We start from the raw sequence: 56,741 nt of genomic DNA, 5'->3' as shown, positions 1-56,741 counted from the left end.
GCGGTCTACGCCAATGGATTCGGTTCGCTCAGCAGACCCGGACCACCACAGCGGTTCCGACGGCACACAGCACGCCATTGTCCGAATGCTCCCGCAATGCCAAAGTTAGTTGGTCACTGTCGATTTGGGACACTTCACCCGACACCTCGAGTGTGGTTCCGACGGGCGCGGGCGCACGATTCTGCCAGGAGACGGACACAACTCCTTCGTATCCACCGGCAAAGTGTGACGCGGCACGAAAGAACAGCGTGCCCTGCAACTGGGCCATGACCACCGGTGCGGACAACCCCTCCGTCTGCGCATAGGAGGCGTCGTAGTGAATACGGTGCGAATTGTGCGTCGACGCCCCGAATCGAAGGATCCGAACCGGATCGCAGACCAAGGTCACCGATTCGATCGGCGTGCCCACGACTACTGTTTCGGTCATCGGACGATGAACTTCTCGACGACCTCGGCGAATGCGCCGGACTGCGCACCCCGGTAAGTCTTGGTGACCGAGAGCAGCAGAAACTCGTCCGGAGCCCGGCCCTTGGTCGTCACGGTATCGAGTACTCGCCCTACGACGACAGCCTCACCCAGCGGGGCCGGTCGCAAGAAAGTCACACTCTGCCCGCCGGCCATCAAGCGCACGTCGATACCGTCTGTGCCCGGCACTTCGTCACGGAACATGCCGTCTGCTCGATACTCTCGATCGGAGCCACCTTGCGGTCCTCGCAAAAGCGAAGGCAGATACATCGGATGGACGGCAAATGCCGGGTGCTCCGGGTCGAGAAACCGGGGGTCCGTCTCGGCGGTGGCAACCGCAAACGCAACCGACTCCGCCGGACGCACCGTTCCCAACTCTCGCGTTTCCCGCGTACCGATCATCGCCTCCGCGCGATCACGCGCGTGCTCGAGTTCTGTTCTCATGCCAGCACGCTAGGCATTCGGAAGTCTCACAGCCACGAACCGGGTTCGCCTGCCGGACCGCGATACTTCCCATACCGCTCACCTCGAGGTCAGGTATAGCCATGGCTGATCAACCGAAGAGCTTGTACGCCAAAGCAGATGGCGTCACATTCCATTACTACGACCTCGGCGAGGGCGACCCCACGATTTTCCTGCACGGAGGCGGCCCCGGCTGCACTGCGTGGTCCGACTTCGGGCCAGTGGCACCGCTCTTCGCCTCGGATCGACGAGCGATTCTCGTTGATCTGCTGCAATACGGTCGGTCCGACAAGTGCACCATCGCCGGCCCAATGTGGGACTTCCACGCCGCCAAGGTGGTTGCCCTGCTCGACGAACTCGGAATCGAACGCGCAGACTTCGTCTGCAACTCGTGGGGCGGCACCATAGCGCTCAATCTTGCGGCAAAGTACCCGGAACGCGTTCGCTCCCTGGTGATCACGGGCAGCATGCCCGTCTTCTACGGTCCACTCGCGCCGCTCCCCGAGGATGGCCGTCGTGGCCGCAACGCCCGCGACGTCTACTACGGCGGCACCGGCCCCACCCTCGAAAAACTCCGCACCTTGATCACCAGTCTCGAATGGTTCGACGGATCGAAGTTGCCCGCCGAAACCCTCCAGATGCGATACGAGCAAAGTCTCGACCCCGAAGAAATGGCCCTGGCTGCCTCGGCGGACTCACCTCGTGGCGATTGGCAGGATCTCACAGCTGAACTCGGCCAGATCCAGGCGCCGACGCTCTTCGCCTGGGGCATGCACGACGCATTCCTCACCCCGGACTACCCGCTCATGCTTGCGCGGATGATTCCCCATGGCCATCTCTACATCATGGACAAGGCGTCGCATCATCTTCAGGAAGAACGACCATACGACTACTACAGTGTAGTTTCGGGTTTCCTTGACCAACAGCACAACTGAACGAACGGTGATCGCCCCGACGGGCGGTGCACGGATCCGATTGGTACTGCTTCTCGGAATTCTCACCGCCCTCGGGCCGTTCACCGTCGACATGTATCTTCCTGCGCTGCCACAGATCACGCAGGAATTCGGCACGTCGGACACGATGGTTCAGCTGACCCTGACGGGCACACTGCTGGGTCTGGCTTTCGGCCAGTTGCTCATCGGCCCACTGTCCGACATCTACGGACGTCGACGTCCCCTGCTCGTGGGCACAGTAATTCACGTCGGCGCGTCGTTGGCCTGCTTCTTTGCTCCGTCCATCGAAGTCCTCACTGCGCTGCGAACCCTTCAAGGTTTCGGCGCCGCCGCGACAGGCGTGATCGCGATGGCAATCGTTCGTGATCTATTCACCGGACACGATGCGGCAGTTGTACTTTCGCGGCTGATGTTGGTCATGGGCGTAGCGCCCATCCTGGCCCCCTCCATCGGCGGGGCACTGATGTCCGTAACACAGTGGCGCGGAGTCTTTCTCGCTCTCTTCATCCTGGGCATCGCGATGATCGCACTCGCGGCAGTATCGCTGCCGGAAACACTTCCACCCGAGAATCGGTCGGGCAAGGGCATCGGCGCCATCGCGCGAAACTACATTGCGCTCGGCAAGGATGCCCACTTCATGGTGTTGGTGCTCGTGTGCGGTCTCGGCCGCGGCGTTTTGTGGTCGTACATCGCCGCGTCGTCCTACGTGATGCAGGAACAGTTCGGACTGAGCCCCACCGCATACGGATTTGCCTTTGCCGGCGGCGCCGTCGTTCTGATCGGTTCGTCCCAGCTCAACGTCGTGCTTCTCGGCCGGTGGTCGCCGAATTCCATCACGATCTGGGCAATGTGGGGCAGTAGTGCCGTCGGCGCTGCATTTGTTGTTGTTGCCGCCACCAACTCGTGGGGATTCGTCGGGTTTGCCGTCCCCATCCTGCTGATGCTCTGCGCAACGGGTTTTGTCATGCCCAACGCACCGGCGGTTGCACTGTCCCGTCACGGAGAAGCCGCAGGCTCAGCAGCCGCGCTGATCGGATTTGCGCAGTTCGGCGCTGCCGCTGTGGTTGCGCCCATCGTCGGCCTTCTCGGCAACACCAGTCTTGCCGTGGCCATCTCCATGACCGGGGCTTCGGTTCTCGGCGTGATCGCGCTGCTCTGCGTGCGTCGATAAAACGGTTATGCCGAGCGTTCGAGAACCGATACCTTCCGGCTGATCCCTTCGGCCGCCGCGCGCAACGGTTCGGCAAAACGCTCGGTGTCCATTCGATACCGCGGACTCGACACACCGATCGCGGCAACTGCTTCACCAAGTCCACCGAAGATCGGGGCAGCGATACTCGATGTTCCCAGGCGAACCTCCTCGGTCTCGACCGCCAACTGCTGCGAACGAACAGCGTCGAGTTGCCTACGTAACCCGTCTTCCGAGTTCACCGTCCGATCGGTGAACTCGACAAATCCGTTGCCTGTTACCGCTCGAAAAACGGAATCCGGTGAGTACGCGAGTATCGCTTTGCCGGTTGCCGTGGCATACATCGGCAGCCGGCCAGCCACCCGCGACGGCAGGTCCACCCCGTGATGACCGGAGATCTTGTCGATGTACAGAACATCGAGGCCGTCGCGAATCGCGAGGTGAACCGTCTCCCGGGTCGCCGCGTGAAGATCCTGCACATACGTCAAGGACACCTCGCGCAGAATACGTTGACGAGGAACCAACTGCCCCAGTTCGAAGAGCCGTAACCCCAACCTGTACTTGGTTCCGACCCGTTCCAGTAGACCAAGAGACACCAGTTCACCGGCTATTCGATGCACCGTCGCCTTCGCAACACCACTCCGATTCGCAAGTTCGGTCAGCGACAGCGCACCCGAATCCGCATCGAAGGAATCGAGTATCAGGCGCGCTTTCCCCAGCAACGAATGCATCGCCGAGCGCCTCCAGTACACAGAATGTGGTCCACCCAGCGGACCAAGTCTGCTCCAGTCTACTGAGGCATCAGATCTCCGCGCCCACGAATTGGCTGTTGTACAGACGGAAGTACGCGCCGCGGGATTCGAGCAGAGCCTCATGGCTCCCCTGCTCCACGATCCGGCCTTCCTCCATCACCACGATCAGGTTCGCATCACGAATTGTCGAAAGACGGTGCGCGATGACAAAGCTGGTTCGGTCGTTGCGCAGAACCGCGGTGGCGCTCTGGACCAGCAGTTCGGTGCGCGTGTCCACCGAACTGGTCGCCTCGTCGAGGATCAGGATGGACGACTGCGAGATGAAGGCGCGGGCGATAGTGATGAGCTGCTTCTCGCCCGCACTGACGTTGCTGCCTTCCTCGTCGATGACCGTGTCGTAACCCTCAGGCAGAGAGTGCACGAACTTGTCGACGTAGCTCATCTCGGCCGCACGACGAATCTCCTCGTCGGTGGCACCAGGCTTGCCGTAGGCGATGTTCTCGCGGATGGTTCCACCGAACAGCCATGCGTCCTGCAGAACCATGCCGATCCGTGAGCGCAGATCGTCTCGCGTCATGTCGGCGATGTCGATGCCGTCCAAAGTGATTCGGCCCGAATTGAGTTCGTAGAACCGCAGGATGAGGTTGACGAGGGTGGTCTTGCCTGCGCCGGTGGGTCCGACGATCGCAACCATCTGGCCCGGCTCGGCAGTCAGGGACAGGTCCTCGATCAGCGGCTGTTCCGGCTTGTAACTGAAGGTGACGTTCTCGAACTTGACGCGCCCCTTGTCGACCGTGGGCGACTTCGCGCTCTTCGGGTCCTCCGACTGCTCGTCTTGGTCGAGCAGCGCGAAGACCCGCTCGGCCGAAGCGACGCCGGACTGCAGCAGATTGGTCATCGACGCTATCTGCGTGAGCGGCTGGGTGAACTGCCGCGAGTACTGGATGAACGCTTGCACATCGCCGAGCGTCATCGTTCCGGATGCGACGCGCATGCCACCCACCACTGCGATGGCGACGTAGTTGAGGTTGCCCAGGAACATCACGGCCGGCATGACCAGACCGGAAATGAACTGCGCCTTGAAGCTGGACTCGTACAGATCCTCGTTCTGCTTGCGGAAGCGCTCCTCGACCTCCTGCTGGCGACCGAACACCTTGACCAACTCGTGGCCGCTGAATGCTTCCTCGACCTGCGCGTTGATTCCGCCGGTGCTCTTCCACTGCGCCACGAAGTGCTTCTGTGAACGCTTCGCGATAAACGCCGTCACCATGATCGACAGCGGAACAGTTGCCACCGCGATCAAGGCGAGCAGCGGTGAGATCCACAGCATCATCACCAGAATGCCCAGGACGGTCATCACCGACATGACCAACTGGCTGAGCGTCTGCTGCAAGCTCTGCGCGACGTTGTCGATATCATTGGTCACGCGTGAGAGAACATCACCGCGGGCATGGGTATCGAAGTACCGCAAGGGAAGTCGGTGAATCTTCTGCTCGACGTCCTCACGCAGACGACGAACGGTTCGCTGGACCACGATGTTGAGCAGATACGCCTGCAGCCAACTGAACAGCGACGCGCAGACGAACAGCAGCAGCACGATCATCAAGACCTTGCCGACTGCGTCGAAATCGATTCCGGTTCCAGGCACAACTGCCATGCCGGACACCATGTCGGCGAGCTGACCCTGCCCCGAAGCGCGCAATCCTTCGACAGCCTGTTCCTTTGTCGTCCCCGGCTGGAGTTGCTTGCTGACGATGCCGTCGAAGATCAGGTTGGTGGCGTTTCCCAGGATCTTCGGCGCGATCGAGGAAAGTACGACGCTTGCCGTCACCAAAGCGAAGATCAGGACGACGATCGGCTTGTCGGGGCTCAAGCGACCGAGGAGACGTTTGAGCGAAGGGCCGAAGTTCATGGCCTTCTTTGTGGGATCGCCGCCGCCGGGCGGGCCGATGGGAGGCGAGGAAGTCGGTCGATTGCTCATGATGCGTCCTGTACGGCTAGCTGAGAGGCGACGATTTCGCCGTAGGTGGGACAACTGACCACGAGTTCGTCGTGCGTGCCGATCCCCACGATGGCGCCGTCGTCGAGCACGATGATCTGATCGGCTTCCACGATGGTGGAAATACGCTGCGCGACAACGACGATGCAGGCGTCTTGCGTGACCGGCCGGAGCGCCGCACGCAGCCTCGCATCAGTAGTGAGGTCGAGTGCCGAGAAGGAATCGTCGAACAGATAGATCTGTGGCTTACGCACCAACGCTCTGGCGATGGCGAGTCGCTGACGCTGACCGCCCGATACCGTCGTACCGCCTTGTGCCACCGGTGTGTCCAGGCCTTCGGGCATGGCGCGGACGAAGTCGGCAGCTTGGGCGATCTCGAGGCACTCCCACAGCCATTCGTCGGTAGCTTCGGGGTTTCCGTAGCGGAGATTGGTGGCGACAGTGCCGGAGAACAGATACGGCTTCTGCGGGACCAGACCGATCACCGAACAGAGCAGCTCCGTGTCGATGTCGCGGACGTCGACGCCGCCCACCGATACCGATCCGGAGGTGGAGTCGATCAATCGCGGAATCAGGTTGAGCAGAGTGGTCTTTCCCGATCCGGTGCCGCCGATGATCGCCGTCGTCTTGCCGGGTTCGGCACGGAACGTGATGTCGCGCAATACAGGTTCCTCGGCTCCGGGGAACTGGAACTGAGCGCCACGAAGTTCGACGACTCCCGGGTCCTTCAGTTCTCGGACCGGGTTCTCGGGCGGAATCACCGACGAATCCGTGTCGAGCACCTCGGAGATACGTTCGGCGCACACCGACGCACGCGGCAGCATCACCGCCATGAAGGTGGCCATCATGACGGCCATCAGGATCTGCATGATGTAGCTGAGCATCGCGGTGAGCGAGCCGATCTGCATCGAGCCCTCGTTGATCTGATGGCCACCGAACCAGATGACCGCGACGCTGGTGACATTGCTGATCAGCATCACGAGCGGGAACATCAGTGCCATGAGGCGGCCGACGCCGAGTGCAGTCTCCGTCAGCTCACGGTTGGCATCGCCGAAACGCTCTACCTCGTACGGTTCCCGTACAAACGCTCGGACGACACGGATGCCCGTGATCTGTTCGCGAAGAACACGGTTGACGGCGTCGAGGCGGCCCTGCATGACCCTGAATCCGGGGACCATCCGGGCAATCAGGAAACCCATCGAGACTACGAGCAGCGGGACGCTGATCCCCAGGATCCAGGACAGATTCAGGTCCTGGCGCAGAGCCATGATGATGCCGCCGACGCACATGATCGGCGCCATGACGAGGATGGTGCAACTCATCACGACCATCATCTGCACTTGCTGGACGTCGTTGGTGTTGCGGGTGATCAGCGAAGGCGCACCGAAGTGCCCGACCTCTCGGGCCGAAAACGTCCCGACCTGATGCAGCACCGAAGCCCGGAGATCGCGTCCGACGCCCATGGCGACTCGCGCACCGAAGAAGACGGCACCCACCGAGCACAGGATCTGCGTGAGCGTGACCATCAGCATCATCCCGCCGGTGGAGAGGATGTAGCCGGTGTCGCCTTTCGTCACGCCGTTGTCGATGATGTCGGCGTTGAGACTCGGAAGGTAAAGGGCCGCCATAGTCGAAATAAACTGCAGGACGACAACGCCCGTGAGTTCACCCCGGTACGGCGTCAGATAAGTGCGCAGCAGCCTGATCAGCATAGTGAGCGAAGGTTACCAATCCTGGCCGACATGTGCCGCTGGATATTTCGATACACAAAAACTGCTGTGCGCCTTTATTAACCGCGGGGGGTTAATAAAGGCGCACAGCAGAGATCAAGCAGATGCGGACTGAAGCTCCGCTTCCTTTTCTTCACGGAGGGCCTTGCTGAGCTTCTCACCCTCGATGTCGACGTTCGGCAGAATCTTGTCCAGCCACTTCGGCAACCACCACGCCTTGTCGCCGAGCAGTGCCATGACGGACGGGATGATCACCATGCGCACGATGAAGGCGTCGAAGAACACCGCCGCGGCAAGCGCGAAGCCGATCGACTTGATGAACGAGTTCGGTTCCGCGATGAAGGCACCGAACACGGAGATCATGATGACCGCGGCCGCACTGACGACCCGGGCGCCATGGTTGAAGCCGATGGTCACGGCCTCCTTCGCGCTCGCGCCGTGGACGTACTCCTCACGCATACGCGTCACGAGGAACACCTGGTAGTCCATCGCGAGTCCGAACACCACACCGATCAGGAAGATCGGCATGAAACTCACGAGTGGTTGCGGGTTCGAGATGATGCCCAACCAACCGTGCTGGAAGATCGCCACCGTCGCACCGAAGGTCGCGAGCACGCTGAGCAGGAAGCCGAGCGTCGCCGTCAGCGGAACCAGGATCGAACGGAACACCAAGAGCAACAAGATGAATGCAAGGCCGACGACGACGGCCAGGTAGGGCACCAATGCATCCTTCAGCGTGTCCGAGACGTCGCCTTCGAGTGCGGTCTGACCGGTGATGCCGTAGCTGACGCCGATCGAATCGTTGAGTCCGCCTTCGGCTCCACGAAGGCTGGACACCAGATCCATCGTGGCGGGGTCGGTCGGACCACTCTTCGGAGTGATCAGTACCTGCGCGGTGTCACCGGCCTCGTTGACCCCGACGACCTGTGCGTTCTGGACGTCATCGAAGCCCGAGATGGTCGAGACGACCTCCGCAAAGGCCTCCCCGGCGGGAACGCTGGCATCCTTGGCGTCGACAACGGCGATGAGCGGTCCGTTGCGACCGTCACCGAAGCCCTCGTCGATCAGGTCGTATGCCTGACGCGCACTGGTCGCCGGGTCACCGGTGGCCTCCGACGGCAGTGCCAGGCTCAATCCCGTTGCGGGCAGAGCCAATGCGCCCAGAAGCACTACTCCACCGATCAGCGGCACGAGCGGACGACGGACGACGGCACTGATGAAGCGCAGAGCCAACTTCGGCTTGCCCGAATCTTCGTCTTCGGACTCCTCAGCGCGCTTGCTGAGGAAGGGAATCTTGCCGGCAAAAGCCTTGCGTCCGAACATACCCAGGATCGCAGGCAGCAAGGTCAAGGCGATCAGAACCGCGATCAGCACGGTAAAGGCCGCTGCCGCACCCATATCGGAGAGGAACGGGATGCCGACGACGCGCAATGCAACCAGCGCGATGATGACCGTCAAACCAGCGAATACCACTGCGGAACCGGCGGTTCCGACGGCGCGACCTGCTGCTTCGGCACGGTTGTCGGTAAGGGTGAGCTCATGCCTGAACCTGGACATGATGAACAGCGAGTAGTCGATCGCCACGGCCAGACCGATCATGATCGCCAACGTCGGAGTCATCGAACTGAGATCCATGAATCCGGTGGCAACCGTGATTCCGAGGCTGCCGATAGCGATACCGATGATCGCGGTGAGGAGCGGAAGCCCCGCGGCCACAAGCGAACCGAACGTGATGGCCAGAACGACTGCGGCAACGGCGATACCGATCAGCTCGGTGACACCACCGGGCATCTCCGCTTCCTGAGCAGCAGAACCACTGACCTGGACGTTGAGTCCCTCGGCCCGACCGACATCGGCTGCGGAGTTGATCGAATCACGCAACGCCTGATCGAGATCGGCGAAGTCACCGCTGAACGGAACCTCGACGTACCCGACTGTGCCGTCGGCACTGAGCGGCGACAACGCACGCGCGTCGTCCACGGCCTGTGTCTCGGAAGTTCCAGCCGCAGCAGCCTTTTCCTTGAACATCGCAACCATGGAGTCGTTGCCGGTAACCGGATTGACCAACGCCTTCGCGGCCTGTTCCGGAGTGGCAGTCGCCGGGTCCACCTTGGCAGAGTCGGCGACCTTGTCGATGCCACGAATACTCGCGAGCATGTCGTCCATGGCCTTGACGTTCGCCGGATCGGCCAGCGTCGTGCCTGCCGGAGCTTGCACTACGTATCGCGCGCTCAGCGAATCCATAGGATTGGGCGCGTCGGGAAAACGCTCCGCCATTAGGTCTTGCGCCTGCTGCGCCGGGGTTCCCGGAATGGAGAACGAGTCCTTGGTGGGGCCGGACAGAGTCGCTGCCCCGACGCCCATCAGGACCAGGATTATCAGCCAAACGCTGAGGACCGCGCCTTTTCGCCGGTAGGCGAACTTGCCGATCCGATAAAGATAGGTGGCCACGACGGGCTCCTTGCTGTTTCGGTGCGTGTACGTGGACAGGTATTACGTGTGGGGCTCAGAGACGAGACATCTCAGGGACGCGACATCTCAGGGGCAGGCGGCGGCCCGGGCAACCCGGCACGAATCTGCCGAAAAGCGTCGTGAACCAACTCTTCCGGACTGGAAGCCTCCGACTTTCCGCCAGTCCAGACGTCGATCACCGATTTAGCGGCTCCGCCCACCGCTCCCAGGAGGAGCGTCGGGTACAGGTCCTTCTCGGCGTCGGTACCGGTGCGTTCCGCCAATGCCTGAACGACTGCACGGTTGATCCGCTGATGCATGTCTGCGGCATCCCGGTAGAGCGCGGGACTCGAATCCGACAGCAGCCAGATACTTGCCTTCTCACTCCCACTCGGACCTGAGTCGTTCACGATTTCGACCACAAGTTCTTCGAGGACGTCGAGAATTGGTTCGTCCGCGGGCCGTGACGCAAGCGCCTCGATCCACAGGTTCACCGATTCCTCGAAACTGGCGAGCACTGCCTCCTCCTTGCTGGAGAAGTAGTTGTGGAACGTCCTCGTCGACACTCCGGCCTCGGAGGCGATTGCGTCAGCGGTGACGCATTCGATCCCCAGCGCACGAGCGAGCCGTGCTGCCGCGCCGCTGAGTGCGGCACGGGTTGCTGCCTTCTTGCGGTCACGAAGGCCTTGTTCGATGATCACCCCAACACGGTACCGAACTTGCAGAGCTCTGCAACTTTGCAGAGGTCTGCAATATTGTGCGATCGAACACACGGCACGGAAACTCGAGGCGTACCTCACACTCACGCACGGCAAATGCCTGAACAGCGCGACAGAGAGAGTTGCGAGCAACTCCACCGCCTGACGCCCCCTGCCAAGTTGACGCGTGAATCAACATGGCCTGACATACTTTGCGGTGAATTAACCGTAATTTGCTCGGCGAAGGAATCTGATGGACCCGCTCCTGCATACCTGGCCGGTTTCGTCCACGGTGATGCTGTGGGGATCGAAGTCCGGACGAGGCTCCGTACTACGTCTCGTCCGTCTCACCATCGGGTTCTGCTCACTCAATTTCTCGATTGTGGCGTTCCTGTTTCTCCTCAGCGGAGAGGGCCCGGACAGACCGTTTGCGCGCAGTTGGCTCGTCGGCATTGCGGCCGTCAACCTGATCCCTACGATTCTCTGGTTTGTCGGCCGAATCAGAGGTTCACGCATGCTCAAGCTCTACGGACTGTGGGCGGATCTCGGAACTGCCTCGGTTCTCATCACCTTCACCAGCCATAACGCCGCCCTCTTCGGCGCGGCACTCTTTGTCGCCACCGGCGCCTACTTCACCTATTTTCTCGATTACCGCTGGTTGGCCTTCCATCTCGCCTTTGCCACGACATTTGTCATCGCCCTGACGGTGCTCGGCCTGACGAACGGCGACTACTCGACAACCAGCGTGATCGCACGCACGGACGTCGTCCTGTGTGCCGTGATCTTCATTCCGGCCACGATTCAGTTCACCTGGCGGCAATTACTCGCGCGCGCAACGGGATCCAAAGTGGATGCGCTTACCGGCCTGTTGAACCGACGAGGACTGTGGGACATGTCGGAGCGCATCTGGTCGGTCGCGTCGGCAAATCGTGCCGACATTGCTGTTGCCGTCGTCGACATCGACAAGTTCAAGGCGGTGAACGACACGTTCGGCCACGAAGTCGGTGACGCCGTCATCATCCGGACCGGAACGCGCCTGCAGGCGCATGTGAACGGTTTCGGTTACGCCGCGCGCACCGGCGGCGAGGAGTTCACCGTTGTGATGATCGGTACTCCGTACGGACTTCGCAAACGAATCGCGACGCTCCCCAAAGCCGTGGTGAACGCCTCCGACGACCCCCTGGCCACGGTCAGCGTCGGCGCAGCGACGCTACCTTTCATCCCACATCAGGAAGAGTTCGACTACAACGAGTTCTCCCGAGCAATCGTTGCGGCCGATCATCTGATGTACGACGCAAAATCCGCGGGAGGCAACACCGCGAACACTGCTCCTATGGCAGTTCCGCGTCGACGGGCACACTGAAACCGGGCTGTATCAGCGCCGATTCCACGCCTCGGGATCTGCCGTCAGTTCGTGAATGAACTCGGGCAACTCTCCACCTGCAACATCGGTGAGTGTGACATTTTCGAGCACAGCACGGAGGTTGACTCGCACTGCAATCCACACCTCCTTGAGGGGCGTTGCCGGTCCCCCGTAGTCGACGTCTTCCGGTCGCTGACCCCGAATCGAAGCCAGCGGTCCCTCGACAGCTCGTATGACGTCGGCAATCGTGATCTCGTCCGCGGACCGAGCGAGCCAGTATCCCCCGTCCGGGCCTCGACGGCTGTTGACCAAGCCGCCGCGCCGCAGGTCCGAGAGCACCGCTTCCAGGAACTTGTGGGGTATTACCTGGGATTTGGCGAGAAACTCGGCCTTGGCCGGGTCAGGACCAACTGCCGCGAGCTCGACCAGAGTCCGCACGGCGTAGTCCACCTTCGCGGTGATATGCACCGGCAATTCCTACCATCGTTCTATGAATAGTCGCAACAAACCTGCGAGTTCTTCGCCGCAAAGGGTTCCCTGACGTTACATTTTAATGCATGATGTAACGATCAGAGCTAGAGAACAGGACAAATCGCGTGTGGGAAACCCTTCTCGAATCATGGAAGTCACTGCTCGAACCGCTCCATGATCCCGTTACGCTCGCAATCCCCGCGTTTGTCATCTTCCTCGCAATCGAATGGTTCGCGGCCCGTGCGCTCGAAGATCATCCCGACGACGCCGACGGACGCGCACGGCCGGCACAGGGCGGCTACCGAAGCGCCGACGCCAGAACCAGCGTTCTACTCGGACTCGTGTCGATCGCAACGAGCACCTTCTGGAAAGTGCTGGCGCTGATCGGCTATTCCGCAATCTGGGTGTATCTCGCTCCGTGGCACCTCTCGCCGACTGCCTGGTACACCTGGGTGATCCTGCTGCTCGGAATCGACGTCCTCTATTACGCGTATCACCGCATCGCACACCGAGTTCGAGTCATCTGGGCCACACACCAGGCTCACCATTCGAGCGAGTACTTCAATTTCAGCACCGCACTGCGGCAGAAGTGGAACAACAGCGGTGAGATCATCATGTGGTTGCCGTTGCCGTTCCTCGGGATCCCGCCGTGGATGGTGTTCGTCGGCTTCTCCGTCAGCCTCGTCTACCAGTTCTTCGTCCACACCGAACGTGTCGGAAAACTCTGGCGGCCCATCGAATTCATCTTCAACACGCCGTCACACCATCGCGTCCACCACGGCTCCGACGCCGAGTACCTCGACCGCAACTACGCCGGAATCCTCATCATCTGGGACCGGATGTTCGGAACCTTCGCAGCCGAAACCCACCGGCCCACCTACGGACTCACGACGCCGGTCGGAACGTACAACATCTGGAAGCTCCAAACGCGCGAATATGCTGCCATTGCTCGCGATTGGAAGGCGTCGACATCGTGGCGGCAGCGAGCCGGCTACGTGTTCGGCCCGCCCGGCTGGGCGCCGAAAGCCGAGGTCACTTCAGCAGAATCCACAGCCCCGTCGCACTGAGCAGGAGCAGAGCGACCGCGAGAGTTGCTCCCATACCCAAAGCGGGCGTTGCCTTTTCGGCCGAAAACTGGGCCAACCGCCTGGGCCGCGACCGACGTTCGTAGACCGTCACCGCGACTACGAGCACGGCAGCGACGGACGGGCCGATCAGGGCCACCGACCCGAACGGCGGCAACCATCTCAGACAGGCGGCAGACAAGCCGAGGATCGACAGACTCGTACGCACGAACGAGAGCGATGTGCGCTCGGACTGCAAGCCCTTGTCCGGAGGCTTGACACCTTCCGACGGTTCCAGCGCGGTCAATCAGTTCACGACCTCGACCACCAGGACGGTCGCGCAGATCACCAGCACGATGCCGACGACCGGCGCCATGAGCGGCACCGGCAACGAGCGCTCAGTTCGCAGTGCACGCTCGGCGCTGATCCAGTGGACAAAGGAAGTGATGGCGATCAGAGCACCGCCGACGAGCAACAACGCGGCCAAGCCGGATCGAACCGTCGGATTGAGAATGTCGCCGCCGAACGCTTCGAGTCCGACGCCCGACGCGACGAAAGCCGTTGCAGTGCGGATCCAAGCCAGATATGTCCGCTCATTGGCGAGAGTGAACCGTGGATCGGGGTCTTCGCCCGTTCGGAACGGTCTCCACCGGGGCATCACCTGTTCATTCCGTCCGGGCAGAGATCGCACACTGCCTTCGGAACGGACAAGAAGAAAGGAAGGTCATGTCCTTAATCTTCCCTGCCCGCCCCGAAGCAGTGCGAATCGGGTGGACGTAATTCAGCTCGCGGCGAGTGAGACCAGGAAGTCCACCGAGCCGCTGCCGTCGACGGTGACGAAACCGAGGGACGGAGGCTCGACTCCGAAATCGGTCCAGGTGACCGGAATCGAGCCCGATGCGATCAGCGAATCACCCGAATGCAGCACGGTCATGTCGACCGACACCGGCTTGGACTGACCCTTGAGCGTCAGCGTTCCTGACACCGTGACCGTCGCCGTTGTTCCGTCCGTCGGTACAGCAGACAAGTCCACCGGCGAGTCGATCGTGAACGTCGCCGTCGGATACGTGCTGGTATCCATCACATTGCCCGTGAACTGGCCGTCCCGCCGATCCGAGTCGGTCTTGATGCTTGCCACCTGCACCGTTACTTCGCCGGAAGTGAGCTTTTCACCCTCGACAACCGCGTTTCCGCTCACCTCGCCGGTGGTTCCGACGACGGTCACACTCGATCCGTTCAGAATCTCGTGCACGGTGTATCCCGCTGCCGTCTGGTTGTCCCCCTGCCCGGCGACGACGGTCCACTGCCCGTCGATCGATCCGGACGCCGCTTCTGCGCCCTGAGTGGATACCACGGCCGCCGGCGCATCGTCTTCAGCGATGAATTTCCCGTACGCCCACGGCCCCACAAGCAGGGCGAGTACGACCACAACTACTGCTCCGCCGATCCACCAGATCTTTTTCATGGGCTCGACGATAGTTGCAGCTTCAACAGTTGTCAGGACTTACGACCTGGGAGAACCCTGTGAAAGTGCTCCACGACCACCGAAGGCGAGCCACATCTACAGCCATTAGTAATCATTTGGTAAAGTCGACTGTGCATTCCGGCCCCCAGCCTGGAATGCCTGGGCCGTGCGCATCGAATCATGCATCGATCCCGATGCGCACGGTCTGCCCGAAACACGAATCACACCGATCGAGGGAGCTCGCGATGGCGGACCTGACGCTCCTGACCGACGACGAGTTACGCGAGCGTCGGATCGCCCTCAGTCGATCCCTCACTACCGCAGCAGATTTGATCCCCACCCCGCCACCTTCGTTCTTCGAGAAGCTGAAGCAGGACATCGATGCCGCCGCTGCAGAGTGGATCGCCCGCCGCTCCTGAACGTTCGAATTGCGCACACAGAACCGGTTTTCGATTTCCTCACCGGTTCACCCCGCAAGGGTGATGATGCAGCGGACGGTCACCGGCACCATGACTTCATGGACTCCCCGACCGACTCAATCGCACAAGGTTTCACGCCGGCACACGCTCAACTGGCTAGATCGGCCGGAGTTCCAGCAACGCTCGCCGCTGAGAGTTACGTGGAAGCCCTCGCCCGGATCGTCTATTACTGGGGCTATCCAGCTGTGGACACCTTCGGCCGTACAAACATGTGGGAGATCATGGATGGCAAGACCGGACTCCAACTCGGCCTTCTGCCAGGCGCCGCCAAAAATTACACAGGTGCCCTCACCGACTACATGAGCCCGGCGCAGCGGTGGGTCGTCTCACCCAACAACGACACGATCTACGGCGCAGGATTCGCCGATCTCACCGACGAAACCGCAGTGATACAGACCCCGACCGAGGTACCCGACGGCCATTACTGGACTATCCAGATCGTCGACGTGCTGACAAATGTGACTCACCAACTTGGTTCGGCGACAGGCACTCCCGGCGGAAAGTTCCTTCTGGTCGGACCTGATTGGGATGGCGAGTTGCCGGAAGACTTCCTCGATGTGCTTCGATCACCGACGAACGTGGCTGGTGTCTTCCCTCGCAGTTTCGCAGCACGTTCCGAGGCGTCCAAGCAGCAGGCGCGGTCGGTGCTCGACCAGATCGGCATGTACCCGTTCAGCGAGGATCGACCCGGCCCGCGGGCCTTCGGCTACGAGGCCCACGCCGCGAACTCGATCTACCCTCAGGGCGTCACCGCCGAAATGTTGGCGGCCGATCCCGACGCCAGTCGACCTCAATGGGTGAAGCCGGAATCTTTCTGGACCGATCTTGCAGCAACGCTCGATTTCAACCCGACCATGGGCGCAGCAGACACCCCGATGGCTGATCAAGCCAAGACGCTTGTCGCACTGCATCGTTCGGACAAGTCGTACCGAGCGCTGCTCGACCGCGCCGCGCTCCGCGCCGACGTCGCCCTCCATCAATCGGCGAGCTACGTCCAAACCGGGGTCGACGCAGGCAATGGATGGCAACGGCAACGCAACAGTGGCCTGTGGGGCACCGACTGGTTCGGACGGGCGCTCGCGGCCGTCATCTACATTTACGTCAACGACTTTCACGAGGCTGTCTACCTCATCCGGGGTACCGACCACGACGGAGCGTTACTCCACGGCCGCGAGCGGTACACCATGACCTTCACAGAAGACGCACTCCCACCCGTCGACCGCAGTCGCGGCGGCTTCTGGTCTCTGACCATGTACGACAAGGACGCATTTATGCTCGCCGACGCACCCGGTAACCGCGTCAACCTCGGCACCGTCAATCTCGACGCGGGCGATCTCGTCTTTCGTGACGGGAAGCTCACCTTGCACCTGTCTCACGACGAGCCGACCGATCCGGATGCTCGTGCCAACTGGCTACCCGCTCCGCACGACGAATTTCGACTGATCATTCGCAGCTATGTCCCCGACAAATCAGTCCTCGATGAAACCTACCGATTCCCTGACGTCGTCCGAGCAACGGGACTATAGGCGCCACCAAGCACAAAAAAGCTCCCCACCTGCGTGAACAGGTGGGGAGCTTTGGCGGTGGCGGAGGGATTTGAACCCTCGGACGGGGGTTACCCGTCACACGCTTTCGAGGCGTGCTCCTTAGGCCGCTCGGACACGCCACCGCTGGTGACTTTACCGGATGGAGTGCCCGTGGCTGAAATCGCCAGGTGGAGCGGTATTACGTGAGCTTGTCCTTGATGCTGGAAGCGGCGTCCTTGACCTTCTCGCCTGCATCCTTGACGGCCGATTTCACCTGGTCGCCCTTGCCTTCGTTTTCGAGGTCCCGGTCACCGGTAGCGCTGCCAGCAGCTTCCTTGGCCTTGCCCCCGAGGTCTTCGGCCTTGTTCTGAGCCTTGTCTGCGATTCCCATGAGTACTCCTCTGTGAACGCGAACGAATCGCCTTCCGACGATCCGCCGATGCCCTGACGGCATCTGCCTCCACCATGCCCTCGATTGATGGATCCGGCTACCCGAGTGTGCGATCACTCTCGATGGGGAATACCGAATTCAGGCCCGCTGCTCGCGGAAGAAATCTTCCAAAAGCCCAGCGCATTCGTCCTCGAGGACCCCGCCGCGCACCTGCGGCCGATAGGTCAATCTTTTATCTCGAACTACGTCCCATAATGATCCGACGGCTCCGGTTTTCGGCTCCCACGCCCCGAAAACGACCCGAGAAACCCGGGCGAGGACCAGAGCGCCCGCACACATCGTGCATGGCTCGAGGGTCACGGCAAGCGTCGCACCTTCCAGGCGCCAGCCGTCACCGTAGGTTTTCGCGGCAGCACGCAACGCGAGGATTTCGGCGTGCGCGGTCGGATCGGACGACGCTTCCCTGGCATTGGAGGCCCGAGCAACTTCGACGCCGTCTGCGTCGAACACCACTGCCCCGACCGGGACGTCTGCGTCGGAGGCGGAACGTGCGGCCACGATGGCCGCACGGATCATGCGCTGATCGTCAGCAAGAGTCATCTAGCGCGGGAGCTTGTCGAGCGCTGCGCCGAACTCGGATGCGAACCCGAGTCGCTGCGCGATCATCCCCAACTGCTCGTCCGGATAGAGATCGGTCTCGGCCGCGATGACGGCGAGCACGGGTTCCGGCAGGCCCAGATCGGCCAGCACGGACAGATCGCCCTCTTCCCAGGGTTCGACATCGTCGAGGTCGTCCGGGTCGATGTCGGGGATCTCGATGTGCAAGGCGTCGAGGACGTCGGCCGCGATGTCGTAGTCGATGGCGGCGGTCGCGTCGGAAATCAGCAACTGCGTGCCCGACGGCGCCGGACGCAACACGATGAAGAACTCGTCGTCGACGTCGAGAAGACCGAAGACGGCACCCGAACTTCGCAGCTCACGCAGCTGCGTTTCGGCGGCCGAGAGCGAGGTCAACGCGTCGGGCGTCAGTGCCTTGACCGTCCAACGCCCCTCTTCACGGACCACCGCGACACCGAAGCCTTCAAGCTCCTCCGACTGGTTCGAAGAGGCGCTCTTGTTACCCGCGCGCTGTGCACCCATGGCGCAACGGTAGCCCGCCTGGTGCCAGTGAGTGAAGTCCGAGCATCGATGTGCCAACCTGAACTCGTGTCTGCGATCGATTCCGCCCCACCAGTCTGCGTTCTCGGCCTCGGATTGATCGGCGGTTCGCTACTTCGCGCCGCCGTCCGATCCGGCCGCCGGGCGTGGGGTTACAACCGTTCCAGCGAGTCCGCCGACGCGGCCCGAGCCGACGGTTTCGACGCCGACACCGATCTGGTTTCAGTGCTGCAGAGAGCAAACGAAAGCGGCGCGATCATCGTGGTCGCCGTGCCGATGCCTGCCGTCGACGCCACCTTGGAGGCAATCGCCGCGCATGCGCCCGACAATCCGATCACGGACGTCGTCAGCGTCAAGGGTGAAGTGAAGGCCGCGGTCGAACGAGCGGGCTTGAGCGCCAAGTTCGTGGGCGGTCATCCGATGGCGGGGACGTCAGCTTCGGGTTGGGCGGTCGGGGATGCCGATCTGTTCGTCGACGCGGTGTGGGTCGTTGCCACCGACGAGGGCGTCGACGCAGACGTGTGGTCGCAGGTCGCCGACCTTGCACTCGACTGCGGCTCGGTCGTCGTGCCGGCCGAATCTCTGGAACACGATCGAGCAGTCGCGCGAATCTCGCATCTGCCTCACCTGCTCGCGGAAACGCTTGCGATCACCGGAGCTGCCGGAGGCGAACTGGCTCTCGGGCTGGCTGCTGGGTCATTTCGCGACGGCACTCGCGTGGCCGGGAGCGCTCCTGGCCTGGTGCGGGCGATGTGCGAGGGCAACCGCGACGCCCTGCTGGTCGCGCTGGACGAGGCGCTCGACCTTTTGCAGGGCGCACGTACCGATCTGCTCGACAACGGCTCGACGGCACGATTGGTGGACGCAGGGTTCGCGGCGCGCGGCGCCTACGAGTCGCACGAGCGGTGGGACATCGAAGACGTTCAGGCCGGAGAACCCGACTGGATCAACCGGATGCGAGACGCCGGTCGACGCGGCGGCGTCATCCGGCGATCCGCAACCTAGAACTACGCAACCTGGAGATACGAAACCTAGATACGAGTTGCCAGACCCGGGTAGTCGAGGACAAAACCTTCGGTGTCGACGGACAGCGTCGAGCTGGACACCGGGGACAGCACACTGATTCCGTCGGCGCCGGAGCTGTAGGTGATGGTCGCACCCTCGACGCGCAGGTCGAGGAGATTGACGTAGACGACCGGGACCTCGGCGTCTTCGATGTCGTTCTGCAAGCCGACGCGGCGGATGGGCAGCGTGTTGAAGAACGGGCTGAGGATCACGTCGACATCGAGTGCGCCATCGAACGCAGAGCGCTGGTGACTGGCGCCGTTCTCGACCATCCAGGTGCCTTCTTCGTCCCGGCTGATCGACATCTGACGCTCACCGGCGGCCAGGGCGGTCCGCACGGACAACCGGCGGGTGATGCCGGCCTCGTCGGTGACCAGGTCGTACGACGCGCTGAATGCCGGGTGCTCACTGCAGGCTCCACCGATGATCCGGCCGGAAGCCTTGATGCGATTTCCGTTCAGCTGCACACGAACAGACTCCATACGAGGAGCGTTGTGGGCCTGCCAGGTCAATACCGCGGGCCAGGACGCGTCACCGGAAGGTTGGATGCTCACCCGACCACGGTAATGGACGAACGGGCACGGAGCACCGCTGGTTCGGGTTATTGCTTCGATCAGGGACCTTTTAGGGACTTCGATCGGCCCCGAAGATCTCGATGTAAGGCGTTTCACAACGGTTCTTCCGTAAGGAGCACGCCGCGGACCGAAGAGTTGGCAAACGGTGTCGGAGTTCTCGAGTACCGTGCTTCTAGGTCGGTTCGTGAGGAAGGGTGCTGTGACGTCGTCGCGGAGCATGGTGGGTTTGTTTGCCGGTATCGGTGGTCTCGAGTTGGGGCTCTCGGAACATGGGTGGAACACCGAACTGCTGTGTGAAATCGATCCGGGCGCGCAGGCAGTTCTCCGTTCGCGTTTCGCCGACGTGCCGTTGCACGGTGACGTCACCAAACTTCGCGCGCTGCCCAGTGACATCGAATTGGTGGCCGCCGGTTTCCCCTGCCAGGACCTCTCTCAGGCCGGCAAAACGGCAGGCATCACCGGCGCACGCTCAGGCCTGGTGGACGAGGTGTTCCGTCTGGTCAAGCGCAAGAAGGGCCCGCGCTGGCTGTTGATCGAGAACGTTCCGTTCATGCTCCAGCTCGGCAAGGGCGCCGCCATGCGGCACATCACCGACGCCCTCGAAGACCTCGGATACACCTGGGCGTACCGGGTGGTCGACGCCCGCGCCTTCGGACTCCCCCAGCGTCGCCAGCGAGTCATCATGCTTGCCTCGCGCACAGATGATCCCCGCGAAATCCTGTTCGGCCAGGACGCCGGCGAGCGCCTGGGTGGCGATCCCGCGGACTACCCCTGCGGCTTCTACTGGACCGAAGGCACTCGCGGTCTCGGATGGGCCGTCAATGCCGTGCCGACGCTCAAGGGCGGCTCGTCCGTCGGCATCCCCAGTCAGCCGGCAGTCCGGTTGCCGTCAGGTGAGATCGTCACTCCCGGTCTAGTCGATGCCGAGCGACTGCAGGGTTTCGATCCCGACTGGACGCTGCCGTCCGTCGAGGTTCCCGGCCTACGCCACAGCCATCGCTGGAAGCTCGTCGGCAATGCCGTGAGCGTGCGGATGGCGTCGTGGGTCGGTGGCCGGTTGAGCGATCCCATCGAATACGACGCCGCGGGCGAGACGCCACTCGAACCGGGCGACGCCTGGCCGAGTGCGGCCTGGGGCCGTAACCGCCAGGCCTTCCGCGTTCATACCTCGACCTGGCCGGTCCAGTACGACTACGAGGATCTGAGCGGCTTCCTCGAAGACACGCGGTTGCTGTCGGCTCGGGCCACCGCCGGCTTCCTCAAGCGCGCACGCATGGGTAATCTTCGGTTCATCCCCGGTTTCATCGAGGACGTCGAAAGCCATCTCGAGCGGATGGGCGGATACCCCGAGGCCGCAGCATGACGGACTCGCTGTTCCCCGAACCTGAAACGCTGTTTTCCGAACCGGAACACGAACCACTGTGGAGTGCACTGCAACTCGCGGGCGACAAGCCCCCGGCCGACGCCGATCGCGGCGAGAAGAAGAACTACGCCCAGCGACTGTCCAATCAACTGGCACAGACGGTGGCCGACGCTCTGCGTCCGCTGTATCCCAACATCACCCCGACGGCATCCGGCGAAGGCCAGGAGGCAACAGTCGATGTCGCCAAGGGCCGAAAGCGCTTGGACGTCAAGGCACTCGACCCCACTCTCGGCCTGATCCTCTGCGTCTCCATCAAGACGTACAACTTCCAGGACTACAGTCCCCGCAGCGGCAAGCTGGGACGGTGGACCAAGAACATCGTCCGCAACGACCACGAATTGCGTGGCGAGGCAATGGTTCTGCATCAGCGTCAGCCGTACAGCGTGTTGGTCGCCGTCATGTTCGAGCCGTACGCCACGTGCGACGACGGCGACCCGACCAAGACCAGCGACACCGGCAAATCCTCTTTTGCACACCACGTCACGACGCTCTCGAAGCGCTCGGGCCGAGGCAAGCGCGCGGTGGTCGGCGTTCCGGGAAAGGCCTGGGTGGATCTCGGCGCCGAGGACACCCGCTACGACCTCTTCGAGAAGGTCTACATCGGACTCTACGAACCCGATGGCGCAGTTCGGTTCTTCGACGTCGACGAGCCGCCGCCGCGCAACGGACGCCCCACCGAAGCTCAGACGCACTCGTTCACCGACTTCGTGACCGTCGTGCACGGTGAAGTGGAGCGTCGCAACAGGTTTGCGCCCACCTGGTCCGATCCCGAAGACAGCGAAGATTCCGACGGCTGAGGGAACCACGGTGCCTGCGACGGATCCTGCCACCAGCGCTCGGATGAGCGCTCAGCGTCGGCGCGACACCAAACCCGAAATCGCACTTCGACGCGAGCTGCATCGACGCGGACTCCGGTACTTCGTGGACCGAGCGCCTGTCAAAGGTGTTCGCCGACGGGCCGATCTGGTATTTCCACGCCGCAAAGTCGCGGTGTTCGTGGACGGATGCTTCTGGCACAGCTGCCCGCAGCATGCGACGTTTCCCAAGAACAACGCGCAGTGGTGGACGGACAAATTGGCCGCCAACGTGGTTCGAGACCGCGACACCGATGCACGTCTGGCAGAGCAGGGTTGGACCGTCATCCGCATCTGGGAGCACGAAGATCCGCTGGTAGCGGCCGAACGCGTCCAGAAAGCCCTGCTCGGTCCGTAAGCTCGATTTCGTGAAGGAACGCAACGTTGCGCGGTGGGGTTTGGTGGCTGCGCTGGCTCTGGGCGGAATCGTCTACTCGTCGTGGATTCTCGAATTCTTCCTGGACACCGGCCTCGACCCGGTGACATCGTTCCTCAGCGAACTCGATGCCGAGAACCAGAAATACCGCGATGTCTTCGGCAATGCCGATGTACTGTCCGCGATATTGATGTTGATCTCCGGAGCGCTGGGTCTGCTGATCACGCCCAGGCGGAGGCTCTACGTCACGGGCTGGATCGCGCTGGCGGTGTTCGGCATCGCGACCATCGCCGACGCGTCGTTCCCCCTCGAATGCTCGGGCGAGGGTTGCCCGTCGAGCGCACCGGACGGTCTACTTCCGCAGCTCCACCATGTTCACGCGTTGACGAGCAGCGTGGCGGTGTTCGCGATCTTCACCGCGATGATCGCATTCACCGTGGGAGCGTTCAGATATCGCGAACATCGGTCGTTGCGGACGACCGGCCTGACAATTTTGATCCTGACTTCCCTTGCGACGGTGTGGATGTTGACGACCAACAGCATCGAAGTCTCCGGCGGCGGTAATCTCGGACTGGGTATCGCTCAACGTGCGCAGGTGCTGGGAATGTCGTTGTGGTTGTGCACCCTGGCATTTGCGATGTCGAGGCCGCCATCCACCGGGCTCCCGGCGTCGCCTCGCTGACAGGTTTTCAGGCAAGCGATTCGGGCGATCCTGGAACTACAACTGAAAATGGCTGCCCCGAACTAGCGAAGGTGTGCCCATGTCTCTCGCGTCGTCGTTCTTCGCCCATCCGCACCAGGCGTTCACTGCTGGTTTCTATCGCAACGAATCCTTCGACTTCGAGCTACGAGTCGTTCTCGGGCAAGCCACCTTCGGCGCGGCAGACACCGGCGAAGTGCTCTCGGCCATCGCTCACGTCGGCGAGAAGGACCTCGAAGGCTGGTACGAGGCCTGGTTCGACCTCGGTACACGGGTATTCGGGCAGGCCGTAGAGGCAGCCGAGGCCGGGCATTCGCGAAGCGCGTCCAACGCGTACCTGCGGGCGGCGTCGTACTTCGGTGTGGCGATCAACGCAGTCGACGGTCTCAGCGACGATTCGGTTCTGGTCCCCACTTTCAAACGTCACCGACAGGCGTGGGACCGCTTCGTCGACACCACCTCCCAGCCCGTCGAACGCGTCCGGATCCCTTACGAGGACACCTACCTGCCCGGGTACTTCTTCCGGCCGCCCGGGGACGTGCGACGGCCGACGTTGATCATGGTGAACGGTAGCGACGGCCCGATCAGCGGGCTGTGGGGCAGCGGCGGTGCCGGGGCGCTCGAGCGGGGCTACAACGTGTTGATGTTCGACGGTCCCGGTCAGCAGTCGATGCTCTTCGAGCGCAACATCCCGTTCCGTCACGACTGGGAAGCCGTCATCACGCCCGTCGTCGACTATCTCGTGGACCGGCCGGACGTCGATGCGTCGAAGCTGGCGATGTACGGGATCAGTCAGGGCGGGTACTGGGTGCCCCAGTCGTTGGCGTTCGAGCATCGGATCGCGGCAGCGATCGCCGATCCGGGGGTCGTGGACGTGGCCGCGTCGTGGCTCGCCCATATCCCCAAGAACATGCAGAAGCTACTCGACGAGGGGAAGTCGGAGGCCTTCGACCGCGACATGGCGATGGGGATGAAATTCTCGAAGGACAGCGCCCGGATCTGGCGTTTCCGAGCGCGTCCGTATCTCGCCGACGGCTACTACAACACTCTCGCCGAGGTTCGGAAGTACCACCTCGAACACGTCGCCGGCTCGATCTCCACTCCCCTGCTGATTACCGATCCGGAAGGTGAACAGTTCTGGCCCGGTCAATCCAAGCGGCTTGCCGCCCTCGCCGGCGGACCGACGACGGTGGTTCCCTTCACCGCTGCCGAGGGCGCGAACTTCCACTGCCAGCCCATGGCGAGGCGTCTGACTGATCAGCGGATGTTCGACTGGCTCGACGAGCAGTTGGATCTCTGAATCAGGACACTTTCTCTTTCTTCGTCAACAGAGTGGCAATCATCGGCAACAGCAGAACCGTGATCGCCCCGGCCGCGACAAGAATCGACGCGTTGTCCGAGGACATCTGATGCGCGTCGACGGCCGCGCCCGTGACCGCCACGATCATGGGCAGGCCGGTAGCCCCGTACAACGCGACTTGCGCACTTTCGCGCGTGGTGAAGGGCGGTTCGACCTTCTCGAACTTGGTCACGAAGAACACCGGCACGCCCCGGACGACAACGATCAGGATCAAAAACGCAATCAGTATGCCGGGACTGGCGGCGACCGCCGAGACGTCGATCGCCATGCCTGAAGTGATGAAGAAAATCGGGATGAGGAACCCGAAGGCGATCCCGTCGAGCTTGATCTCGAGGCGCTCGTCGCCCTCTGGCATCAGTCGCCGCAGGATGAAGCCGGCGGCAAACGCACCGAGAATGACGTCGAGTGAGAACACGGCCGACAGCACTCCGAGGCTGACCAACAACAGAACGGTGAGGCGGACCGTCGTCTGCGCCGTGGTGTCCGCTCCTGCCCGCACCAGGCGATGTGTCCACGAGCCTTCGTGAATCAGCTTGCCGGGCAGCACCGCCACGATGATGGCGATCACGGCGAAGACGGCAAGAACGATCAGCGACAGGATGGCGCCACGGGCACTCAGCAGCACCGCCATCGCGACGACCGGCCCGAGCTCGCCGACGGCCCCGTGGTTGAGGACGGTCTTACCCAAGCGTGTGTCGAGGAGTTTGTTGTCCTTGAGGATCGGCAGCAGCGTGCCCAGAGCGGTCGACGTCATCGCGATGGCAACAGCGGCTTCGGCGGAGATCACGTTCCTCATTCCCAGCAGCGCGACCACCGTGAACGCCAGCGCGAGGCAGAACAGCCACGTGTAGAGCGCTCGACGTCCGCCGCGCCCACTGAGTTCCTGTCGGTCGATCTCGTAGCCGGCGAGCAGGAACAGCATGCCGAGGCCGAGTTCGCGCAGGATGCCGATCGCTTCGCTGTCAGCTGCGATGTTGAGGGCGAACGGCCCGACCACTGCGCCCGCGACCAGTAGCAACACCACTTCGGGAACCAGTCGACGCGGGATCAGGCCCGCGACTATCGGCGCGATGGCCGCGATCAGCGCAATCCAGAACAGCGAGGAGGCAATTGAAGGCACGGATCATTATCGGACATAGGTGACGGATCTGCGCTCAGTACAGGTACTTGCGGTACGCCTCCTGCCGAGCCGGCTCCAGATCCTCGACCAGCAGGCTGTGCTGCTCGGCCATCATGTCGCGCAGACTCGGTACGTCATCGGATGCGGGCCACGTCGACGGATCCCACAGCTTCGCCCGCAGAATCGCTCTCGCGCAATGCAGATACGCCTCGTCGATCTTCACGATCACCGCAAGCTGCGCCGGCTTGCCGTTCATCGCCATCGAGTCCAGCAGATCAGGATCGGTGGACAGAGTCGCCGTGCCGTTGACGCGCACGATCTCGTCGTGCCCGGGCGCGAGAAAGAGGATCCCCACGTGAGGATTTTCGATCATGTTCCGGTACGAGTCGGCGCGCCGGTTGCCCGGACGATCCGGGAGCACGAGCGTCTTCTCGTCAGGAAACAGAACCTGACTGACCAAGTCGCCGCGCGGCGAGCAGTCGCAATTTCCAGCCGCATCGGATGTCGCAAGCACAAAAAACCTTGCCTGCTCGATGAATTCACGGATCAACGGAGTAGTGTAAGCGGTCTGCTTCTCCATGATCGTCGGATGGGGCTGTCCGAGAATCGCATTGAGTTGTTCCACGGATTCGATCCGCCCGCCCGGGGCGTTCGACGCCGTCACGTCAACACGTCGTCGAGGACGTGGTGGCGCCCGAGCGGCAACACCAACGGCTTACCCGAGATGGGGTCGGGGATGATTCGGCTCTCGAGACCGAAAACGGTGCGGACGTTGTCACTGGTGAGCACCCCGGCAGGATCACCCGCCGCGTAGACCCGGCGATCGGCCATGGCGACGAGGAAGTCGGCGTAGCGGGCGGCGAGATTGAGATCGTGCAGAACCATGACAATCGTTGTACCCCGAGTCCGGTTCAGGTCGGTGAGCAGGTCCAAGACCTCAACCTGGTGGCTCACGTCCAAGAAGGTAGTCGGCTCGTCGAGAAGAAGCAGATCGGTTTGTTGGGCGAGCGCCATCGCAATCCACACACGTTGGCGCTGACCACCGGAAAGCTCGTCCACCGATCGTTCGGCCAATTCGGTTGTGTCCGTTGCCGCAAGCGCCTCGGCGACGGCGGCGTCATCCTCGCGACTCCACCTCGACAGCACCCGCTGATGTGGATGTCGGCCTCGGCCGACGAGATCGGCGACAACTATCCCTTCCGGTGCGATCGGTGACTGCGGCAGCAGACCGAGCGTGCGAGCGAGCTTCTTCGCGGGTAGGCGATGAACATCCTTGCCGTCCAGGAGAACATGACCACTTCGGGGACTGAGTAGCCGCGACATCGACCGCAGCAGCGTCGATTTGCCGCACGCGTTGGCGCCCACGATGGTCGTGATCTTTCCCGGCGGCACCGCGAGGTCGAGCGATTCGACGACGGTCCGTCCTCCGTAACCGAGTTCGAGGTTTTCGACAGTCAGAGTATGGGATTCGGTCACAGCGAACCTCCCGTTCGGTTGGAGCGAATGATGAGGTAGACGAGATACGGCGCTCCCAGCGCGCCGGTCACCACGCCAACGGGGTAGCGGGTGCCGAAGGCGTACTGTCCGCAGAAATCGGCAACGAGCACCAGCAGCGCTCCGACCAGCGCCGACGGAATCAAAAGTGATGTTCCCGGACCGACGATGCGGGCGGCGATGGGCCCTGACAGAAATGCGACGAAGGCGATGGGCCCCGCAGCGGCAGTGGCAAAGGCGATGAGTCCGACGGCCGCAATGATCGTCAGAATGCGCGTTCGTTCCACTCTGACGCCGAGCGCTTGTGCTGCGTCGTCACCGAGCTGGCTGGTCGAAAGGTTGCGCGATTGGCTCAGCAGCACCGGTCCGAGGACAACCAGCGCCAGGAGCACGGGAACCGTCGAACCCCAGTTGGCACCGTTGAGACTGCCGGTGAGCCAACGCATCGTCTCCTGCAGATCCCACGCGGCGGCGGTACTGAGAAGGTAGGCGGTGACGCTGTCGAGCATCGCGGCGATGCCGATACCGATCAGTATGAGCCGAGTGCCCGCCACACCGTCCCGGAAAGACAGAACGTAGATCAAGACTGCGACGCCCAGACCGACGGCGATAGCAAAAACCGATACCTGTGAACCGCCGAGCGAAAGCGAGATGATCGCGAAAGCCGCTGCAGCGCTTGCGCCGGAGCTGATTCCGATGATGTCGGGGCTCGCGAGCGGGTTGCGCAGCATCGTCTGGAACGTGATGCCGCCCAAGCCGAAACAGATTCCGGCGACCACAGCGAGGACAGCGCGAGGCAGACGGAGGCGACCGACGGTGAACGAGGCACCAGGCACGTTCTCCCCCAGCACGACGCGAAGCACATCTGACGGCGGGTAGAAGGTTTTTCCCACCATCAGAGTGACCGCGAAAGAGGCGACGGCGAGGACCGTCAGCACGGCAATCACGATGCGGCGGCGTCTACCTCGTCGGATACGGCTTGCTCCGACTGCGTCGACCTCGACTTCGGGAGTAACGAATGTAGTGGTCACAGCTCACGTATTTTCTGACGGCGGACTATGTAAATGAAGAAGGGCGCTCCGATGAGCGCGGTGATGATGCCGACGTCGATTTCGCTCGGCCGGGCGACAATTCGTCCGAGAATGTCGGCGGCGACGAGAAGGCCGGCACCTGTCAGCGCAGAAAACGGTAGTAGCCAACGGTTGTCAATCCCGATCAGCAACCGGCACAGATGCGGGACAACCAAACCGACGAAGCCGATCGGTCCGGCAATGGCAGTGGCTGCACCGCAGAGCAGCACTGCACCGAGCGCTGCCACTGCACGAACCACCGCGACGCGTTCGCCGAGACCTGATGCAACCTCGTCGCCAAGCGCAAGAGAGTTGAGACTGCGCGCTGACAGCAGACAGATCACGAAGCCGACAATGAGGAAAGGCAGACCCTGCCGGATCACCTCGAAACTCGCGCCACCGACGCCGCCGATCTGCCAGGAACGAATGTTGCCCGCAATATCGTTTCGCGGCAGCATGATCGCAGTGATGAACGAAGCAAACGCAGCCGATGTTGCGGCCCCGGCGAGAGCCAACTTGAGTGGGGTGGCTCCACCTCGCCCGAGTGACCCGACCACGTAGACGAACAACGCCGCCCCGGCTGCACCGAGTACGGCCACCCAGATCATGCTGGTCTGGGTCCACAGTCCGAACCACGCCATTCCGATCACCACGGCGAGCGAAGCGCCCATGTTGACGCCCAGGATTCCGGGATCCGCCAAAGGGTTTCGGGTGATCCCCTGCATCACTGCGCCGGCAAGACCGAGCGCAGCTCCCACGATTATCGCGAGCACCGTCCGCGGAATGCGCTTGGCAATCGCGCCCTGACCGATGTTGTCCGTTGAACCACTCAGTGCGGCAAAGATATCGGACCAGTCGACGTCACGAGAGCCGATGACGATCGAGGCGCACATGAGCACCGCGAGGACAACGAGAAGGGCGATCAGCCACAGCGAATTGCCGAACGTCGGGCGCCGCGTATCGCGAGCGCCCGACGTCGAATCCTGCGAGGTTACAGTCACTCCGACTTTCCAGCGGCCCCGGCGAGCAGATCGACGTAGTCGCCGAGTACCCACGAAATTGCGAGTGGAGTCGGGTTGGCCGCCGTTCCCATCGGCCCGGTCCCATTGAGGAACACGATCGAGTTATTGGCGACGGCAGGCATCTGCGAGAGCAATGGGTCAGCCTTGAGTGCGTCGACAAGTGCCTGGTCACCGTAGGTGACGATCAGTTCGACGTCGTCGAAGACGTCCACACGCTCGGCACTGACCTTCTTCGAGAACTCACCACCCGTCGAGGCGTCGGCAACGCTCTTCGGCGTCGAAAGTCCGAGGTCCTCGAAGAACGCGGCGCGCGTGTCGTTCGCCGTGTAGAAGCTGACCTGGCTCAGATCAGCGGTGTCGACGTGCGTCAGGAACATGGTTGCCTTGCCGGCAAGCTGCGGATGCGCGGCAACCTCGTCGGCGATCTCCTTCTCGATGGTGGAGATCAGTTCCTGCCCTTCGGATTCCATGCCGAGGCCCATGCTGTTGAACTTGATGACGTCACGCCACGACGTCGCCCACGGCCCCTCGGGATACGCCACAACCGGAGCGATCTCACTGAGAGTGTCGTAGTCCTCCTGCGTCAATCCGGAGTATGCGGCAAGAATGACGTCAGGGTTCGTATCGGAGACGGCTTCGAAGTCGATGCCGTCGGTCTCGTCGAAGAGCACCGGCGGCTTCGCGCCAAGGTCGTCGAGCTTTTCCTCGACCCACGGCAGCATTCCGTTGCCGTTGTCGTCACCGAAAGTCGCCGCTGCCATTCCGACGGGAACCACGCCGAGAGCAAGGGGCACTTCGTGATTGGCCCAGGCAACGGTGGCAACTCGCTCCGGCTTGGCGTCGATCGTCGTAGTTCCGAAAGCGTGCTCGATCGTGACAGGGAAGGAGCTGGATCCGCTTCCGGCGCTGCCGCCGTCGGCGGTCTCCGAGGAGTCGGAACTGCAAGCTGTCATGCCGAGGGCGACTGCGACCGCTGCTGCGGCCACCGCCAAGAAGCGTTTTGAACGCATGAAAGCAGAACTCTCTCGAGAAGGGGTACGGCCCTCAACCCGGCTCAATCAGGCACTTAGGTGAGGTTTGCCTAAACCGTATACGGGAGGGCAATGTGGCGCAATCGCGTGTTTGGGACACCCCGTGTAGCGATCGAGACAAGGTGTGATGACCGATCAGCTAGCCCGGAACATCCCTGGTGTAGCGCCTGTAGTGCGCCGGAATGCCGCCCCGAATGCGCTGGTCGAGCGGTAGCCCACACGCTCGGCAACCTCTTGTAGATCCAAGCCGTGGGCCAGAAGGGTCACCGCTCGTTGGGCGCGCACAGCCGAGACCCACTGCCCGAAACTCATCCCGGTCTCCGACCGAAATACCCGGGTGATGGTTCGCGGGCTGACACCGAGGAGCCTTGCCCAGTCGGACAGCGTTCGCATGTCACTCGGATCGTCACCGATCGCATCGACGATGGGTTGCAGAAGTGGCGAGTCCGGCACCAGCACCAGCAACTCGTTCGGCGACGGTGCCAGCACGTCGATCACCATCTGCTCCGTGAGCGAGCGTGAAGGAGGTCCGAGTGACTCGTCTGCCAGTCGCTCGAGGAGGTTCCGCAACAGCGGAGTGACCTCGATCGCCACCGGCACGTCGGACAGAGAAGGAACCGATGCGATGTCGAGCTGAGCGGCCCGATACCAGGTGCCGGCCGGCGCGATCGCCGAGTGCAGGACGCCGGCGGGCATCCACAGACCTACGGTCGGCGTAATGGTCCACGTGCGCGATCCCACCGTGGCGCTCGACGCTCCCCGCTCGTTCCACAACAATTCGTGAGTCGGGTGCGAGTGCGCATCCCACCGGGTCTCGCGGGAGACAAGCTCGTCCATGCCCGCGATGACAAAGGGCACCTCGACCGCCCCGGCCGAGTAGACCGGGAGCGTCCGACTGTCGACGGTCTCCAACGGGTTCTCCTCGGTTCGCGTGGCTGCTCCGCAGAAAGCATAGGTCGCGGGGATCGGTTGTCGGTTCCCACGATCGCGAGGATCACCGCCCGAAATCGCCGAGGTGACCTCACACACATTCAAGAATTGCGTATGCACCACAACAAAAAGAAGGTCACAGACCTGAAGTCTGTGACCTTCTTTCTTGTGCGCCCGAAGGGATTCGAACCCCTAACCTCTTGATCCGTAGTCAAGTGCTCTATCCGTTGAGCTACGGGCGCATGTTCTGTTGTCTTGCTGGTCTTGCGTGTCTTACCGTCGTAATTTCTATCATTTCTAACCCGCCGGTCAAAATCACCGGCTTGGCGGAGGCGAGAGGATTTGAACCTCCGGTCCCTCGTAAAAGGGACAACTCATTAGCAGTGAGTCCCATTCGGCCGCTCTGGCACGCCTCCCTGGGGGTTCCGATCCTTTCGGACCGCCGGATCGAAAGATTACACACCCTTCGCCACCAAAGGCAAAACGTGTGGTCAGCGGGCTGTTTTGTGGACTTACCGCAGGTGGCTGTCGAACCAGTCGAAGATCCGGGTCTGAGCTTCGATGATCGAGGCCGAATCAGGGTCGTCGAGGTCAGCGTCCTCGGACAGCTGTGGCGGCTCGTCCGCCCGGTGAGCCAGTCCGGCGTAGCTGACCACCAGTGTCGCGACGTCGGCCTTCGCGGTCGCTTCCCGGAGCAGAGTCACGTGTTCGCGAGGCGTGCTGGGATCGTCCTCGCCGTACAGCGCCAGCCACGGCGCCTGCAGGGAAGTGGCCGCGTCGACAAGCGCCTGAGCATCCACCGACAAGGCTTCGACGATTCCCCGGGCGGCGACGCTCACCGCGGCGCCGACGGGACGGCTGGTGGCCACGAGCATCGCGGCGGTACCGGCGTCGTCGAATCCGAGCACCCCGATGGTGTCTGCGAGAACTTCGCGTCCGACGAGCCAATCGAGGGTCGCGTCGAAGTCGGCGAAGAGGTTGTCACCGAACACCTCACCCTGCATGTGTTCGGGTTCGCGGTGAAACAGGTGAGGTGCGACGCTCACCCACCCTTCGCCGGCAAGCGCGCACATCAGATTCAGCAGAGCCGGGCTGAACTTCCGGGCTTCATGCAGGACGACGATCCCGCCCCGCGTCGGGCCGTCCGGCTCCACCACGGTCAGCGGAACAGCCGTGGCGACCTCCCCTTCGGCTCCGCGCAGATACGCGGTGGCTCGGAAGATTTCCGACATCTTCTAACTCTGACACGCAGACGGCCGCTACGCACCAAATCAGTGCGCGCATAATCGACTCGTGACCGCACACATTCGCCCTGACCTCGCCTCCATCCCCGCCTACGTTCCCGGACGCAATTTTCCGGGTGCGATCAAGCTGGCGAGCAACGAAACGACAGTAGGGCCGTTGCCCGGTGTGCGTGACGCCGTCGCCGACGCGGTCGCCAATGCCAACCGCTACCCGGACAATGCCGCGGTTGCACTCATCGAGGCGCTGGCCAGCTTCTTGAAAGTCGAGCCGGCCAACGTCGCCGCTGGTTGCGGCTCCGTGACGCTGTGCCAGGAACTCGTGCAGATCACGTGCGATCAGGGTGACGAGGTCATCTACGCGTGGCGTTCGTTCGAGGCCTACCCCGTGGTCACTCAGGTCGGCCATGCCGTCTCGGTCAAGGTTCCGCTCACCGAGGACTTCGGCCACGACCTCGATGCGATGCTGGCCGCGATCACCGACCGCACGCGGTTGATCTTCGTGTGCAACCCCAACAACCCGACCGGCAATGCACTGTCGAAGGCAGAGCTCGAGAGCTTCCTCGACGCTGTGCCGGCGCACGTCGTCGTCGCACTCGACGAGGCGTACTTCGAGTACTCACGCTCGGACGCCGACGGCATCGAGCTGTTCCGCAGTCGCCCCAACGTGGTTGTTCTGCGCACCTTCTCGAAGGCGTACGGCCTCGCGGGAATCCGCGTGGGTTACGCGGTCGCGGATCCGGAGATCATCGTGGCCCTCGGCAAGGTGCACACCCCGTTCACCGTGAGCGCTGTCGCGCAGGCCGCCGCAATCGCTTCCCTGGCTGCAGCAGACGAACTGCTTGCCCGCACCGAAGGTGTCATCGCCGAGCGGACGCGAGTTCGAACCGCTCTGATCGAAGCCGGGTACACCGTCCCCGAGTCGTCGGCGAACTTCGTCTATCTCCCCCTCGGAGAGCTCTCTCCCGCTTTTGCCGAGGCGAGTACCGAAGCGGGCATTCTGATCCGCCAGTACGGCGTCGAGGGCGTCCGGATGACCATCGGCGATCCACACGAGAACGACGCATTCCTCGCTTTCGCTGACACCGACGTCGCGAAGCAGGCCGCGGGCATCGGCGTCACCGCGTGACACTCGATACATAACTGTTACGCCGGGGACTGGAATTCGTTTCGGCAGACGGGCACACTCAGGGAGGTTCGAAGCCGGTCCGAGTGAGGGAGCACGACGCATGACGCGACGCATGACACGAACGTGTGCCGTGCTCGCAACGACCCTTCTCGCCACCACCGCGACCTCCCTGAGTGGCGTCGCCAACGCAGAGTCCCAGGACACGGTGTCGGTACGTCTGTTGGCGTTCAACGATCTGCACGGCAGTCTCCGCCCGCCGGAAGGTGTTCGCAGCGAGATCAGGCAGGCCGACGGCTCTCTCACCCCCGCAGGTGGCGCGGCGTATCTCGCTGCTTACGTGACGCAACTTCGCAGTCAAGCCACCAACTCGCTGCTGTATTCGGTCGGTGACAACTGGGGATCGTCGGCGCTCGAGTCGGCGATGTTCAACGACGAACCGACGGTCGAACTCCTGAACCGGATGAAGATCGACGCTTCCGCGATCGGCAACCACGAACTGGACAAAGGGCTCGCCGAGTTCCGTCGCATGCAGTCCGGCGGTTGCTCCGCCGTCGATGCATGCACGTTCAGTCCGTCCTTCGGCGGCGCCAACTTCCCTCTGATGGCCGCGAACATGACGTACACCAACGGCACCCCGGCCACGCTGCCCTTCACCGTGAATATGGTCGACGGCATTCCGCTCGGAGTCATCGCGATATCCCCCGCCAACACGTCGCAGATCGTGACACCGGGTGGGATCGCCGATCTGCAGTTCGGCGACGAGGTCGAAGCGATCAACCGCACCGCCGACGTCCTCGACTTCTTCGGCGTCAAAGCCATCACCGTCCTCCTGCACCGTGGGGACGAACCGGCCGTCGAAGGTGGGCCCAACGACTGCAATGTCGAGTCCGGCCCGGCCCGCGACATCGCCCTTCGCGCCTCACCGAAGGTGGACGTCATCTTCACCGCCGACAGCCACCAGCAGTACAACTGCGAATTCCCTGATCCCGCAGGCAATCCCAGAGTCGTGATGCAGGGCGCTTCGCACGGCCGGATCGTGTCCGTCGCAGACGTCACCATCGATCGCAACACACGCGAGGTCGTTCGCGATCAGACGTCCGCGTTCAATCAGATAGTGACACACGACATTTCGCCGGATCCCGATATTCAGGCTCTCGCCGACCGGGCCTGGTCGGAGGCGTCGGACAGCGCTCAGCGGCCGGTGGGGACCATTACCGCCGATCTGACACGCGACCGCGTCCCCAGCGGCGAATCGACACTCGGCAACCTGGTCGCCGACGCTCAACTCGCCGCCGGATCGACACGAGGCGCCCAACTAGCGTTGACGAACCCCGGCGGCATGCGCGAGGACTTGGACTTCGGCACTTCCGGCCAGGTCACCTACCGCCAGGCCTACGGTGTTCAACCCTTCGGTAACAGCCTCGAGGTGCTCTCCGTCACAGGAGCGGTGTTGAAGGACGCTCTCGAACAGCAATTCCAGATCGACCTCGACGGCACCGCTACCGAGCGCATCCTCTCCCCGTCCGCGGGCTTCACCTACGCCATGGACCGGCGAGCAGCGCCGGGCTCGCGAATCTCGGAAATGCGCTTGAACGGGCAGGACATCGCCCCCGACGGCGTCTACAGCGTCGTGGTGAACAAGTTCCTCGCCGAGGGCGGGGACGGTTTCACCGCACTGAAGAACTCCACCCAGATGACCGGTGCCGGCAACGACCTCGACGCCTTGACCGCCATGTTCGCAGCCGGGTCGCCGGTCTCGCCACCTGCCACCGACCGCATCCGCACCATCGGCTGACTAGGCATCCCCGCGCTCGATTGCCTAGTCTCGACGGGTGATCATCGCGACCCATAACGGCAAGTTCCATGCAGACGACGTCTTCGGCGTATCGCTGCTCAAGCAGCTGTACCCCGACGCCACCGTCGTTCGCAGCCGTGACGAGTCCGTCCTCGACAGCGCGGACATCGTGCTCGACGTCGGCGGTCGCTACAACCCGGCCGAGGGGCGCTTCGACCATCACCAGCGTGATGCCGGCGAGCGCAGCAACGGCATCCTGTACTCCGCCTTCGGTCTGCTCTGGCAGGAATACGGCCTGCAGTTCTGTGAAGGCGACGCCTCCGTGTTCCGCCGTATCGACAGCCGACTGGTCGAGGGCATCGACGCCGTCGACAACGGCCAAGAGATCTACACCCTCAACGACTACGGCACCAAGCCTTTTGATCTGTCGTCGGTGCTGGACCTGTTCAATCCGATCTCGTCCACCGACGAGGAGTTCGACACCCAGTTCGAGCTGGCCGTGGTTCTCGCAACTCAGGTCTTGATTCGCCTGCGCGCCAAGTACGCCGGCGACGCTGCGGCCGAGCGCGAGTTCACCGAGACCTACGAGAAAGCAACGGACCCGCGCTTCGTCGTGCTGGAACGCTTCGTTCCCCACGGCCGCGCCGCGTCGGCCCAGCCGGAGCTGCTGTTCACCATCTTCCCGAACACCAACGGCGGCTGGTCGATTCAGACGGTCAAGCCTGCTGACTCCAAGTTCGGTTCACGAAAGCTGTTGCCGGAGCCGTGGCGCGGCCTGAACGGCTCGGATCTTGCCGCCCAGACGGGCGTCGACAGTTCGGTCTTCTGCCACAAGGCCGGGTTCATCGCGGCTGCGCAGACCCGTGACGGCGCCCTCCAATTGCTCGAACTGGCACTGGCCGAGTAGTTCTCAGCTCACATTCCCAGCGCCGTCTTCACCGTCGGCCAGGAATCGTGAAGCGCGTCTTGCCAGTACGGCCACGAATGGGTGCCGTCGTTCCGATACGCGAACACTGCGGGAATCGACAACTCCCCCAACCTCGCTTCGAACAGTTGTGTGCACGTATTAGCGAGCGCCTCGAGCGGTCCGCCTTCGATGGCAGTCTGCAGTCCACTCGGGGTGAAGACGTTGTCGTATTCTCCGGGCGCACCTGTACCGGAGGACACGTAGATCGTCTTCCCACGCAGCGTTTCCGCGTTGGTGGACGGGTCGTGCTTTTGCCAGTCGGGGTCCGACGCCGGACCCCACATGTTGGTGGCGTCGCCCGCCTTGCTGGCCACGGTGAGCCGCACGGAATCCTGCGAGGACGATTCGGAGTTGTCGAGACAGCCACTGTACGAGGCCAATCCGGTGTAGAGCTTCGGGTGATGTGTGATGAGGTTGGCCGCGCCGAGCGCACCCATGGACACCCCGCCGACCACGTTCGTCCCATTTCCGGAAAACGCAGAATCGATCAACGCCGGAAGCTCTTCAGCGAGAAACGATTCCCACTTGTTCACACCGAGGTTCGGATCGTCGTTCTTCCAGTTGGTGTAGAAACTGCCGGTACCGCCAACAGGGAGAACGACGTTGACGTTCTTGTCGGCGAAAAACGCTTCGATGTCGGTCTTTTGAGTCCAGGTACTTTCGGAGTATCCGGATTCCGAACCGGCACTGACGCCGTCGAGTAGGTAGAAGGACGGACGCGAACCGGCACTCGACGCTGGATGCAGAACCTGCACTTGCACCTCGCGCCGCATGGCCGGCGACTCGACGAACACGGCACTGCGTGTGGGCGACAACTGCTCTATGCGATTGATGTGAGCCCCGGTCTGACCGGCCGAATCTCCTGGTGGGTTTTCAGGTGCCGGTTCGGCATACGCCACTCCGCCCACGACAAGCGCGAGCACGACCAACACAATCCCGACAAACCCAAATCTCCGCATCCGTCAAGCGCCCCCTGAGCATCGCACGACTACCGCTGACCCTCGATTGGACAGGACGAACGTCCCGGGGTCAACCCACTGGTTGGGATTTATTACTCGCGGGTATCCAATGGAGTTGGACAGTTCTCCACCGATGCACACACAGGTGTGGATAACTTCATTCACATCCACTTCCCAGTTGTGCATAACCTGTGGACAAAAGGATGAATTACAACAGAGTTATTCCTCCTACCTGCAACGATTCGTTTCCCCACAGTGTGCATAACTTTGTCGAACAGGGCTCCCGAGACGCCGGTTTCCGGGCGTGTCCATGCAGTTCACACCGCCGCGCCACTCTTTGTTCACAGGCACGACACCACCGGCCGACAATGCTCCCCACCCCGACTTCATACTTGTTGCATGCTGACCGCTCTGCTCGCCGCCACAGCTGTGCTCGCCCTACTGACTCTGGTCCCCGGGCCCGACATGGCCGTCGTGACGCAGGCTGCTCTCGGCGCGGGCAGATCTGCCGGTTTCCGGGTAGCGGCCGGCATCGTCTCGGGCCTTCTGGTGTGGGGTCTGTTGACCGTCCTCGGGCTTTCGGCGATCCTCGCCGCGTCGGCCGAGGCGTACACGGTGGTCAAGCTCGCCGGCGCGGCTTACCTGATCTATCTCGGTGTGCGAGCACTGTGGGAGAGCCGGACGTCGCGGATGCAACACAATGCCGACGCTCCACGATCGCAGAAGGCCGGGACATGGAAGACGGGCTTCACCACCAACCTGCTCAACCCCAAGATCGCCGTCTTCTACACCGGACTGTTGCCGCAGTTGGTTCCGGCCGGGTGGCCGACGGGACCGTCGCTTGCATTGATGGTGCTCATCCACGCAGCCATCACCATCGTGTGGCTCAGTGGCTACGTGGTCCTTCTCTCGCGAGCGCGTAGCACCTTCGAAAAGCCCCGAGTGCGACAGGCACTCGAGCGCATAACCGGAACAGTTCTTCTAGGATTCGGAGCGAAGATCGCGCTCGAAGCGCGCTGACACGGCAATCGGAAAAGAGTAGACAGTGGGCGCGTGGGGATCGGGACCGTTCGAGAACGACGGTGCAGGGGATTTGATCGCGTCCATCGGGCACGGTGACTTCACCTTCGAATCGGTGGAGTGGGCATTCGAGGACGACTACCTCGAGGTGGACGGCGGCCAAATCGCCATCGCCTTGCTCGAATTGGTGCTGATCGTGCGCGCCGATCGCAAGCGCGACCCCGCCACCCAAGACCTCGATCTCGACTCCTTCACCTCGGCTCTGACCAGTGAACGGCTCACCTGGCTGATCGAAATGGTGGAGCGCACCATCGCATCGACCGATTCGGAACTGTTCGAACTGTGGGACGCGCAGGGACCGGAAGAGCTTGCGTCGTGGAGAGTTCCCGTCGTGGACGGTCTCGAGGATCTGCGCGTTCTGTCGGTCTGATTCCGTCGCCGCTCCATCACGTTTGCTTATCGGGCCACAACGGTTCGGTCTTGGTCAGATGCCCTGGTAGGACCCTATGGTCGAACGGATCACCGAGTGAGAACTGTGGCTCGTCGACGACGGGAATCCACGCTCACCCCGGACCCAGGAGCAGACCATCATGGCGACTTTCGTTCCGGCTGCGCGCGTCGACAGAATCAGGGAGTCGCCGAGTGTGGCTGCCGCACAACGAGTGCGCGAGCTGAAGGCCCAGGGCCGTGAAATACTCGACCTGACCGTCGGGGAGCCCGATTTCGACACACCCGACAACATCAAGTCTGCGGCGATCACTGCGATCAACACGGGTCAGACCAAGTACACCGCAGTCAACGGCATCCCGGCTCTACGCGAGGCAATCGCAGCACGCGCGGCTTCGCGAACCGGAATCCAGTACGCGGACAACCAGATCACCGTCGGCGGCGGTGCGAAACAGGTCATCTTCCTCGCTCTCATGGCGACGGTCGAAGCCGGCGTCGAGGTTATCGTTCCCGCCCCTTACTGGGTTTCGTACCCGGATATGGTCCTCGCTCACGACGGAACTCCGGTGATCGTTCAGTGCGAGGAGTCCGACAACTTTCTTCTCACAGCCGAAGCACTATCCGCTGCAATCACTTCGAACACCAAGTGGGTCATCCTCAATGCCCCGGGCAACCCCACCGGATCTGTGTACACCCGCGAGCAGCTGCAGGCCCTCGCCGAAGTGATAGAGGCCAATCCCCATGTCAGTGTGTTGGTCGACGAGATATACGACGAGATCAACTTCGGCGACGCTCCGATCCCGAGTCTGCTGCAGGTCGCTCCGCACCTCCGTGATCAGGTACTGGTCACCAACGGAGTCTCCAAGTCTCATGCCATGACCGGGTGGCGACTCGGATACGGACTCGGAAATTCCGGATTGATCGGCGCCGTCAACAAACTGCAGGGTCAAAGTTCTTCCTGCCCGTCCTCGATCAGCCAGGCCGCAGCCGTGGAAGCCCTTACCGGCGACCAGAGTTTCCTCACCGAATCCGTACGAAGTTACCGACGACGACGCGACCTCTCGGCTCACCTCCTCAGTGTTGTCCCCGGGCTCGAGCCCGTCGTGCCGCAGGGTGCGTTCTACCTGTTCGTCAACTGTGCCGGCTTGATCGGCAAGCAGACCCCGGATGGCACCGTGATCGAGTCCGACCAGGATCTCGTCCTCTATCTCCTCGACGAGGCGTCGGTTGCCACCATTCAGGGTTCGGCTTACGGCGCATCGCCGTACTTCCGTATCTCCTTCGCCACCTCCGAGGCCGTCCTCGAAAAGGCCGCGGCACAGATCGCCGCGGCAGTCGAACGCCTTTCCTGATCTTTCATACTTTCTGGAGTACAAGATGATTCACGTCAAGACGAAAATTGATCGCGCGGACAAGGACCTGATTGCCGAACTGGGGACGTTCTCCGCGGCCACGATTCACGAGGCACAGGGACGTAAGGGGTCGCTGCATCCGGCGATCAAACCGATCGACCGCGACATGAGGTTCTGCGGCTCCGCCTTCACAGTCAAGTGCCATCCCCGTGACAACCTCATGCTGCAGGTTGCGATCAGCTACGCACAGCCGGGTGACGTCCTGATCGTCTCTTCAGGTGATCAAGCCGCCGGCCAGTTCGGCGATGTCCTCGCCAATGCCTGTGTTGCGCGCGGCATTACCGCACTGGTCACCGACGGCGGAGTGCGCGATACCCGGGAGATCCGCGAACTCGGATTCCCCGTCTTCTCCAAGCACGTGTACATCGAGGGAACCGTCAAGGAATCTCTCGGCCCGATCAACCATCCCCTGGTCTTCGGAGAACAGGTCATTTATCCCGGTGACGTCGTCAAGGGCGACTGCGACGGCGTTGTCGTGGTCCGCCGCGAGGAGGTTGCCGAGGCAATCGAACTCTCGCGTGCCCGTGACGAAGCCGAAGCCGGGTACATCGAGCGTTACAAGCGGGGCGAGACCCCACTCGAGGTGAGCAATCCGACTGCCCTGCTGGAAGCCAAGGGCCTGGTGGTCGAATAACCTGCTGTGCGCCTTTATTAACCACCCGCGGTTAATAAAGGCGCACAGGGTCGAAGGACTCAGAACCGCAACAGCACCTTCCCCGACACCGAAGCATCCTTGGCGACTGCGAAGGCTTCCAGAGCTTCCTCGACCGGATATTCGTGTGTGAGAACAGCATCGACAGCAAGCGAACCGTCGACGAGGGCGAGCAGCACCTCGTCGATTTCGTCGTTGAAGCGGAATGAGCCCACCAACTCCAACTCTCGCGTGATCGCCAGCGAAATGTGTACCGGTTGAGGTCCGGACGGAAGAAGCCCGAGCATGACCACCCGTCCACCGCGCGTCGCCCCGCGAATAGCGGATTCGAGCCCGCGATGATTGCCGGTGCACTCGACGACCACGTCGGCATCGGATGCGGCGACTGCCTCGGCGTCGGTGGCCTCGAGAACCCGATCCGCACCGAGCGTCGACGCGATCTGCAGCGGAACGTCGTGCACGTCGACCGCGGTGATCGACTGCGCGCCTGCTCGTTTGAGCACAGCCACGACCAGTGCGCCGATGGGTCCGCAGCCGACGACCAGCGCCTTCTTCCCGCGTACGTCTCCCGCTCGCGAAACAGCGTGCCAGGCAACGCTTGCCGGTTCGGCTACCGACGCAGTCCGCAGGTCCAACCCCTCGGGCAGTTCCCGGAGCATGCGCGTCGGGAGCACTGCGTATTTCACGAAGGCGCCCTCGGTGTGTGGGTACTGCGCTGCACTTCCCAGGTATGTGCAGCAGGGCGAGAGGTTGGGCCGATCGCTCGGGAACCGAGGCGCGGTCCCACCGGGCGTTGCGGGGTGTACGGCCACGGAAGTTCCAACTGCCGGCCCCGTTCCGTCCGCCGCGGCCGTCACGACCGTGCCGACCACCTCGTGACCGAGCAGCATCGGTGCCTTCAGAATCGACTCCCCCGCCGCGCCGTGCGTCCAGTAGTGCAGATCTGATCCACACACACCGCCGTAAGCGATCTCGATCACTGCCTGCTCGGCGGTCGGCGCAGTCAACGCAACATGCTCGACCCGCAGGTCACCTGCCGCATGGGCCACCACTCCGAGCGTCGTTTCCGGTAGTACAAAACTCATGATGCGCTCTCTCAGTCGTTGCGACGGATGAAGTCGAGGCCACCGGGCACCTGGAAGGTGGGGAGCACCTCGATGAGACCAAGATTGACGTGGCCAGGGGCGTCGATCGCGAACTCGATGGTATCCGCGATGTCCTTGGTAGTGATGGATTCGTAGCCTTCGTAGAAGGTCTCCCACGCTTCCTTCATGGCTTCGGGCGTGCCGCCGAGGTTGCGACCGAAGATCTCGGTCTCGACCCGGCCAGGGCAGATCTCGGTCACTCGAATCCGCTTGCCGATGCAGTCGTTTCGCAGCTGGCGCGAAATCTGGTGCACCGCAGCCTTGGTCGCGTGGTAGGCAGTGTGGCCGTAGAAGTTGTACAGGCCGGCGATGGAGCTGATGTTGACGACATGACCTAGATCGCGCTCCACCATTCCCGGCAGCAGAATGCGGCACAGGTGCAGCACTGCACGAAGATTCACGTCCACCATCGCGTCGACCGATGCTTCTTCGGCGTCGAGAATGTTTCCGGTTGCGGACACCCCCGCGTTGTTGACGAGGATGTCGATCTCCAGTCCGCCGACAGCTTCGGCGAGCGCGGCGGTGTCGGTGATGTCCACGGGCAGAGGGATCATTCCGGTGCGATCGGCAACCTCACCGAGCTTGTCGGCATTGCGGGCGACGCCGTAGACCGTCAGTCCGCGCTTGGTGAACATCTCGGTGACGGCGGCACCCATTCCGGTGTTGGCGCCGGTGACGAGAGCTGTGCGGTAATCGGAGAAAGGCATTGTGTGCTCCTACAGGAAGAAATTGGTATGACCCGGCGGCCGCCGCGGACTGCAGGCGGCCACCGGGCCGGATCAGGAGTGACTCACGCGAGAAGTCACAGAGTGTCGCGTAGCGGAACGTGGGCGCGATCGGTGATGGTGCTGACCGCGATCAGCGTGCCGATTGCAGTGATGACCGCGTAGAAGGCGGGAACGTAGATACCGAATTCGGGGATCAACCAGGTCATCAACAACGGTGCGGTACCACCGAAGAGTGCGGACGAGATGTTGTAACCCAAACCGTAGGCGGAGTAGCGAACCCGCGTGGGGAACAGTTCGACGATCAGGATGTGGATGACGGCTGTGTGCCCGGCGAAGATCACTGCCATGAGGCAGGCACCGAGAACGGCGAGGCCGACGTTGCCGGTCACGATCATGGCATAGCAGGGGATCGCTCCGATCGCCATTGCCGCAGCTGCACCGGCGATGACCTTCTTGCGACCGATCCGGTCGGAGAGAGCACCCATGAACGGAATCGCGAAGCAGATCGCGACCAGGCTGGATGCGGTGACGAGAAGCGCTGTCCCGGTCGAGAATCCGATCTGATCGCCTTTGAGGAACGTGGGCATGTACGAGAACAGAACGTAGTAGCCGGAACCATTCATCAAGGGGATGAACAGGGCGAGGATCATGGCGCGACGGTGTTCGGGAGTGGAGAATGCTTCCTTGAGCGGATTGCGCGACAAACCGCCGGATTCCTTGAGCCGCTCGAAGTTCGGGGTATCGGAGATCGCGCGGCGGATGTACCAGCCGATGATTCCCATCGGAATGGCCATGAGGAACGGGATGCGCCACGCCCACGATGCGAGTCCGCCGCCGTTGATCGCGTCGGCGTTGAGCCACGGCGACATGGCAAACGCGATCATCGTTCCGGTCAGCAGTGCGAGGAACGACGCGATCTGCGCGTAGCTCGTGATCAAGCCGCGCTTGCCTTCCGGGGCGTGTTCGGCGAGGAACGTCATGGCGCCGGCAGCTTCACCACCGACGGAGAATCCCTGCACGATCCGCAGAAAGATCAGCAGTGCCGGTGCCGCGATACCGATGGCCGCGTAGGTGGGCAGCAAGCCGATACCGGCGGTCGCCACGCTGATCAGCATGATGACGAACACCAACATCTTCTGTCGACCGATCCGGTCGCCGAGGATGCCGCAGACCACCGCGCCGAGGGGCCGAACGAAGAACGAGACCGCGTAGCCGGCGAACACCAGCATCAGCGCGTCGCTCGACTTCGATACGTCGAAGAACACGATGGCCAGTGCCGTCGCCATGAACGCGAAGACACCGTTGTCGTAGAGCTCGACGAAGATGCCGACGCAGCCCGCTGCGACGACTTTCCGGACCTTGCGCGGGTCGGCTACCTGGCCGTCTACCGCTTCGATGGTGTTGGTCATGCTGTCTCCAAAATAGACGCGCGGCGCGGAGCGCTCGCGGGGCGTGTGGTGCCGACGTGGCTCGGTACTCGGGCTTCCGAGGTGTGAAGAGGTATCCGGAGGGTGGTGAATACGTTCTCCACACGCCGCCTCAGCAAGGCGATGCGGTGCTGCTGTTCGCGGTGCTCTGCAACCGCCGTTGCGACGCTGCAGTTCCGGAATCGGACGCGGTGCCCGGGTCGGGCCTGTCCCAGCTGTGAGAGTGAAACGGTGGTGACGACTGCCAGCACCGGATAACCGGCGGTGACGCCTCTACCTCGATGCAGGACCAGAAGTTCGTTGCCAGCGGGTACTTCGACGGCACCGATGGGGACGCCGCGCGAGAGGACCTCGCCGGTGCCGGTGCGCTGTGGGAGCGGCTGCTCATCGGTAGATGCCAGCCGAAGCCCGATGTGATTGCTCTGATCGCCCACCACGAATTCGGTGCCGAACAGCGCGGCTGCACTCTCCCCGAAGTCGTCGATGTCGGGGCCGTCGGTCACGTCGAGCGTCCACACGTTGCCGAAGGACGGTCGGTCGGGCAACAACCGGAACAGCGGTAGCCGGAAGACCGGGTGGTCGATCGGCGGGCAGTCGGTGTCGACGACCAGCATCTCCCCCGCGGTCAAGTGACGGCCGAATCCGAGGACCTGGTCGGGAGCGCAGCTGCCCAGGAGGTAGTCGGCCGTCAGCTCTCCGTGGACGGCGACGTAGACGCGCAATCCGTCGTGGATTCCGGTGACGGCAAGCCGCTGACCCGCTCGCCAGACGATCGGTTCCCACTGCGGTTGCCGATGTCCGTCCACCGTCACCGTTGCGGGTGCACCCGTGACGGCGATCAGCAGATCCGTGGACGCCGACGCTGAAAAGTCGAGGGCCGTCAACTCCAGTAGCGGGGCCTCGCGCCTACTACCCACCAACGCGTTGGCGATCTCCGCGCTGATCTGGTCGGCTGCGCCGCCCGTCGCCTGACCGAACTGTGACGCCGATCCACGCCCCAAATCCTGGACGGAGCTGATTCCGGGAGTCAGGACGGTGACGGTCTCAGCCATGGGGATCACCCCCTACGGGCAGGAGCGAGCGTCCGTCGAAGTCGTCCCAGCGATCGGCGTCGATCGCACGGAAGACGAACAGATCGCCCGGGCGGTAGGCAGAAATCTGCTCCGACGCCGGATCGACCAAGATGAGCGGGGTCCGGCCGATCACTGCCCAACCGCCGGGCGCAGGCCTGGCCGAAACGACTGCCTGACGTCCGGCCACCGCAACGGAACCGGCCGCGACGTGCGGTCGCGGGCTCGATCGGCGCGGGATGGGAAGGCCGAACGCCGGGCCGTCGAGCATCGGGGCGCCGCCGGGTGAGCCGTAGCAACGCATGACCAACGGGGCTGCGGAGTGAAGGCGCACCACTTCGGCTTCGGTGACGCCGAGAAACCGCGCTGTATCACCCAGGTCCGGGCCGTGTTCGCCCCCGTAGACGACGGGGATCTCGAACGTCCTAGGTTCACCTTCCAGCGGTCGGGGGATAGTCGTTGCTTCGCGAACCAGGCCGCGGACGGCGTCGTGGTCGGTGAGGAGGTTGTCGAACTCGACCAGCAGGGCGTCGTATGTCGGGATGACGCTGACGATGCCGTCGGCACCGAGATCGAAACGTGCAGCGATCGATCGAACGGTGTTCCAGTTCTGCTCGGCGGTCCCGCCGCTGACACTGACGCGAACGGCGGCGTCACCGCAGTCGGCGACGTAGGTCTTCACGCGGAACACCCGACATCACGGGCCCGCCGTGACGCCACGACCCGGGTCAGCGGCGCAATGGTGACACCGGCGGCCTCGAGCGCGGCGCGAATCGCCTTCGCGTTCGCGACGGCACCGGGGTTGTCACCGTGCACGAGGACCGTATCGGCGACAACCGGGATCAACGTGCCGTCCACAGCTTCGACGACTTCCTCGACCACCATCCGAACGGTCCGCTCGACCAGAACGTCGACGTCGTGAATCACCGCTCCCGGCTCGCTGCGGGGCACGAGAGTTCCGTCGGAGTTGTATGCGCGATCCGCGATTCCGACGATGCCGACGCTCAATCCGCGGGCAGTCGCCTCGTCGGCCAACGCCCCGTCCTGGGCGAGCACGATCAACGACGGATCGAAGGCCGCGACCGCATCGACGACGGCGCGCGCGTAATCCTGGCGTACGGCAACAAGATTCCCGAGCTTGCCGTGGGGAGCGATGTGCGACAACGACGTTCCGCTCGCGACCGCAAAGGCGTGAAGGGCGCCGAGTTGGAACAGCACGTCGGTTCGGACCTCGTTCTCACTGAGATCCATCGCGCGACGTCCGAATCCGGCGAGGTCCGGAAAACTCGGATGCGCGCCGATGCCGATACCGCGCGATACGCACCCCCGCACGGTCGCATCCATGGTTCGTGGATCGCCTGCATGGAATCCGCAAGCGATGTTGGCCGAAGTCAGCGTGTCGAGCAGAGCATCGTCGGCGCCCATGGTCCACGTGCCGAAACCTTCGCCGAGATCGGCGACAAGATCGATGCTGGTTGCCATTTCGGTCCTTCCGGTTCGTTTACTTGTTCGTACGGGCGCCGTTGCCCGTGGTTGGTCCGACTGTCGAAGTTCTGTGTGTCGACTTCGGTGTTTCTGGGACGCTACTCAGGAACGCCAAAGGGTTGTTAATACCGTTTCGCGTTGGGGTGATCGGAATTCGATATGTCCGTTGAGCTGGTAGTTTGCACAGCATGGACACGAGAAGGCTCTACTCGTTCGTACGAATTGTCGATGCCGGCAGCATCACCCGAGCCGCCGACATCCTGCACATCGCACAACCCGCCCTGAGCCAACAGATGACGTCGCTGGAAACGCAGTTCGGTCAGCAACTTCTGATCCGCAGCAAACAGGGTGTCGAGCCGACCGATGCGGGGCACGCACTCTATCGGCATGCTCAGGTGATTCTGCGTCAGGTGGAGAGTGCCCAGGCCGAGGTGTCCGTGGTCGGACGGGCGCTGGCGGGTGGCGTCTCGGTCGGCCTCGCCCCGTACAGCACCGCGACGGCAATCGCCTTGCCGCTCTTGGCCCGTGTGCGCGAGCAGCACCCGAATATCTTGTTGCACATCAACGAGAACTTCGGTGGCGTGCTCAGCGAAGCGATGATGACCGGTCGCATGGATCTGGCGTTGTTGTACGACGCCGGCCCGATCAAGGGGGTGACGTTCGAACGCTTGCTCACCGAGGAGCTGGTGGTGGTTGCGCCGTTCGGTACCGGACTGGCAGGCGAATCGGGATCCGACATCTCCCTGCCCGAGATCGCCGAACTGCCACTATTGCTTCCGGGTCGGATGCACACCATCCGCAAGGTGGTGGAGCAGGCTTTCGACCGTGCAGAGCAGCAACCGAACGTCGTGGCCGAAGTGGAATCGGTGATGACGCTGTCCGAGGCCGTACGCACCGGATTGGGCGCGACGGTTCTGCCGTGGTCGGTGGCCCGCAGGGTCATGGACGTCGAAGCGCTCGAGCTACGACGCATCGAGCCGGGCATCGAAGTGCATGTCTCCCTTGGCACCCCGGCCAATCAGCCCCTCTCCAAACCGGCCGAGGCGGTGCGCGATGTTCTGCGCACCGTCGTTGCCGATTACGTGAAGGGAACCAACGCGAGCGGTCAGTAGCCCGCCGACGGATCGATCACGGCGGCGAGGTCCTCACCTGCGGCGAATCGGGCGACGTTGGCTGCAACGTGATCTGCCAGGACGCGGGTGAGCGTCGTAGCCGGGTTGGCGACGTGTGGAGTGATGATCGCGTTGGGCAGCTTCCACAACCGATGCCCGTCCGGCAACGGCTCGGGATCGGTGACGTCCAGTGCCGCCCCGCCGATCGAACCGGCTTCCAGTGCGTCGACCAATGCGTCCGTGTCGACGAGGGAGCCACGCGCGATGTTCACGATCCAGCTCGACTCCGACATCTGGTCCAGTTCGGCCTTGCCGACCAGATGCCGCGTCGCGGATGTCGACGGTGCTGCGATCACGAAGTGATCTGCCTTGGACCAGATTTCGCCGGTGCGGTCGGCCGAGAGCGTTTCGGAAGCACCCTCGACAGGGGTCCCGGAGCGGGTGATCGCGATGACCTTGACTTTGGACGCGGCGAGGTACGGGATCAACGCACGGCCGATTCCGCCGCAACCGATGATCGCCACTGTCGAGCCCTGCAAAGTGCCCACCCGCGGGTCGAACTCTTCCTTGCGCCACGACTGCGCCGCCAATTGTTCGGGGAGAGAACGAACTCCGGCGAGGAGAAGCATCATCGTATGTTCGGCAACATTGCCCGCGTACGCTCCGGCAGCAGACGTCCAGACCCGCTTGTCGTCGATCACCTTGGCGTCGAACCAGGGCTCGATGCCGGCGAACGGCAACTGCACCCAGCGAACCGAATCGGGTAGCGACGACGGGAACGTCTCCGGCCCGTGTACCCACACGACGCCCTCGGCGTCTGCCAGTGGAACGAGAACTCCACCGGCTCGGCGTATTCCGTCGGCGACGTGAGGATCCTCGACGGGACCGAGGTGGATGCGAGGGGCGCTGGCGTCTGTCATGTGGGTGCTTTCTGTTCGAGTAGCGGACGATCTAACAGCGGACAATCAGACGACGGCCGTCATTCCGCCGTCGACGTAGAGGATCTGACCGTTGACGAAATCCGAAGCCGGGGAGGCCAAGAACAGTAGCGACCCGATCAGCTCCTCCGTACGGCCCCAACGTCCGGCGGGTGTCCGCTTGGCGAGCCACGCGGTGAACTCCGGATCGTTGACCAGCGCAGAGGTCAGTTCGGTGTCGAAGTATCCCGGTGCGATCGCGTTGATCTGCAAACCGAAGGGTGCCCAGTCGGCGCACATCCCGCGGGTGAGCATCTTGAGCCCGCCCTTGCTGGCTGCGTACGGTGCGATTCCCGCTCGGCCGAGTTCGCTCTGCACCGAGCAGATGTTGACGATCTTCCCGTGTCCGCGCTCGACCATGCCGCGGGCGAATTCACGTCCGACGTAGAACGCACTGGTCAGGTTGGTGTCCATGACACGCCGGAAGTCGTCGTCGCCGAACTCGAGAAGCGGGGCGCGGTGCTGCACGCCGGTGTTGTTGACAACGATCTCGACCGGGCCGACCTCCGCCTCGATGCGTGTCGCCGCATCCCGGACGGCGGCCGAATCGGTGACGTCGAACGCGTATGCGTGCACCGTTGCGCCGGTCGCGTCGGCGATGCGTCGACGCTCGGCTTCGAGCACGTCGGAATTTCGGCTGTTGAGCACCACCACCGCACCCGCCTCGGCGAGACCAGTCGCGAGGGCCGAGCCGATGCCTCGGCTCGAACCCGTCACCAGCGCGACCTTCCCGGAAATGTCGAACGGGCCGGGGCTTGCGGTGCTACTCACGCTGTGACGCTCCTCTGAGATGTATGGATGTAGTCGACTGCCTCGCCCACCAGTGTGCTCGGTTCGGAGACGACATTCAGCGTGATGCCGCGCTCGTCGTCTGTAAGCGGTTCGAGAGCCTCGAACTGGGAGATGAGCAGACTCTCCGGCATGAAGTGCCCGGCGCGGAAACGCATACGTGCGGAGATAGTCTCGAAATCACCGGCCAGGTGGACGAACTGCACGTCGAGACCGTCCGGGCGCAACCGGCCCCGATAGTCCTTTCGCAGAGCCGAACAGGCAACGACGCCTGTTCGTCCCGCATCGGCACGCTCGGAAAGCCAGGCCGCGATCGCGTCGAGCCACGGCACACGGTCTTCGTCGGTCAACGGTGTCCCCGAACGCATTTTGGCGACATTGGACTCGGGGTGCAGATCGTCACCGTCGACGAAGTCTGCCCCGAGAGACGTGGCGAGACCCACTGCCACGGTGCTTTTTCCAGCACCGGCCACACCCATCACAACTACCTGCACGGTCATGCTTCGACCATGCCCGACTACCGAAGGCCAGACAATACTCGAGTGATACCGGTTCGCGAGGGTGCCATAGCGGAACGATCTAGGAACTTCTGCCCGTTCGAGCCCTATCCGTTCGCCTTCGCGATCGAATCCTTGCCCTCGGCCGCTCCACCCTCGATGGTGTCGTGCTGGATGGGAACGAACTTCTTCTTCGGCAGCAGGAACAGCCACGTCGCGAAGACGAACGGGCCCGTTCCGGCCGGCAGGCTGATCGGAGCAAAGGCAGACACCAGCGTGCCGTGGATGACAACAGTCACCAGTACTCCGAAGACGGTGTAGACGAACACACGCCACGACGGGTTGTAGAACACCGATCCGAGAGCAATTGCCGTCAGCACCGAACTGAGCCCGTAGAGACCATTGCCGATGTCGACGGTGTTTGCGCCCAGCGCCAGTACCGAACCCATCGCTATCGCGGAACCGATGAGCGCGAACAACGCCGCCCAACGCGACGCGACCAGCAGCGCGATCACGAAGATAATGCCGGTGACGGTGTTGTTGATCAGAAAGATCTGGGAGACGTTGCGGAACAGCGTGTCCCACAGGAAGCTGAAAGTAATTTCGGCATGAACTGACGCGTCCCCGATGTGCTGGGGAAACTGGCCCGCGCTGAGGTCTGACGTTTCGATCCGCAGGAACTGGAACGCCGCGAGGAGGAAGAACCAGTTGACGAGGTTGAACGGAAAGGTCAGCGCCGGTACGCCCCACGTCTTGAAGACATTGGCAACGGCCAGGAACGCGATCGTCGACGCGGCAGCTCCCACCACGAGGTAGATCCACAGCATCACACCGCCGGCAAGGAACGTCGGAAAGGCAGCTCCCACAAGAACTCCGTTGTATCCGTACAGGCCGATACGCATCGAATCGTCGTCGGAGTGCAGCATCATCCCGGTGACGGTGGATACCACCAGACCCACCACGGCACCAATTGCTACGGTGATCGTGTCCGCGGCTATCGCTCCCCAGAAGATACCGACCAGAAACAGCAGGCCCGTCAGCGCATTGCCCTGGAACATCACCTGCCCGGAGCCTTTGAGATTGGTGTCGATGAATCTGAGCACGACGTTCTTGTCCGCGACGTCGTCCCAGGGTTTGGTGATGGTGGTCATCGCACGTCCCTCGATCCTTCTCCGACGATCCGCGTCATCCCCACAGCGGGACGGGCGGAATGGTGGTGTCCAGAACTGCCTTTCGCACCAGAGCCCAGAAATCACGAACCTTCGCCTTGACGGGTTCGCTCTCCGGACCGAGGACTTTGAAGATGAGACCGGCGTCGTTCGGTAGCCGACTCGCTCCGGAAACGACCTTGCCGTCACGGCCCGGAACTACCTCTTCGAGAATCGCGTCGGCGTGCTCCTTCGGTGTCAGCAGGATGACATTGCCGAACACGTCGTGGTCGCCCATGATTCCGCCGTATCGCACGGGGAAGCGTGCCGGTTCGATCACCAATTTCTCGGTGAAGAGGTTCTTCCCGTCCGGACGCTCCGCCTTGATCATTGTGGAGTACAGGTCGTAGACGAACATCTCTCCGCCGTCGTGGTACTTGCGACCCGACATCACGATCTCCGAGAACAACAGCGTTGCAGTCGGATCCACCGTGATGTCGGTGCGCGCGTAGTACCTCGCGTTGCGGTGTGGGATCGTCACCCCGGGCATCAGTTCGAGATACGAATTCTCCGCGAGCACCACTTTCTGGAGTTGCGACGCGTGATTGGCATCCATCCGGTGAACCTTGGTGGCCGACTGAGTGGTCACGTGCGCGAGGGAACCCGGTTCCATCTCGATGGTCAGGAACAGTCGATCGCCTTGCAACACACTGCCGGACGTCGAGATCATGTAGACGCACGGCATGGTCGGCAACGCTTCGTCCCAGTACAGCGCCTGCTGAACGAGCAGCGGTGTCTTGCGGTACATGTCCCGCAGAATCGTCTTGTCGCCACGGTCGACAAATCGCATCTCGAGAACGCCGGTCTTCCCGACCTTGCCGGCCGGGGCCTGCTTCGGCTGGTCCTGGTACTGGTCGAGTTCCGGGATGGTCGGGATCGGCCCCGGGAGCGACCGCGATGCTCCCGGGACGGACGTTGCGCTCACGGTGCGCTCGCTCCCACTTCCTCTTCGTCGAAGAGGACTCCGTGCACGATGAGGTCCACCACTTCCTTGATGCCTTCCCCGGTCATGCAATTGGTGAAGACGAACGGCTTGTCGCCGCGCATCCCCTTGGAGTCGCGATCCATGACTCCGAGATCGGCGTTGACGTACGGTGCGAGATCGGTCTTGTTGATGACCAGGATGTCGGACTGCGAGATTCCCGGACCGTTCTTGCGCGGAATCTTGTCGCCTGCGGCTACGTCGATGACGTAGATGAAGAAGTCGACCAGAGCTGGACTGAACGTCAGTGTGAGGTTGTCGCCACCACTTTCGATGAACACCACGTCGGTGTCCGGGAACGTTTTCTCCATGTCCTCGACCGCCGCGAGATTCATACTCGGGTCTTCGCGGACGGCGGTGTGTGGGCAGGCTCCCGTCTCCACGCCGACGATACGTTCCTCCACGAGAACACCTTTGAGAGCCTTGCGCACATGCTTGGCATCTTCGGTGGTGACCACGTCATTGGTGATGATCAGAACGCTGGTGCCCCGCTTGATGAACTCCGGCGTGATCGCCTCGATGAGTGCGGTCTTACCCGAACCCACGGGTCCGCCGATTCCGATGCGCGTTGTCTTCTTCATCGTTCTCCTTCTAGTTCATGAACATTCGGACGTGCGCCTTGACGTGAACCGCAGCCAGAATGTCGATCATCGGGGCGAAATTGGACATGTCGTCGAGTCCGTAGTCACGCACTGCGGCGTACTCACGGCCGGCGCTCTGATTGACCTCGAACAGAATCTCTTGCGTCGTGAGGTGATCGACTCGGACGATACGAAGGGCAGCGCCGAGCAACGTCATCGCGACACCGTACTGATTGACCGTGAAAGCGTCCTCTTCCGGAGAACCCATCTCCGCGAAAGCAATTCCGAGGCCGACGGGGTAGGTACCCGGCGTCTCCCCCGATGCGATCGCGGCCAACCACTTGTTGAACAGGGTCTCACCGGCCAAGCGCCCGCCGAGTTCGGCCAACTTCTTACCCATGCGGGTACTCATCGTGCGTGCTTCTTCGTTGAGTTTGCGTTCGATCACTGCATGATCAGCGGCGAGGATCGCCGAGAAATCACCGGCTGCCGCACCCCGGTGCGCCGCGAGTACGGCGATACCGTCGCACGTCGCGCCCTGATGGGCGGCCGAGAGCACAAACTCCCGCAGCGACGGACCACCCGTGACAATTCCCTGCGCCACGGCCGATTCCAAACCGTTGGAGAACGAGAAGGAACCGACCGGGAACATGGAATCGGAAAACTGCATCATCCGCATCGCGCGGTTGATGCTGAGCCCGGATCCCTCAGACGAGAGGGTCATGGGTATGCCCCTCGCCCTCACGCGCGGCCGCACCGAACAAACGGCGTGCCTCGTGTGGAGCGATGTAGGGAATGACCTCGGCGCCCGGGATGAAGGTGTACTCGATGCCCTCGAAAGCATGTGTCCGCATCACCGAGCCCATGACCGCCTTGTCGACCGTCAACGGAACGTAGACCTTCATTCCCTTCACCACCGCAGGCCAGTGCTGGTTACCCACGGCATGTCCCAACTCCAAGCACGTCTGAATCATCTTCTCGGGCGTCACCTCGACCAGTGCGCTCAGGTCGATCTCCAACACGTCCTTGAGGTTGATCCTCGCCACGACGACGGTGTTCGCCTGCTCGTCCCACAGCAGAATGTCGCCGTCCTGCAACTGAATACCCCGATCGAGCGAGACGGCCAATTCACGGCCACCGATCGTGGTGCGTCGTAACCGACTCTTCTGCGCTTCCCACTGATCGAGCGACAAGACGTCGACTACCGCATTGTCGAGTCGACCGGCCCACTCCTCGTCGGTCTCCTTCCCGAGCAGCGCGTCGACTCGCGTCGGCTTTCCGCTCGGCGCGGTCATCTCGCCGTGCGTGTGTGGCGTCGCATCGGCGCCGTGCGTGTGTGTGATTGTTCCCGACACTGGAGACCCCTAACTGAAGAAGTAAAGTTGGTTCAAGCGAATGGATTCGGCAGGTTCGACGTATGCGTGGACGCCGTCCGCAGTCACCGCGAAGGTCTCCGGGTCCACCTTGATTTCCGGAGTGGCCGAGTTGCGAACCAGATCACGCTTGGTGACTGTTCTGGTCCCCTCGACAGCAACAACCTGACGTTCGAGACCGAGCCGGTCCTTGATGCCGTCGTCGAGTGCCGCTCGCGAGACGAACGAGACCGAACTCTGCGGCAACGCCTTGCCGAATCCACCGAACATCGGCCGGTAGATCACCGGTTGTGGTGTCGGGAGTGAAGCATTCGGATCTCCCATGGCATGCCAACTGATCAGACCGTTCTTGATGATCGTCTTCGGCTTCGCACCGAAAAATGCGGGCTCCCAGAGAACAAGATCCGCCATCTTCCCGACACCGATCGACCCGACCACATGCGAAAGACCAAACGTCAACGCGGGATTGATCGTGACCTTCGCGACGTAGCGCAACACGCGGAAGTTGTCGTGCGTCGGTGAATCCTCGGGCAGCTTTCCGCGGGACCGCTTCATGCAGTCCGCTGTTTGGATCGCGCGTAGCCAGTTTTCTCCAACCCGGCCCATCGCCTGTGAGTCACTCGAGAACATCGAGATGACGCCCATGTCCTGCAGTACGTTCTCGGCACCGATCGTCTCGGCGCGAACGCGGGACTCGGCAAACGAAACATCCGAGGGCACTTTGGGATTGAGGTTGTGACAGACCATGATCATGTCGAAGAGCTCGGCCTGAGTGTTGATGCCGTACGGCAACGTCGGATTGGTCGACGCCGGAAGTACGTTGTCCTCGCCCGTCACTCGCAGGATGTCGGGTGCGTGACCGCCGCCCGCACCCTCGCTGTGATAGGTGTGAATTGTACGGCCTTCGAAGGCCGCGATGGTGTCCTCGACGTATCCGGCCTCGTTGAGGGTATCCGTGTGAATGGCGACCTGAACGTCCATTTCGTCTGCCACCCGCAGAGACTCACGAATTGTGGCCGGTGTCGCGCCCCAGTCCTCGTGGACCTTCAGACCGGCCGCACCGGCCTTGATCTGTTCGACCAGCGACTGATGCCCGGACGAGTTCCCCTTGCCCAACATGCAGACGTTGACCGGCAAACCCTCGTTGGCCTTGAGCATCATCTCCATGTTCCAGATACCGGAAGTGATGGTGGTGCCGTTGGTTCCGTCGGTCGGGCCGATACCACCACCGATCAGCGTCGTCACTCCCCCACTGAGTGCGTGGTACGCCTGCTGTGGTGACACGAGGTGAACGTGTGGATCGATGCCGGCGGCAGTGAGGATCATCTGCTCACCGGAAATCGCGTCGGTCGCCGGACCGGTGGTCAGCCCCGGGGTGACACCTTCCATCGTGCTGGAGTTTCCCGCCTTGCCCCAGCCAACGATCTTGCCGTCCTTGATTCCCACGTCTGCCTTGACGACGCCGATGGTTGCATCGACGATGACCACGTTGGTGATCACGAGGTCGAGGGCACCGTCGATGCTGCATGACTCCGGATCCTGGCCCATGCCGTCGCGCAGCGTCTTGCCGCCGCCGTAGATCGACTCGTCGCCGATCGTTCGAAGATCTTCCTCGACCTCGATGTACAGGTCGGTATTGCCCAGTCTGATCTGGTCACCCGTGGTGACCCCGAACAGACCCGAATACTCTTGTCTCGAAATGCTTGTCATGGGTGTTGCTCTCCTTCGTCCGCCGTGAACGAGAATCAGTCGGTTTGAGGTTCGGACAGAAAGCCGAGTTCTTCGGCACGCTGGACGGCTCCGGGAAGCCGAGGCCGGTAGGCGGCGTGGGTCGGCGCCCAACCGTCGACAAGTCCGTTGAAGCCTTGCACTCGTTGCTTGCCGCCGAACGGCACCAACGTCACTTCCTTCTCGTCGCCCGGCTCGAACCTGACCGCCGTGCCCGCGGGAATGTCGAGGCGCCAGCCGAAGGACTGTTCACGATCGAAGGACAACGCGCGATTGACTTCCATGAAGTGGTAGTGCGAACCCACCTGGATGGGACGGTCACCGGTGTTTCGGACTCGCAACTTCAAACGTGGACGGCCCTCGTTGAGTTCGATCGGCTCG

The 56,741-nt window shown here is 62.5% G+C and carries 60 protein-coding genes and 3 tRNA genes (1 of these 63 only partly in view); 20 read left to right on the top strand and 43 right to left on the bottom strand.

Annotated features, from left to right (window positions below; translation table 11 throughout):
• Positions 1-28 precede the first annotated feature (28 nt).
• Positions 29-427, bottom strand: a complete 399-nt coding sequence (locus PCS43_RS12850) for a hypothetical protein (RefSeq protein ID WP_021332874.1) — start codon at positions 425-427, stop codon at positions 29-31.
• The gene (locus PCS43_RS12845) at positions 424-909 is read right to left on the bottom strand and encodes an FAS1-like dehydratase domain-containing protein (protein WP_007731639.1); all 486 of its coding nucleotides are present in this window, start codon (positions 907-909) and stop codon (positions 424-426) included. The genes PCS43_RS12850 and PCS43_RS12845 overlap by 4 nt, the downstream gene beginning before the upstream one ends.
• A gap of 101 nt (positions 910-1,010) precedes the next feature.
• Here PCS43_RS12845 and PCS43_RS12840 point away from each other — a divergent pair, with 101 nt between their 5' ends.
• A complete protein-coding gene (locus PCS43_RS12840; RefSeq protein WP_007731641.1) occupies positions 1,011-1,862 on the top strand; it encodes an alpha/beta fold hydrolase in 852 nt (283 codons plus the stop codon).
• Between the two features lie 7 nt (positions 1,863-1,869).
• Entirely contained in the window at positions 1,870-3,051 is a 1,182-nt protein-coding gene (locus tag PCS43_RS12835; RefSeq protein ID WP_054780783.1) for a multidrug effflux MFS transporter, read from the top strand.
• Positions 3,052-3,056: 5 nt separating this feature from the next.
• On the opposite strand, the gene PCS43_RS12830 is transcribed toward PCS43_RS12835, so the two are convergent.
• The 5 genes from PCS43_RS12830 to PCS43_RS12810 form a co-directional block, all read right to left on the bottom strand.
• On the bottom strand, positions 3,057-3,800 hold the full coding sequence (locus PCS43_RS12830) for an IclR family transcriptional regulator (protein ID WP_007731643.1): 744 nt from the start codon (positions 3,798-3,800) through the stop codon (positions 3,057-3,059).
• A gap of 70 nt (positions 3,801-3,870) precedes the next feature.
• Complete coding sequence (locus PCS43_RS12825; protein WP_270923045.1) at positions 3,871-5,802, bottom strand: ABC transporter ATP-binding protein; 1,932 nt, start codon at positions 5,800-5,802, stop codon at positions 3,871-3,873.
• Positions 5,799-7,532: an ABC transporter ATP-binding protein gene (locus tag PCS43_RS12820; protein ID WP_003943950.1), complete on the bottom strand. Its 1,734-nt coding sequence runs from the start codon at positions 7,530-7,532 to the stop codon at positions 5,799-5,801. The genes PCS43_RS12825 and PCS43_RS12820 overlap by 4 nt, the downstream gene beginning before the upstream one ends.
• A 114-nt stretch (positions 7,533-7,646) precedes the next feature.
• The gene (locus PCS43_RS12815) at positions 7,647-10,001 is read right to left on the bottom strand and encodes an MMPL family transporter (RefSeq protein ID WP_042447716.1); all 2,355 of its coding nucleotides are present in this window, start codon (positions 9,999-10,001) and stop codon (positions 7,647-7,649) included.
• 71 nt (positions 10,002-10,072) lie between these two features.
• The gene (locus PCS43_RS12810) at positions 10,073-10,702 is read right to left on the bottom strand and encodes a TetR/AcrR family transcriptional regulator (protein ID WP_209910980.1); all 630 of its coding nucleotides are present in this window, start codon (positions 10,700-10,702) and stop codon (positions 10,073-10,075) included.
• Positions 10,703-10,952: 250 nt separating this feature from the next.
• On the opposite strand from PCS43_RS12810, the gene PCS43_RS12805 reads away from it, so the two are divergent.
• Positions 10,953-12,062: a GGDEF domain-containing protein gene (locus tag PCS43_RS12805; protein WP_209910975.1), complete on the top strand. Its 1,110-nt coding sequence runs from the start codon at positions 10,953-10,955 to the stop codon at positions 12,060-12,062.
• Positions 12,063-12,074: 12 nt separating this feature from the next.
• Here the strand turns inward: PCS43_RS12805 and PCS43_RS12800 are convergent, their stop codons facing one another.
• Positions 12,075-12,530, bottom strand: coding sequence for an RrF2 family transcriptional regulator (locus tag PCS43_RS12800; protein ID WP_003943908.1), 456 nt, complete (start codon positions 12,528-12,530; stop codon positions 12,075-12,077).
• 128 nt (positions 12,531-12,658) lie between these two features.
• On the opposite strand from PCS43_RS12800, the gene PCS43_RS12795 reads away from it, so the two are divergent.
• Positions 12,659-13,600, top strand: coding sequence for a sterol desaturase family protein (locus tag PCS43_RS12795; RefSeq protein WP_047271543.1), 942 nt, complete (start codon positions 12,659-12,661; stop codon positions 13,598-13,600).
• Here the strand turns inward: PCS43_RS12795 and PCS43_RS12790 are convergent.
• From PCS43_RS12790 to PCS43_RS12780, 3 genes are all read right to left on the bottom strand, one after another.
• Positions 13,566-13,904, bottom strand: coding sequence for a DUF202 domain-containing protein (locus PCS43_RS12790; protein ID WP_003943794.1), 339 nt, complete (start codon positions 13,902-13,904; stop codon positions 13,566-13,568). The genes PCS43_RS12795 and PCS43_RS12790 overlap by 35 nt on opposite strands.
• The gene (locus tag PCS43_RS12785) at positions 13,905-14,255 is read right to left on the bottom strand and encodes a YidH family protein (protein WP_003943804.1); all 351 of its coding nucleotides are present in this window, start codon (positions 14,253-14,255) and stop codon (positions 13,905-13,907) included. It lies immediately after the preceding gene.
• A 123-nt stretch (positions 14,256-14,378) separates the two neighbouring features.
• Positions 14,379-15,062 carry a YceI family protein gene (locus PCS43_RS12780; protein WP_020968178.1) on the bottom strand — a complete coding sequence of 228 codons (684 nt, stop codon included), beginning with the start codon at positions 15,060-15,062 and terminating at the stop codon, positions 14,379-14,381.
• A gap of 245 nt (positions 15,063-15,307) precedes the next feature.
• On the opposite strand from PCS43_RS12780, the gene PCS43_RS12775 reads away from it, so the two are divergent.
• Both PCS43_RS12775 and PCS43_RS12770 read left to right on the top strand, forming a co-directional pair.
• Positions 15,308-15,481 carry a hypothetical protein gene (locus PCS43_RS12775; RefSeq protein ID WP_003943953.1) on the top strand — a complete coding sequence of 58 codons (174 nt, stop codon included), beginning with the start codon at positions 15,308-15,310 and terminating at the stop codon, positions 15,479-15,481.
• Between the two features lie 98 nt (positions 15,482-15,579).
• On the top strand, positions 15,580-17,067 hold the full coding sequence (locus PCS43_RS12770) for a DUF1254 domain-containing protein (RefSeq protein ID WP_245361525.1): 1,488 nt from the start codon (positions 15,580-15,582) through the stop codon (positions 17,065-17,067).
• Positions 17,068-17,119: 52 nt separating this feature from the next.
• Here PCS43_RS12770 and PCS43_RS12765 read toward each other — a convergent pair.
• From PCS43_RS12765 to PCS43_RS12750, 4 genes are all read right to left on the bottom strand, one after another.
• Positions 17,120-17,210: transfer RNA gene (locus tag PCS43_RS12765), tRNA-Ser, on the bottom strand.
• Positions 17,211-17,266: 56 nt separating this feature from the next.
• A complete protein-coding gene (locus PCS43_RS12760; protein WP_003943869.1) occupies positions 17,267-17,458 on the bottom strand; it encodes a CsbD family protein in 192 nt (63 codons plus the stop codon).
• A 138-nt stretch (positions 17,459-17,596) separates the two neighbouring features.
• Positions 17,597-18,058: a nucleoside deaminase gene (locus PCS43_RS12755; RefSeq protein ID WP_003943976.1), complete on the bottom strand. Its 462-nt coding sequence runs from the start codon at positions 18,056-18,058 to the stop codon at positions 17,597-17,599.
• Positions 18,059-18,598, bottom strand: a complete 540-nt coding sequence (locus PCS43_RS12750) for a tRNA adenosine deaminase-associated protein (RefSeq protein ID WP_003943823.1) — start codon at positions 18,596-18,598, stop codon at positions 18,059-18,061.
• Positions 18,599-18,646: 48 nt separating this feature from the next.
• Between PCS43_RS12750 and PCS43_RS12745 the strand changes: the two genes are divergently transcribed.
• Positions 18,647-19,621 carry a prephenate dehydrogenase gene (locus PCS43_RS12745; RefSeq protein ID WP_054827397.1) on the top strand — a complete coding sequence of 325 codons (975 nt, stop codon included), beginning with the start codon at positions 18,647-18,649 and terminating at the stop codon, positions 19,619-19,621.
• 26 nt (positions 19,622-19,647) lie between these two features.
• Here the strand turns inward: PCS43_RS12745 and PCS43_RS12740 are convergent, their stop codons facing one another.
• Positions 19,648-20,235: a putative glycolipid-binding domain-containing protein gene (locus tag PCS43_RS12740; protein ID WP_073512852.1), complete on the bottom strand. Its 588-nt coding sequence runs from the start codon at positions 20,233-20,235 to the stop codon at positions 19,648-19,650.
• Positions 20,236-20,473: 238 nt separating this feature from the next.
• Between PCS43_RS12740 and PCS43_RS12735 the strand changes: the two genes are divergently transcribed.
• From PCS43_RS12735 to PCS43_RS12715, 5 genes are all read left to right on the top strand, one after another.
• Positions 20,474-21,619, top strand: coding sequence for a DNA cytosine methyltransferase (locus PCS43_RS12735; protein WP_030535749.1), 1,146 nt, complete (start codon positions 20,474-20,476; stop codon positions 21,617-21,619).
• Positions 21,616-22,476: a hypothetical protein gene (locus tag PCS43_RS12730; protein ID WP_209910965.1), complete on the top strand. Its 861-nt coding sequence runs from the start codon at positions 21,616-21,618 to the stop codon at positions 22,474-22,476. Before PCS43_RS12735 ends, PCS43_RS12730 begins: the two co-directional genes overlap by 4 nt.
• Before the next feature lie 10 nt (positions 22,477-22,486).
• Positions 22,487-22,891, top strand: a complete 405-nt coding sequence (locus PCS43_RS12725; RefSeq protein WP_019746481.1) for a very short patch repair endonuclease — start codon at positions 22,487-22,489, stop codon at positions 22,889-22,891.
• A gap of 10 nt (positions 22,892-22,901) precedes the next feature.
• The gene (locus PCS43_RS12720) at positions 22,902-23,591 is read left to right on the top strand and encodes a DUF998 domain-containing protein (RefSeq protein WP_029254264.1); all 690 of its coding nucleotides are present in this window, start codon (positions 22,902-22,904) and stop codon (positions 23,589-23,591) included.
• A 79-nt stretch (positions 23,592-23,670) separates the two neighbouring features.
• Positions 23,671-24,909, top strand: coding sequence for an alpha/beta hydrolase family protein (locus tag PCS43_RS12715; RefSeq protein WP_209910962.1), 1,239 nt, complete (start codon positions 23,671-23,673; stop codon positions 24,907-24,909).
• Between the two features lies 1 nt (position 24,910).
• Here PCS43_RS12715 and PCS43_RS12710 read toward each other — a convergent pair whose 3' ends face one another.
• The 10 genes from PCS43_RS12710 to PCS43_RS12665 all read right to left on the bottom strand — a co-directional run bounded on the left by PCS43_RS12710 (position 24,911) and on the right by PCS43_RS12665 (position 32,868).
• Positions 24,911-26,089, bottom strand: coding sequence for a cation:proton antiporter (locus PCS43_RS12710; protein WP_054827393.1), 1,179 nt, complete (start codon positions 26,087-26,089; stop codon positions 24,911-24,913).
• Between the two features lie 34 nt (positions 26,090-26,123).
• Entirely contained in the window at positions 26,124-26,753 is a 630-nt protein-coding gene (locus tag PCS43_RS12705) for a pyridoxamine 5'-phosphate oxidase family protein (RefSeq protein ID WP_003943810.1), read from the bottom strand.
• On the bottom strand, positions 26,750-27,565 hold the full coding sequence (locus PCS43_RS12700; protein WP_003943915.1) for an ABC transporter ATP-binding protein: 816 nt from the start codon (positions 27,563-27,565) through the stop codon (positions 26,750-26,752). The genes PCS43_RS12705 and PCS43_RS12700 overlap by 4 nt, the downstream gene beginning before the upstream one ends.
• Positions 27,562-28,614, bottom strand: coding sequence for a FecCD family ABC transporter permease (locus PCS43_RS12695; RefSeq protein WP_003943885.1), 1,053 nt, complete (start codon positions 28,612-28,614; stop codon positions 27,562-27,564). The genes PCS43_RS12700 and PCS43_RS12695 overlap by 4 nt, the downstream gene beginning before the upstream one ends.
• On the bottom strand, positions 28,611-29,654 hold the full coding sequence (locus PCS43_RS12690; RefSeq protein ID WP_003943862.1) for a FecCD family ABC transporter permease: 1,044 nt from the start codon (positions 29,652-29,654) through the stop codon (positions 28,611-28,613). Before PCS43_RS12690 ends, PCS43_RS12695 begins: the two co-directional genes overlap by 4 nt.
• A complete protein-coding gene (locus PCS43_RS12685) occupies positions 29,651-30,685 on the bottom strand; it encodes an iron-siderophore ABC transporter substrate-binding protein (RefSeq protein WP_003943792.1) in 1,035 nt (344 codons plus the stop codon). The genes PCS43_RS12690 and PCS43_RS12685 overlap by 4 nt, the downstream gene beginning before the upstream one ends.
• 156 nt (positions 30,686-30,841) lie before the next feature.
• Positions 30,842-31,759, bottom strand: a complete 918-nt coding sequence (locus tag PCS43_RS12680; protein ID WP_209910959.1) for a helix-turn-helix domain-containing protein — start codon at positions 31,757-31,759, stop codon at positions 30,842-30,844.
• A 46-nt stretch (positions 31,760-31,805) separates the two neighbouring features.
• Positions 31,806-31,878, bottom strand: a tRNA-Arg gene (locus tag PCS43_RS12675).
• 82 nt (positions 31,879-31,960) lie between these two features.
• Positions 31,961-32,052, bottom strand: a tRNA-Ser gene (locus PCS43_RS12670).
• Between the two features lie 96 nt (positions 32,053-32,148).
• On the bottom strand, positions 32,149-32,868 hold the full coding sequence (locus PCS43_RS12665; RefSeq protein ID WP_003943860.1) for a dienelactone hydrolase family protein: 720 nt from the start codon (positions 32,866-32,868) through the stop codon (positions 32,149-32,151).
• A gap of 61 nt (positions 32,869-32,929) precedes the next feature.
• On the opposite strand from PCS43_RS12665, the gene hisC reads away from it, so the two are divergent.
• The 3 genes from hisC to PCS43_RS12650 all read left to right on the top strand — a co-directional run bounded on the left by hisC (position 32,930) and on the right by PCS43_RS12650 (position 36,708).
• The gene (gene hisC, locus PCS43_RS12660) at positions 32,930-34,006 is read left to right on the top strand and encodes a histidinol-phosphate transaminase (protein WP_064073569.1); all 1,077 of its coding nucleotides are present in this window, start codon (positions 32,930-32,932) and stop codon (positions 34,004-34,006) included.
• Positions 34,007-34,106: 100 nt separating this feature from the next.
• A complete protein-coding gene (locus tag PCS43_RS12655) occupies positions 34,107-35,801 on the top strand; it encodes a bifunctional metallophosphatase/5'-nucleotidase (protein ID WP_209910926.1) in 1,695 nt (564 codons plus the stop codon).
• Between the two features lie 37 nt (positions 35,802-35,838).
• Positions 35,839-36,708, top strand: coding sequence for an MYG1 family protein (locus PCS43_RS12650; RefSeq protein ID WP_003943978.1), 870 nt, complete (start codon positions 35,839-35,841; stop codon positions 36,706-36,708).
• An 8-nt stretch (positions 36,709-36,716) separates the two neighbouring features.
• Here the strand turns inward: PCS43_RS12650 and PCS43_RS12645 are convergent, their stop codons facing one another.
• Positions 36,717-37,727 (bottom strand): alpha/beta hydrolase, encoded by a 1,011-nt coding sequence (locus PCS43_RS12645; protein ID WP_064687965.1) that lies wholly within the window; start codon positions 37,725-37,727, stop codon positions 36,717-36,719.
• A 399-nt stretch (positions 37,728-38,126) separates the two neighbouring features.
• Here PCS43_RS12645 and PCS43_RS12640 point away from each other — a divergent pair, with 399 nt between their 5' ends.
• The 4 genes from PCS43_RS12640 (at position 38,127) to PCS43_RS12625 (ending at position 41,240) form a co-directional block, all read left to right on the top strand.
• On the top strand, positions 38,127-38,747 hold the full coding sequence (locus PCS43_RS12640; protein ID WP_209910923.1) for a LysE family translocator: 621 nt from the start codon (positions 38,127-38,129) through the stop codon (positions 38,745-38,747).
• 25 nt (positions 38,748-38,772) lie between these two features.
• Entirely contained in the window at positions 38,773-39,177 is a 405-nt protein-coding gene (locus PCS43_RS12635) for a DUF4259 domain-containing protein (protein WP_209910919.1), read from the top strand.
• A gap of 160 nt (positions 39,178-39,337) precedes the next feature.
• The gene (locus PCS43_RS12630; RefSeq protein ID WP_007731694.1) at positions 39,338-40,546 is read left to right on the top strand and encodes an aspartate transaminase; all 1,209 of its coding nucleotides are present in this window, start codon (positions 39,338-39,340) and stop codon (positions 40,544-40,546) included.
• 25 nt (positions 40,547-40,571) lie between these two features.
• Positions 40,572-41,240 (top strand): 4-carboxy-4-hydroxy-2-oxoadipate aldolase/oxaloacetate decarboxylase, encoded by a 669-nt coding sequence (locus PCS43_RS12625; protein WP_270923044.1) that lies wholly within the window; start codon positions 40,572-40,574, stop codon positions 41,238-41,240.
• A gap of 59 nt (positions 41,241-41,299) precedes the next feature.
• Here the strand turns inward: PCS43_RS12625 and PCS43_RS12620 are convergent, their stop codons facing one another.
• From PCS43_RS12620 to PCS43_RS12595, 6 genes are all read right to left on the bottom strand, one after another.
• Complete coding sequence (locus PCS43_RS12620; protein WP_209910916.1) at positions 41,300-42,343, bottom strand: L-idonate 5-dehydrogenase; 1,044 nt, start codon at positions 42,341-42,343, stop codon at positions 41,300-41,302.
• 11 nt (positions 42,344-42,354) lie between these two features.
• The gene (locus PCS43_RS12615) at positions 42,355-43,110 is read right to left on the bottom strand and encodes an SDR family oxidoreductase (protein ID WP_007731698.1); all 756 of its coding nucleotides are present in this window, start codon (positions 43,108-43,110) and stop codon (positions 42,355-42,357) included.
• A 95-nt stretch (positions 43,111-43,205) separates the two neighbouring features.
• A complete protein-coding gene (locus PCS43_RS12610; protein ID WP_047271513.1) occupies positions 43,206-44,540 on the bottom strand; it encodes an MFS transporter in 1,335 nt (444 codons plus the stop codon).
• Entirely contained in the window at positions 44,537-45,610 is a 1,074-nt protein-coding gene (locus PCS43_RS12605; RefSeq protein ID WP_047271511.1) for a biotin-dependent carboxyltransferase family protein, read from the bottom strand. The genes PCS43_RS12610 and PCS43_RS12605 overlap by 4 nt, the downstream gene beginning before the upstream one ends.
• Positions 45,603-46,310: a 5-oxoprolinase subunit B family protein gene (locus PCS43_RS12600; protein WP_172403470.1), complete on the bottom strand. Its 708-nt coding sequence runs from the start codon at positions 46,308-46,310 to the stop codon at positions 45,603-45,605. Before PCS43_RS12600 ends, PCS43_RS12605 begins: the two co-directional genes overlap by 8 nt.
• Positions 46,307-47,110 (bottom strand): LamB/YcsF family protein, encoded by an 804-nt coding sequence (locus PCS43_RS12595; RefSeq protein WP_007731705.1) that lies wholly within the window; start codon positions 47,108-47,110, stop codon positions 46,307-46,309. The genes PCS43_RS12600 and PCS43_RS12595 overlap by 4 nt, the downstream gene beginning before the upstream one ends.
• 191 nt (positions 47,111-47,301) lie before the next feature.
• Between PCS43_RS12595 and nac the strand changes: the two genes are divergently transcribed.
• On the top strand, positions 47,302-48,225 hold the full coding sequence (gene nac / locus PCS43_RS12590; protein WP_030535780.1) for a nitrogen assimilation transcriptional regulator NAC: 924 nt from the start codon (positions 47,302-47,304) through the stop codon (positions 48,223-48,225).
• Here the strand turns inward: nac and PCS43_RS12585 are convergent.
• The 10 genes from PCS43_RS12585 to PCS43_RS12540 all read right to left on the bottom strand — a co-directional run.
• The gene (locus PCS43_RS12585) at positions 48,219-49,145 is read right to left on the bottom strand and encodes a D-isomer specific 2-hydroxyacid dehydrogenase family protein (RefSeq protein WP_047271509.1); all 927 of its coding nucleotides are present in this window, start codon (positions 49,143-49,145) and stop codon (positions 48,219-48,221) included. The two genes, nac and PCS43_RS12585, sit on opposite strands and share 7 nt — an antisense overlap.
• Before the next feature lie 45 nt (positions 49,146-49,190).
• The gene (locus PCS43_RS12580; protein WP_007731708.1) at positions 49,191-49,973 is read right to left on the bottom strand and encodes an SDR family oxidoreductase; all 783 of its coding nucleotides are present in this window, start codon (positions 49,971-49,973) and stop codon (positions 49,191-49,193) included.
• A complete protein-coding gene (locus tag PCS43_RS12575; RefSeq protein ID WP_030535782.1) occupies positions 49,970-50,491 on the bottom strand; it encodes a gluconokinase in 522 nt (173 codons plus the stop codon). The genes PCS43_RS12580 and PCS43_RS12575 overlap by 4 nt, the downstream gene beginning before the upstream one ends.
• Before the next feature lie 104 nt (positions 50,492-50,595).
• Positions 50,596-51,639, bottom strand: a complete 1,044-nt coding sequence (gene yut / locus PCS43_RS12570) for an urea transporter (RefSeq protein ID WP_030535783.1) — start codon at positions 51,637-51,639, stop codon at positions 50,596-50,598.
• A 34-nt stretch (positions 51,640-51,673) separates the two neighbouring features.
• Positions 51,674-52,621: an urease accessory protein UreD gene (locus tag PCS43_RS12565; protein ID WP_007731712.1), complete on the bottom strand. Its 948-nt coding sequence runs from the start codon at positions 52,619-52,621 to the stop codon at positions 51,674-51,676.
• Positions 52,618-53,259, bottom strand: a complete 642-nt coding sequence (ureG, locus tag PCS43_RS12560; RefSeq protein WP_007731713.1) for an urease accessory protein UreG — start codon at positions 53,257-53,259, stop codon at positions 52,618-52,620. Before ureG ends, PCS43_RS12565 begins: the two co-directional genes overlap by 4 nt.
• Positions 53,260-53,269: 10 nt before the next feature.
• Complete coding sequence (locus PCS43_RS12555; protein WP_047271507.1) at positions 53,270-53,983, bottom strand: urease accessory protein UreF; 714 nt, start codon at positions 53,981-53,983, stop codon at positions 53,270-53,272.
• Positions 53,967-54,614, bottom strand: coding sequence for an urease accessory protein UreE (gene ureE / locus PCS43_RS12550; RefSeq protein ID WP_050655600.1), 648 nt, complete (start codon positions 54,612-54,614; stop codon positions 53,967-53,969). Before ureE ends, PCS43_RS12555 begins: the two co-directional genes overlap by 17 nt.
• Positions 54,615-54,623: 9 nt before the next feature.
• Positions 54,624-56,342 (bottom strand): urease subunit alpha, encoded by a 1,719-nt coding sequence (locus tag PCS43_RS12545; RefSeq protein ID WP_003943847.1) that lies wholly within the window; start codon positions 56,340-56,342, stop codon positions 54,624-54,626.
• A 35-nt stretch (positions 56,343-56,377) separates the two neighbouring features.
• A protein-coding gene (locus PCS43_RS12540; protein WP_003943812.1) for an urease subunit beta crosses the window boundary here: on the bottom strand, positions 56,378-56,741 show its 3' portion. The gene runs 74 nt beyond the window's last position; 364 of the gene's 438 nt are visible here — the last part of the coding sequence; its start codon lies beyond the right edge, outside the window; it ends in the stop codon at positions 56,378-56,380.

The organism is Rhodococcus sp. C-2 (assembly GCF_027854095.1).
Classification (GTDB): Bacteria; Actinomycetota; Actinomycetes; order Mycobacteriales; family Mycobacteriaceae; genus Rhodococcus_F; species Rhodococcus_F qingshengii.
Note: the sequence above shows the minus strand (reverse complement) of the source record. Positions and strands in the feature narration are given on the sequence as shown.

Coding starts and splice junctions, on each gene's coding strand:
- PCS43_RS12785 (WP_003943804.1), bottom strand. CDS start 14,255: ATGCCCCGGTGGAGACCGTTCCGAACGGGCGAAGACCCCGATCCACGG.
- PCS43_RS12655 (WP_209910926.1), top strand. CDS start 34,107: ATGACGCGACGCATGACACGAACGTGTGCCGTGCTCGCAACGACCCTT.
- PCS43_RS12760 (WP_003943869.1), bottom strand. CDS start 17,458: ATGGGAATCGCAGACAAGGCTCAGAACAAGGCCGAAGACCTCGGGGGC.
- PCS43_RS12620 (WP_209910916.1), bottom strand. CDS start 42,343: ATGAGTTTTGTACTACCGGAAACGACGCTCGGAGTGGTGGCCCATGCG.
- PCS43_RS12610 (WP_047271513.1), bottom strand. CDS start 44,540: ATGACCAACACCATCGAAGCGGTAGACGGCCAGGTAGCCGACCCGCGC.
- PCS43_RS12575 (WP_030535782.1), bottom strand. CDS start 50,491: ATGACCGTGCAGGTAGTTGTGATGGGTGTGGCCGGTGCTGGAAAAAGC.
- PCS43_RS12850 (WP_021332874.1), bottom strand. CDS start 427: ATGACCGAAACAGTAGTCGTGGGCACGCCGATCGAATCGGTGACCTTG.
- PCS43_RS12770 (WP_245361525.1), top strand. CDS start 15,580: ATGGACTCCCCGACCGACTCAATCGCACAAGGTTTCACGCCGGCACAC.
- PCS43_RS12755 (WP_003943976.1), bottom strand. CDS start 18,058: ATGACTCTTGCTGACGATCAGCGCATGATCCGTGCGGCCATCGTGGCC.
- PCS43_RS12830 (WP_007731643.1), bottom strand. CDS start 3,800: ATGCATTCGTTGCTGGGGAAAGCGCGCCTGATACTCGATTCCTTCGAT.
- PCS43_RS12775 (WP_003943953.1), top strand. CDS start 15,308: ATGGCGGACCTGACGCTCCTGACCGACGACGAGTTACGCGAGCGTCGG.
- PCS43_RS12615 (WP_007731698.1), bottom strand. CDS start 43,110: ATGCCTTTCTCCGATTACCGCACAGCTCTCGTCACCGGCGCCAACACC.
- PCS43_RS12730 (WP_209910965.1), top strand. CDS start 21,616: ATGACGGACTCGCTGTTCCCCGAACCTGAAACGCTGTTTTCCGAACCG.
- PCS43_RS12665 (WP_003943860.1), bottom strand. CDS start 32,868: ATGTCGGAAATCTTCCGAGCCACCGCGTATCTGCGCGGAGCCGAAGGG.
- PCS43_RS12735 (WP_030535749.1), top strand. CDS start 20,474: ATGGTGGGTTTGTTTGCCGGTATCGGTGGTCTCGAGTTGGGGCTCTCG.
- yut (WP_030535783.1), bottom strand. CDS start 51,639: ATGACCACCATCACCAAACCCTGGGACGACGTCGCGGACAAGAACGTC.
- PCS43_RS12840 (WP_007731641.1), top strand. CDS start 1,011: ATGGCTGATCAACCGAAGAGCTTGTACGCCAAAGCAGATGGCGTCACA.
- PCS43_RS12805 (WP_209910975.1), top strand. CDS start 10,953: ATGGACCCGCTCCTGCATACCTGGCCGGTTTCGTCCACGGTGATGCTG.
- PCS43_RS12820 (WP_003943950.1), bottom strand. CDS start 7,532: ATGCTGATCAGGCTGCTGCGCACTTATCTGACGCCGTACCGGGGTGAA.
- PCS43_RS12630 (WP_007731694.1), top strand. CDS start 39,338: ATGGCGACTTTCGTTCCGGCTGCGCGCGTCGACAGAATCAGGGAGTCG.
- PCS43_RS12605 (WP_047271511.1), bottom strand. CDS start 45,610: ATGGCTGAGACCGTCACCGTCCTGACTCCCGGAATCAGCTCCGTCCAG.
- PCS43_RS12745 (WP_054827397.1), top strand. CDS start 18,647: ATGTGCCAACCTGAACTCGTGTCTGCGATCGATTCCGCCCCACCAGTC.
- nac (WP_030535780.1), top strand. CDS start 47,302: ATGGACACGAGAAGGCTCTACTCGTTCGTACGAATTGTCGATGCCGGC.
- PCS43_RS12825 (WP_270923045.1), bottom strand. CDS start 5,802: ATGAGCAATCGACCGACTTCCTCGCCTCCCATCGGCCCGCCCGGCGGC.
- PCS43_RS12645 (WP_064687965.1), bottom strand. CDS start 37,727: ATGCGGAGATTTGGGTTTGTCGGGATTGTGTTGGTCGTGCTCGCGCTT.
- PCS43_RS12685 (WP_003943792.1), bottom strand. CDS start 30,685: ATGCGTTCAAAACGCTTCTTGGCGGTGGCCGCAGCAGCGGTCGCAGTC.
- ureG (WP_007731713.1), bottom strand. CDS start 53,259: ATGAAGAAGACAACGCGCATCGGAATCGGCGGACCCGTGGGTTCGGGT.
- PCS43_RS12555 (WP_047271507.1), bottom strand. CDS start 53,983: ATGACCCTCTCGTCTGAGGGATCCGGGCTCAGCATCAACCGCGCGATG.
- PCS43_RS12780 (WP_020968178.1), bottom strand. CDS start 15,062: ATGAAAAAGATCTGGTGGATCGGCGGAGCAGTAGTTGTGGTCGTACTC.
- PCS43_RS12545 (WP_003943847.1), bottom strand. CDS start 56,342: ATGACAAGCATTTCGAGACAAGAGTATTCGGGTCTGTTCGGGGTCACC.
- PCS43_RS12715 (WP_209910962.1), top strand. CDS start 23,671: ATGTCTCTCGCGTCGTCGTTCTTCGCCCATCCGCACCAGGCGTTCACT.
- PCS43_RS12640 (WP_209910923.1), top strand. CDS start 38,127: ATGCTGACCGCTCTGCTCGCCGCCACAGCTGTGCTCGCCCTACTGACT.
- PCS43_RS12845 (WP_007731639.1), bottom strand. CDS start 909: ATGAGAACAGAACTCGAGCACGCGCGTGATCGCGCGGAGGCGATGATC.
- PCS43_RS12585 (WP_047271509.1), bottom strand. CDS start 49,145: ATGACAGACGCCAGCGCCCCTCGCATCCACCTCGGTCCCGTCGAGGAT.
- PCS43_RS12595 (WP_007731705.1), bottom strand. CDS start 47,110: ATGGCAACCAGCATCGATCTTGTCGCCGATCTCGGCGAAGGTTTCGGC.
- PCS43_RS12625 (WP_270923044.1), top strand. CDS start 40,572: ATGATTCACGTCAAGACGAAAATTGATCGCGCGGACAAGGACCTGATT.
- PCS43_RS12750 (WP_003943823.1), bottom strand. CDS start 18,598: ATGGGTGCACAGCGCGCGGGTAACAAGAGCGCCTCTTCGAACCAGTCG.